The organism is Mesorhizobium sp. Mes31 (assembly GCF_024519675.1).
In the GTDB taxonomy this organism is placed as follows: domain Bacteria; phylum Pseudomonadota; class Alphaproteobacteria; order Rhizobiales; family Rhizobiaceae; genus Mesorhizobium.
Map to the genome: position 1 here is coordinate 1 of NZ_JALJRL010000022.1, position 57671 is coordinate 57671.

The following is a 57671-nucleotide window of genomic DNA, read 5'->3' on the forward strand; positions in this document are numbered from 1 at the left end:
CAGAAACTTCTTCAAGGCTGCCGGATATGAGGCCAATTAATCGCGACACGCTTTATCTCTCTATTTTGGACGCAATTCCGGACGGAAAAGCGTTTCGCACTTTTCCTGGAATTGCCCCGGCAAAAGAAAAGGCGCCCAAAGGACGCCTTAAGAGATGGGATTGCTGTCACAACGGGGGCTTGAGCGAATTCAGATCCTCCGGGGATGTGGAGGAACGGGATTTCTCCCTCAAGTTACATGCGACTATCGACGCCGGGCCTTAACAACTCCTTACCGGCGCGGCGGAAAGTTTACGAATGTGTACCACTCATGAAATCTAGGTAAATTCTACCGACAGATTTCGTTAACCATGACGAACCCCCAGTCACTCGGCCAGCTGCGGCAGGTTCTTGAACAGTTCCAGCGCTTCGGGGTTGGCCAGCGCCTCCTTGTTCTTGATGGCGCGGCCATGCACCACGTCGCGCACCGCCAGCTCGGTGATCTTGCCTGATTTGGTGCGCGGGATGTCGGTGACGGCGACGATCCTGGCCGGCACGTGGCGAGGGCTCGCCCCTGTTCGGATTTTCGCCCGTATGCTTTTTTCGAGATCCGCGTCCAGCCGCACGCCCGCGGCCAGCCGCACGAACAGCACGACGCGCACGTCATTGTCGAAATCCTGGCCGATGCACAGCGCCTCCAGAATCTCGGGCATCTGTTCGACCTGATTGTAAATCTCCGCCGTACCGATGCGCACGCCGCCCGGATTGAGCGTGGCATCGGAACGGCCGTGTATGATCAGGCCGCCATGGTCGGTCCATTCGGCGAAATCGCCGTGACACCAGACGTTGTCGAAGCGCTCGAAATAGGCCGCCTGGTACTTCTTGCCCTCGGGGTCGTTCCAGAAGCCGATCGGCATCGCCGGAAAGGCCTTGGTGCAGACCAGTTCGCCCTTCTGCTGTCTCACCGGCTTACCGTCGTCGTCCCAGACATCGACGGCGAGGCCGAGGCCAGGACCCTGGATCTCGCCGGTCCACACCGGTTGCGTCGGCACGCCGAGCACGAAGCAGGAGACGATGTCGGTGCCGCCGGAGACCGAGGCCAGGTGGACATCCTTCTTGATGCCTTCATAGACGAAGCGGAAACCCTCCGGCGACAGCGGCGAGCCGGTGGAGGAAATCGCCCGCACGGTCGACAGATCATGCGTGCGGATCGGCTCGAGACCGGCCTTGCGCACGGAATCGATGAATTTGGCCGAGGTGCCGAAAAAGGTCATCTTCTCGGCATCGGCGAAGTCGAACAGCACATTGCCGTCGGGATAGAAGGGCGAGCCATCGTAGAGCAGCAGCGTGGCGCCTGACGCGAGGCCCGACACCAGCCAGTTCCACATCATCCAGCCGCAAGTGGTGAAGTAGAAGAAGCGATCGCCCTCGATAAGGCCGGCATGCAGCCGGTGTTCCTTGACATGCTGGATCAGCGTTCCGCCGGCCGAATGGACGATGCATTTGGGAATGCCCGTCGTTCCAGAAGAAAACAGGATGTAGAGCGGGTGCGCAAACGGGAGCCGCTCGAAGCCGACGGGCTTGACGGCAAACGGCGACAGCGCCTCTTCCAGCGCCACCGCCTTGTCGATGGTTACAGCAACATCGGTCGAGGTGCCGAGATAGTCGACGACGAGAACCTTGCGGACCGTGCCAAGCTTGGCCGCAACCGCGGCGATCTTGTCGGCGACCTCGATCGCCTTGCCATTGTACCAGTAGCCGTCGGGCGCGATGAAGACGACAGGCTCGATCTGACCGAACCGGTCGAGCACGCCCTGCTCGCCGAAATCGGGAGAGCAGGACGACCAGACGGCGCCGATCGAGGCGGCGGCCAGCATGGCGGCAACCGTCTCCGGCATGTTGGGCATCATCGCCGCGATGCGATCACCCTTTTTCACTTTGAGCGACAGGAAAAGCTGTTGCAAACGCGAAGTCAGCGCATGCAACTCGTTCCAGGACAGCCGGCGTTCGACCTTGTCCTCGCCGCGAAATACGATTGCGTCACTGGGCCCGGTCTTCTTCAACAGGTTCTCGGCGAAGTTCATCGTTGCGTCAGGAAAGAAGGAGGCGCCCGGCATCTTGTCGCCGTTGACGAGCACGAGCTCGCCCTCGTCGCCGGCAATGCCGCAGAAATCCCACACCAGGCTCCAGAATGCCTCGCGATCGTCGACCGACCAGCGGTGCAGGTCGGCGTAGGAGGAGAAGGTACCGCCGGTTTTCGCGGCCGCGGCCTTCATGAAAGCGGTCAGCGGCGCGGCGTCAATCTGGTCTTGCGTCGGGGTCCAGAGTGGTGCGTCGCCAGGCATGATCTTTCCTCCTTAAAGCGTGTCGCGTCCGAGAGAATCCATGCGACGCGCTTTAAACTCTGCTTGATGCATGCCGCTGTCCCAAAACCGCCACGAACCCTCTCGGCGCAGGCTTTGGCAACATGCATCAGGCAGCATCGCTTATGCATATCGCAGCGCAGCAGAGCAAGATTTTGTTCGGCCGATACGGCCAGATGTGCGCAAATGCCATCGCCGGGCCATAAAGACTTGAAATGCGTCGGCCCTAAGTCGTAGTGACGACTGGGGTTACACCCGTCAGGCGATTTGTCGGAATGAAAGCATACGAGGCGAGATGCCATCCCCTTTGATCCGGCGCGGCGTATGGGCGATCGGCACCGCCGTGATCGTCATCGCGCTGATCGTTGCCGCCCTGCCGCTGATCGCTTCCACCCGTATCGTGCGCGACCGCATCGCATGGGAAATGAGTGCGTGGAGCGGCTTCCGGGTCGCTATCGAAGGCTCGCCGCGCATCGAGGTCTGGCCGAATTTCCGGGCGATCCTGACCGATGTGACGCTTTCGCAATGGACGGACACCGATGCACCGCCGGTCGTCGAGGCCGAGCGGGTCGAGGTCGATCTCTCCGCGATGGCGGCACTGCGCGGCGATGTGGTGTTTTCGACGGCGCGGCTGGTGCGGCCGACGATCCGGGTCCAGCGTATGGCGACCGGCCTCTTCCTGCCCGCCGTCCCGACCGGCGGACGCATTGCGCGTTCCATCGACACGGCGCGCGGCGTGGTCAATGCCGACCCCGCCAAGCCGGACCTCGACAAGCTGCCGGCCGACACTTTCGGCACCGTGGAGTTTCGTGACGGCCGCATGGTGGCTTCCGTCGGCGGCAAGGATGTCGAGGTCCTGAGCAGCCTGACCGGCCAGGCGACCTGGGCGGCGATGAACAGCAATGCGACGCTGTCGGCGACCGGAATCTGGCGCGGCGAAAGCGTCGCCCTGGATGTCGCATCGCCGAAACCTCTGGTGCTGTTTGCCGGCGGCACGGCGCCGCTCACGCTGTCCTTCAAGGCAGCGCCCGCCACCTTCTCTTTCGACGGCACCGCCAGCATGTCCGAAAACGCCTATTTCGATGGTCAGGCGAAATTCTCGGCGCCGTCGTTGCGGCGGGTTCTGGAATGGGCGCAGGCCGGCATCGCTCCCGGCGCCGCGATCGGCTCCGTCAGCATTTCTAGCAAGGTCACGGCGACGGCCGGGCGCGTCAAGTTCGACAACACCGCGATCTCCCTGGACAACAATCCGGGGATGGGGGCGCTGGACCTCTCGCTCGGCGAGGCACAACCGGTGATCTCCGGCACGCTCGCCTTCGATACGCTGGACCTCAGGTCGTTCCTGTCCGCCTTCACGCCGCTGGCGCCAGCCGCAGGAGGAGGACCAGCCGAAATCGACACGAGTTTCGCCGACCGGATCAACCTTGATCTCAGGCTGTCGGCGGCGCACGCCACGGCGGGCACCATTCAGCTCGCCGACGTCGCCGCCACCGCCCAGGTCAAGGATGGGCTTTCCGTCTTCGATATCTCCGATGCCTCGGCCTTCGGCGGCAACATCCAGAGCAGCCTTCGTTTCGACCGCAAACCGGAAGGCACGCAGGTCGAGATCCGGTTGCTGGCCTCCGACATCGACGGCGGTGCCTTCGCCACCGCGGCGGGGATGACGCGGCTGGTCCCGGTCGGCACGGGAACCGTCTCTGTCATCCTCAAGGGACCCGGCAGAACCTGGGACTCCATCTTCGACAATGCCGACGGCTCGGTCACGGCAACCTTCGGACCCGGTGCGTTGAGCAAGCTCAATCTGCCGGCCTTCCTCAAGCATACCGAACAAGGCGGCTTCTTCGCGCTCGACGACGTGTCCGACGGAACGCTGCCGATCGACGGCGCGGAGATCAAGGCCAGCATTTCGAAAGGGGTGGCGCGGATCGACAAGGCCGAAGCCAATTCGGCGAAGTACAAGATCTGGCTGTCCGGGATCGCGTCCTACGCGGGACGGGGGCTGGCCCTGTCCGGCGGCGTCATTCAGGCGGACCAGGCGGCAGCGCAGACCAATGGCCAGCAAGGCCCCAACCAGTCATCGTTCTTCGTCGGCGGGACGTGGAGCACGCCGTTCATTTCCCCGATCAGCCGCGGCGTTTCGGGGGAATAGACCGCATCACCCGCGTTGCGCGGCCTGTTCGTCGAGCTGACGCTGCACCTCGCGCCGCTTGTTGGCCACCGAAGCGATGATGACGCCGACCGCGACAACGGCGATCAGGATGGTGCAGGCGGCATTGATCTCCGGCGTCACGCCGAGGCGAACCTGGCTGTAGATCTTCATCGGCAGCGTGGTGGCGCCAGGCCCGGAGGTGAAGCTGGCGATGACCAGATCGTCGAGCGAAAGCGTAAAGGCCAGCATCCAGCCGGACACGATCGCCGGCATGATGACCGGCAGCGTGATCTGGAAAAAGGTCTTCACCGGCGTTGCGCCAAGATCCATCGCAGCCTCTTCCAGCGAGCGGTCGAAGCTGATCAGGCGCGACTGCACGACGACGGCGACGAAGCACATGGTCAAGGTGATGTGGGCGAGCGTGACGGTGAGGAAGCCGCGGTCGAGACCGACGGCCACGAAGAGCAGCAGCAGCGACAGGCCGGTGATGACTTCCGGCATGACCAGCGGCGCAAACACCATGCCGGAAAACAGCACCCTGCCCCTGAACCGCGTGTAGCGCGTCAAGGTCAGCGCCGCCAGCGTGCCGAGCACGGTCGCCACCGTGGCCGAAATGACGCCGACGCGTGCCGTGACCCAGGTCGCGTCCATCAGGCCCTGGTTGTGGAACAGCGAGACGTACCATTTGGTCGAGAAGCCGCCCCAGACGGTGACCAGTTTCGACTCGTTGAAGGAAAAGACAATAAGCAGGACGATCGGCAGGTACAGAAAGGCAAAGCCCAGCACGATCGAGGTGATGTTGAAGCGGCTCCAGGTGGCGTTCATTTGTCTTGCTCCTGGGCACGCGCCTGGGCCTGCTGGAAGAGCATGATCGGCACGGTCAGCAGCAGCAAAAGGATGACGGCAACGGCCGACGAGACCGGCCAGTCGCGATTGGCGAAGAATTCGTTCCACAGCGTCTTGCCGATCATCAGCGTCTGCGATCCACCAAGCAGGTCGGGAATGACGAACTCGCCGACGGCAGGGATGAACACCAGCAGACAGCCGGCGATGACGCCGGGCAGCGACAGCGGGAAGGTGATCTTCCAGAATGCGCTGGTCGGCGGACAGCCGAGATCCTTGGCCGCCTCGATCAGCGAATAATCCATCTTTTCGAGCGACGAATAGAGCGGCAGCACCATGAATGGCAGGTAGGAATAGACGATGCCGATGAAGATCGCCGTGTAGGTGTTGAGGATGATCAGCGGCTGACTGATGATGCCGGTTGCGAGCAGCAGCTGGTTGAGCAGGCCCTCGGGCTTGAGGATACCGATCCAGGCATAGACCCGGATCAGGAACGAGGTCCAGAACGGCAGGATCACCAGCATCAGCAATGTCGGGCGGATCGTTGCCGGCGCGCGCGCCATGCCATAGGCGATTGGGTAGCCGACGAGCAGCGTCAGGACCGTCGAGATTGCGGCAATGATAAGGCTTGTCACATAGGCATTGAAGTACAGCGCGTCCTGCGTCAGCCACGCGTAGTTATCGATGCTGAGCTGCTTCAGCTGGCCGAAAAAACCGGAAATGCCGCCACTGAAATCAAGCACGGGCGTATAGGGCGGCATGGCGATCGCCGTCTGCGACAGCGAAATCTTGAAGACGATGATGAAGGGGATGAGAAAGAAGAACAGCAGCCAGACATAGGGGATAATGATGACCAGACGGCTGACGAAGGCCGCCCCCAACCTGGCCGGAATGGATTTTCCGGCGCTGGTTGCCGGAGAGGCTGATGCGGCGGTGACGGCGGCGTTCGACATGATCGCCCCCTACCGCGTCAACACGACGCCGGCGTCGGGCCGGAAAGAAACCCAGGCCCGGTCGTTCCAGCTCAGCGGATCCTCGGTGATGCGTGCCGCGTTCATCGTGCTCGCCCGTACCATCTGCCCGTCGTCGAGCCTGACGTGGTAGACGGTCATGTCGCCGAGATAAGCGATGTCGTAGACTTCGCCCTCGAGCGCATTGACGGCATCGACCGGCTTCTTCGACGAAATCTTGATCTTCTCAGGCCGGATGGCGAAGACGATGTCGGCGCCCGCGGCGGTGTCGACGGCGTTGTCGACGACGATCTGGGCTCCGCTGGCACCGGCGATGCGTGTTGTCTTTGCCGTCCGCTCGGCAACCTTGCCCTCGAACATGTTCACGTTGCCGACGAAGTGGGCGACAAAGCGCGAGGTCGGGGCTTCGTAGACTTCGGCCGGCGTTGCCACCTGCATCACCTCGCCCTTGTCGATGATGGCAATGCGATCGGCCATGGTCATGGCTTCTTCCTGGTCGTGGGTGACGACGACGAAGGTCAGGCCGAGATTCTGCTGCAGGTCCATCAGTTCGAACTGAGTTTCCTCGCGCAGCTTCTTGTCCAGCGCGCCGAGCGGCTCATCGAGCAGCAGCACCTTCGGCCGCTTGGCGACCGAGCGGGCAAGCGCGACACGCTGGCGCTGTCCGCCGGACAGTTGATGCGGCTTGCGCTTGGCGAACTGTTCGAGCTTGACCAGCCTGAGCATTTCGGCGACGCGCTTTTCGATATCGGGCGCGGACATGCCTTCCTGCTTGAGGCCAAAGGCGATGTTCTTCTCGACCGTCATATGCGGAAACAGGGCATAGGACTGGAACATCATGTTGACCGGCCGCCGATAGGGCGGGATGCCGCGCAGATCCTGGCCATCGAGCAGGATGCGGCCGGAAGTCGGCTCCTCGAAGCCGGCGAGCATGCGCAGCAGCGTCGATTTTCCGCAACCGGAGGCACCGAGCAAAGCGAAGAACTCGCGCTCGAAGATGGTCAGCGACAGATTGTTGACGGCGGTGAAGTCCCCGAACTTCTTGGTGACGTTGTCGAACTGGATGTATGGCTTGGCGTTCGGATCATTCCATGGCGCGAAATCCCTGCGGATGCTGCCAAGCGATTTCATGTCCCACTCCGTCTTGGTTCTTGCTTCTTGCCCCAGATAAGAATTGGTCCCGGCAGATGACTGCCGGGACCGTGTCGGATGCTTATTGGCCGGTGACGATCTTGGTCCAGGTGCGTGTGATGACGCGCTGGGTCTTGGGGTCGTAGGGCGAGACCGTATAGAGCTTCTTGATCGTCTCGGCATCGGGATAAACCGAAGGATCATCCAACAGTGCCTTGTCGACGAATTGCTGCGAAGCCTTGTTGCCGTTTGCGTAGAGCACGTAGTTCGACGATTTGGCGATGACTTCCGGCTTCATCATGTAGTTGATGAACTCGAGCGCCTCGGCGACATGTGGCGCATCGGCAGGGATCGCCATCTGATCGAACCACATCTGCGCGCCTTCCTTCGGTACGGAATAGCCGATCTCGACACCCTGCTTGGCCTCGACCGCGCGGTTGCGGGCCTGGAAGACGTCACCCGACCAGCCGACCGCCAGGCAGATATCGCCGTTGGCGAGTGCGTTGATGTATTCGGAAGAATGGAACTTTCTGATGTAAGGCCGGACCTTGAGCAAGGCCTCCTCGGCCTTGGCGATATCGTCGGGCGAGGTGCTGTTCGGGTCGAGGCCGAGATATTTCAACGCCGCCGGAATGATATCGGCCGGCGAGTCGAGCACGTAGACGCCGCAGTCCTTCAACTTGGCCAGGCTGTCGGGATTGAAGAACACATCCCAGCTGTCAATCTTGTCGGTGCCGAGCGCGGCCTGCACCTTCTTGATGTTGTAGCCGAGACCAACCGTACCCCACATGTAGTTGACCGAGTATTCGTTGCCGGGGTCGTATTTGGCGGTTCGCTCCGAAACCGTGTCCCACATGTTGGAAATGTTCGGCAGCTTCGACTTGTCGAGCTTCTGGAACACGCCGGCCTGGATCTGGCGCGCGAGGAAGTTGCCGCTGGGCACGACGACGTCATAGCCGCTGCCGCCGGCAAGCAGCTTGGTTTCCAGAATTTCGTTGGAATCGAAGGTGTCGTAGACGACCTTGATGCCGGTTGCCTTGGTGAAATCGTCGATGATCGAACTGTCGATGTAATCCGACCAGTTGAAGACGTTGACGACACGGTCCTCCGCGTGCCCCCCGACAGTGAAAAGTGTCAGAAATGCCGAGGTTGCCGAAAGCCAGAGCGCTTTGCGGATCATGCTATTCTCCTTTGATGAGTGTTCCTTCGCCGGCTCGTCGCGGACCTCGCGCGACCGGGCTTTTGTTTCAGACTATTGGGCTTTCCAGGGAGCGACAAGCGCGAACTGCCGGCACCATGGGGGTGGTTCGATGCGCGGCAGGTGATGGCTCCGTGTCCCTGTCTCGGCCTGGGAGGCATGCCGATGCCGTCAGAGGCTTTCGCCGTGGCGTGGGCAGAGATACGACGATGTGGTCCGGTCTCGATCTGACCGGCTGAGAGACTTGGCAAGATACGCCTGTCTTGTTGTTGCCGTATTCGCAGCCTGCCCGGGCGGCAACGACGTTGTCAATGGCAAAGCTGCGGACCGCGTCAATTAGGCGACGGCACCCCGGTGACCCCCGCGCGTACGGGCCGTGTCTGGCGCTTGAATTCGAGCCCGATATGGACGAGCAGCGCCGTGACCACCACAGCGCCGCCAATGATGGTGCGCCCGGACGGCACCTCGGAATGAATGAGCCAGACCCATATCGGCCCGAGGATCGGCTCGAACGTGCCGAGCAGCGCCGCGATGGCCGCCGGGATCAGCCGTGCGCCGGTGGCGAAGAAGGCAAGGCCGAGGCCGAGATTGACCACGCCGAAGGCGAAGAGAAAGCCCATGTCGCCGGCCGACACAGTGAAGGTCGAAGCCTGCGAGGCGGCAAAGCCCGCCGCCAGGATCGTCCCGAGACAGGTCGCCGGCGTCATGCGCACGCTGGAAAACCGCCGGGTGATGACGGTGGCGATCGAGAACATGAACGCGATCAGCAGCGCCAGCCCGTCGCCGATCGGCGAGACGGCGCCGTCAAGGGATTCCGACACCATGATGGCGACGCCGGTGATGACGGCGGCGATCGCCAGCCAGGTCGAAACAGTCACCCTTTCGCGAAACAGAGCCCAGGCAAAGAGCGCCGCCAGAAGCGGCACGCCGGCCTGCATCAACAGGATGTTGGCGACGGTGGTGTAGGCAAGTGCCACTACGAACGCGGTCGATGCAGTGGCGAAGCAGAACCCCACGGCAAGGCCTGGAAGACCCATGTCGCGGAACAATTTCAGCGTGCCGCGCCAACCGTCGCGCCAGACCATGAAGCAGAGCAGGAAGGCCGCCGCCCAGACGGAGCGCCAGAACACCACGGTCCAGCTGTCGTCGACGCTGATGAAGCGGGCGATGGTGCCACCAAAACTCCACATCAGCGCCGACAGGAACACCAGCAGGAAGCCGATCCGCTCCTCCCGTTGCGGGGCGGGCGTTGAAACAAGGCTCGGCGATGATGCTGTGTCGGTCATGGGCGCGACTGTCGAGCTTTTGTGGACGGGACGATGCGCAAGGGACGACAGAAAAGTACCCTGTTCGCGTAACGCAAAGGCGAAGGCCAGGGGTGAGCCAGAGACCGGCGACAATTGTGGCACCTTGCCACGGCGTCACTGAAAATCGAAGGCACTCAAGCCCGTCACCATCTCGTCAAGGCCGAGTGGACGCGTCACCGGTGGTTCGGCGCGCGCCAGGCAGCCGACACGTTCGCAAAGCCGGCAGGCAGGTCCGACCGGCGTCGCCGCAACGTTGCCAGCCTTTGCGGCGGTTGCCGCGCCAGGAAGTGCCGCGCCATAGACGATGTCGTCACGAAAGCCGATGTCGCAACCGAGCAGCAGCGCCGTGCGGCGCGGGCGCTCGGAGAATGCGCCTTGCGGTCCCTCCAGCGTGCGGGCAATGCACAGGAACTCGGCGCCGTCGGGCATTTCCACCGCTTCGACGAAAATCTGGCCGGGCTGGGTGAAGGCGACATGCACGGGGAGCTTGGGACAGTTGCCGCCGAAGCGGCTTTGCGGAAAGCCCTGGCTACCGGCCTTGCGAAAGCGATTGCCGGCATTGTCGACCTCCAGCATGAAGAACGGCACGCCGAGCGCGCCTTGCCGCTGCAGCATGGTCAGCCGGTTCGCCGCCTGCTCGAAGGAGACGCCGAAGCGCGAACGCAGGACGTCGATGTCGTAGCGCGCGCGCACGGCAGCCGCATGAAAGGCCTGGTAGGGCATCATCAGCGCATGCGCCGCATAGCGGCCGAGTTCGAAGCGGGCGAGGCGGCGGGCCTCGTCGGTGCTCAACTTGAGTGCCTGGATCTCGCCGGCGACCGCAACCGTCATGCGGATCAGGCAGGCTTCCATCGCGACCTCGCGCAGCTGGTCGAACGGTGACAGGCGTTCGGACAGGAACAGGCGCTGCGAATGGCGATCATAGCGACGGCGCCAGTTCGGCATGGTGGCGACAGGCAGCACCTTGACCACGATGCCGTATTCGCGCTTCAGCCAGGCCTTCAACGCACCGAACAGGTCGTCGCCGGGATCGAGCACCGAGGTGAATACCGCGGCTTCCTCTTCAAGCGCCGCGAAATGGTTCGGCCGCCGCTCGAAGATCTCGTGCACCTCGTCGATCGGCAGGCGGGCACCGGAAAGTGCCGTCGCCCGCCCCTCGCGCGCCAGCAACTCGTTGAGGTCGGACAGGCGCTCGGCCTGCTCGCGATAGGCGCGGAACAGCTTTATCACCGCAGCCGAAGCATTGGGCGCCGCCTCGGCGAGCTCGATCAGCTCCTGATCGCCCGGCAATTCGCCAACCAAAAGGGGATCGGTGAACACTTCCTTCAGGGCAGCGACAGACCCCCTTGCCTCGCCCTGAAGTTCGTGCGGGTCGACCTTGTAGACGGACGCCAGCTTGAGGATCAGTTGCACCGTCAACGGCCGCTGGTTGCGCTCGATCAGGTTGAGATAGGACGGCGAGATGCCGAGGCCCTCGGCCATCGCCGTCTGGGTCAGGCCCTTGGCGTTGCGGATGCGGCGTATGCGCGGCCCGGCAAATATCTTCTGATCAGCCATCGACTGTCCTTGACAGTAATTTACACGACCGTCGCGGCAATTTCGCCTCCGCCGCCTTTTACAATCGTGACAGATTTACAGCAGGTCCCTGTCAAACACAACACAGGTTTTCTCTTATATTCCGCCATTTTCCTTGAATTCTCTGGCGTATTTTGCACCGCAATGTAAATTCAGTCACATTCCGAGGTCCAAATAACTGGCGCCCGGACACATCGCAGCAATCCTTCGGAGTGACCCATGACTGATTTTTACAACCTCGTCCCATCGGCACCAGAAGGTCGCTTCGACGGCATCGAACGCCCCTATTCGCCGGAGGATGTGAAGCGGCTGCGCGGTTCGGTGCAGATCCGCCAGAGCCTCGCCGAAATGGGCGCCAACCGGCTGTGGAAGCTCATCCACGAGGAGGACTTCGTCAACGCGCTCGGCGCCATGTCCGGCAACCAGGCGATGCAACAGGTCCGCGCCGGACTGAAGGCGATCTACCTGTCGGGCTGGCAGGTTGCGGCTGACGCCAACACCGCCTCGGCAATGTATCCGGACCAGTCGCTCTATCCGGCCAATGCGGCACCGGAACTGGTCAAGCGCATCAACCGCACGCTGCAGCGCGCCGACCAGATCGAGACCTCCGAAGGCAACGGGCTTTCGGTCGACACCTGGTTCGCGCCGATCGTCGCCGATGCGGAAGCCGGCTTCGGCGGGCCGCTCAATGCCTTCGAGATCATGAAGGCATTCATCGAGGCGGGCGCTGCGGGCGTTCACTACGAGGATCAGCTGGCATCGGAGAAAAAGTGCGGCCATCTCGGCGGCAAGGTGCTGATCCCGACGGCGGCGCATATCCGCAACCTCAACGCCGCGCGCCTGGCAGCGGACGTGATGGGCACGCCGACACTGGTCGTCGCGCGCACCGATGCGGAAGCCGCGAAGCTGCTGACCTCCGACATCGACGAACGCGACCAGCCTTTCGTCGACTACGGCGCCGGGCGCACCGTGGAAGGCTTCTATCATGTCAGGAACGGCATCGAGCCCTGCATCGCACGCGCCATCGCCTATGCGCCTCACGCGGACCTGATCTGGTGCGAGACCTCGAAGCCTGACCTGGCGCAGGCCAAGAAATTCGCCGAGGGCGTGCGCAAGCATCACCCGGACAAGCTGCTCGCCTACAATTGCTCGCCTTCGTTCAACTGGAAGAAGAATCTCGACGACGCGACGATCGCCAAGTTCCAGAAGGAGCTCGGCACCATGGGCTACAAGTTCCAGTTCATCACGCTCGCCGGTTTCCACCAGCTCAACTACGGCATGTTCGAACTCGCCCGTGGCTACAAGGCGCGACAGATGGCGGCCTATTCCGAGTTGCAGGAGGCGGAGTTCGCGGCGGAAGCCAACGGCTACACCGCGACCAAGCACCAGCGCGAGGTCGGCACCGGCTATTTCGACGCCGTCTCGATGGCGATCACCGGCGGCCAGTCGTCGACCACCGCCATGCATGAATCGACCGAGCACGCGCAATTCAAGCCGGCCGCCGAATAACCAAAGAGAACACCGAGGAAACGCCCAACAGGGCTGAGATACAGGAGAAGACCAATGGCATCGATAAGCCGCGTCAAGGAACGCGCCGAAGAGCAGTCCACCACGATGAGCGTCGACCAGCAGGCGACGATCCGCATGCTGGCCAACGATCTGCACCGCCTCAACCAGTCGGTGATGAAGGCGGTCGAGGCAGGCGTCTCGGTCGAGCTCGTGCGCTCGGCACGGCATCACGGCGGTGACGGCAACTGGGGTGATTTGCTGATCCCGGTGATCGTCACGCAGCAGAGCCACGGCTGATCGAAATCCGCTCGACCCGCCCTTCACCTGCGCAGTCTCTGCGCAGGTGAATTTTCTTTTTATGGAGCGCATCGTATGGACAGCTCAGTACAGTAGCGTTGCTTGAAATCACTGCCGTGGCAGACGTTTCCGAGCTGTTTTATTTCAACTTGACATGGGCCACGATCTCACGCCAATTGCGCTCCAGATTTCAACTCTGCATTGAAATGGGGGCGAGCTTCTTGGTTGACTTGGGTGCCCAGTGAATCGTGAGGATGAGACTCCAAAACGCCTGAATTTGGTGACCCGCGACCCGAGGACCGAGACGATCCGTGATCCGTCGCAGGTGCTTGTCGTCGGGAGATCGCCAATCAATCGGGTTGTGATTTCGAAGATCGTCGAACGATCCGGGCTCAAGCCAATCTCGGAATCTCCCGACACGGCTGCCAAGGTCTTGCGATCCCTCATTCCGGGCGCAGTTGTCCTTGATGGCGGCGCCGACAACAAGGACTGCGACAATCTGATGTCCGGCATCGATGCGTTGCGGCGGGCCTCGGGCAAATCGCTTCCACCGGTGATCCTGCTTTCAACCAAAAATGGCACGCCGGAGAGCCTGGGCCTGTCGAGCGTCATCGACGTGGTGGTCGCCAAGCCGATTACACCCGAACGGTTGCAGCCGGTGATCGATCGCCTGCTCAGCCGGTAAAGTAATTCCAGGAAGAGTGTGTAGCGGTTCTCCGTCCGCAATTGCGCAAAACAAATAGCCGTGGCCCACGATCAGCCTGGGTTCATGATGCTGTCGACCAGCCCGGGCAGTTGTCCGAGATCGGATATCAGGCGGAACCTCGGCTCGGCAACCGGAGCCTCGACATGCTCCAGCACCCAGGTCAGTTCATGTGGCACATGGACACCCCAACCGCCGGCCTCGATGGCCGGCACCACGTCCGACTTCAGTGAATTGCCGACCATCATGCTTCTTGCGGGACCATCGCCGTGACGGCTGAAGAGGCGGGCATAGGTGGCGGCATTCTTGTCACTGACGATCTCGACCGCGTCGAACAGATCTCCCAGCCCGGATTGCGCCAACTTGCGCTCCTGGTCGAAGAGGTCGCCCTTGGTGATCAGCACGAGGCGGAATGCGCCGGCAAGCTTCTCGACAGCCTCCCGCGCATGCGGCAAGGCCTCGATCGGATGGCTCAGCATCTCGCGACCGGCATCGAGAATTTCCGCTATGACCGAGCCCGGCACGCGGCCTTGCGTGACCTCGATCGCCGTCTCGATCATCGACAGCGTGAACCCCTTGATGCCGAAGCCATAGACGGCAAGGTTGCGCCTTTCGGCCTCAAGCAATCGTGCCGAGATATGTTCCGGCTCGCCATGGTCGGCAAGCATGGCGGCAAAGCGCTTCTCCGTCATGCGGAAGAACTGTTCGTTCTGCCAGAGCGTGTCGTCGGCATCAAAGCCTATGGTGGTCAGTTCGCTGTTGTTTCGCATCGATGCCTTCCGGGCTGGGAAGTGCCCAAACCTAAGCCGACCGCCGCGATTTTCAACCGGAACGAGGAATGCCGGTCATGGCTCCCCTTCCCTTCCACAGGGGGGCACGGCTATACTCCGAAATCCGCAACCCAATCTGGTGAATGATGCCGCCTGCAAAAAAGGAAGTCCGTCCGTCGAGCCGCGGAGGACGCGCCCGAACGCCTGCCTTCGTGAAAAACCACCGCGGCGTCAAGAACTGGAAGGAAGTCAGCGCCTGGCTGGAATGGCGCGGCATCGAGGATATCGAATGCATCACGCCTGATCAGGCCGGCGTCGCGCGCGGCAAGATGATGCCGTCGAAGAAATTCACCTCCAACACGTCGCTGGCATTGCCGTCGGCCGTGTTCATGACGACGATTTCCGGCGGCTATCCGGAGGATGGCAACGGCTTTCACTATCCCGAGGACGACGGCGATCTCAAGCTGATGCCCGATCTGTCGACGCTGACGGTTGTGCCTTGGGAAGAAGACCCGACGGCCGCGGTCATCTGCGACCTCGTCCACCAGGATGGCCGCTCGGTCGAGTTCACGCCACGCAACGTCTTGAAGCGCGTGGTTGCTGCGTACGACAAGCGCGGCCTGAAGCCGGTGGTGGCGCCCGAGATCGAATTCTACCTCGTGCGCAAGAATCCCGATCCGGACTATCCCCTGACCCCGCCTGTCGGCCGCTCGGGCCGCGCAATCGGCGGTGGTGCCGGCTATTCGATCGCCGGCGTCAACGAGTTCGATGAACTGATCGACGACATCTACCATTTCTCCGAAAGCCAGGGCCTGGAGATCGACACGCTGATCCATGAAGAGGGCGCCGGTCAGCTCGAGATCAATCTGCGCCACGGCGACCCGATCGAACTGGCCGACCAGGTTTTCATGTTCAAGCGCACCATTCGCGAGGCGGCGCTCAAGCACGAGATCTACGCCACCTTCATGGCCAAACCGATCCAGGGGCAGCCGGGCTCCGCCATGCATATCCATCAGTCGATCATCGACAAGAAGACCGGAAGGAACATCTTTTCGGCGGAGGACGGGTCGGAAACCGAAGACTTTTTCCATTTCATCGGTGGCATGCAGAAGCATGTGCCGAACGCGCTGGTGATGTTCGCGCCCTATGTCAATTCCTACCGCCGGCTGACGCAAGCAGCGTCGGCTCCGGTCAACAACAAATGGGGCTATGACAACCGCACCACGGCGTTCCGCGTGCCGCGTTCCGACCCGGCGGCACGGCGCGTCGAAAACCGCATTCCCTCCTCCGATGCCAATCCCTATCTGGCGCTGGCGGCATCGCTGGCCTGCGGGCTGATCGGCATCACCAACAAGATCAAGGCCGAGCCTCCCGTCCTGACCACAGCCAATGCCGACGAGATCGACCTGCCGCGCGGCCTGCTCGAAGCCGTCGACCTGTTCGAGGGCGATACGGAACTCTGCGCGCATCTGGGCAAGTCCTTCGCCGCGACCTATGCGGCGATCAAGCGGGCGGAATTCGAGACGTTCATGGAAGTGATCAGCCCGTGGGAGAGGGAATATCTGCTGCTGAATGTGTGACGCCAGGAGCGAATAGCGAATAGAAATGAGGCAGGTGACGGAGCCTGGATCAACACTCCACCCCTATATCTCTCCTTATTCCTTATTCCTTATTCCTTATTCCTTATTCCTTATTCCCTATTCCCTATTCCCTACTCACTACTCGCTATTTACCCCCTCCAAAAATCCCCGAGTCTTTGCCGATCATGCCCTACCAATCCCCCATCTCCCCCGGCCGTTCCTGGTACGAGGACACCGTCGGCCCACGGCCGGAATATCCGACGCTCGACGGCGACCTGACATGCGACGTCGTCATTATCGGCGGCGGCTTTACCGGCCTGTCGGCAGCCGCCCACCTTGCCAAGGCAGGCACCAATGCGGTGCTGATCGAGGCCCACCGCTTCGGTGATGGCGCATCGGGCCGCAATGGCGGCCAGCTCGGCACCGGCCAGCGTGCCTGGGCCGAAGAACTGGAAGCCGAGTACGGCTTCACCCGCGCCAAGGCGCTGTTCGATCTTGCCGAAGAGTCGAAGACGCATCTCATCGAATTCGCCGCCGCCAACCAGATCGATATCGACTATATGCCCGGCCAGATGTCCGTGGCGCACAAGCCGCGCTATGTCGATGACTACAAGGCGCATGCCGAGATCATGGCGAGCCGGTTTTCTTACCCACATATCTCGTTCATGGATGCGAAGGAGACGGCGGAGCGGCTGGGCTCGACGCATTATTTCGGCGGAACGCGCGACACTGGCACAGGCCACATCCACCCGATGAAGCTGGTGATCGGCACGGCGCGGGTGGCGGCGCAAGCCGGCGCGCAACTGTTCGAAGGCACGCCATCGACCGGTATTATTTCCAGCGGCGGCAAGGTGAAGGTTTCGACGCCGAGAGGCACGGTGTCGGCGCAGAAATGCCTGATCGCGGTCAACGCCCATGGCGGCGCGCTCGAGCCAGTGAGTGCCGCGCACATCATGCCGATCGGTTCGTTCATCGGTGCGACCGTGCCGCTGGGAGCGGATTCGAAAGTCCTGCCTGGCGGCGAGGCCGTCGATGATTCCCGCTTCGTCGTGCGCTATTTTCGCAGATCGAAGGACGGGCGGCTGCTGTTCGGCGGACGCGAGATTTATGGCGTCAACGATCCAAAGGATATCCACATCCACATCCGCCGTCAGATCACGGAACTCTACCCGGCACTCAGGGATGTCGAGATCACGCATGGCTGGGGCGGCTATGTCGGCATCACGGTGCCGAGAAAGCCGTTCGTGCGCGAAGTGATGCCCAATGTCATCTCGGCCGGCGGCTATTCCGGCCACGGTGTCATGCTGTCGAACTTTTTCGGCAAGCTGTATGCCGAAACCGTTGCCGGCAATCGCGACCGGCTAAAGCTGATCGAGGACCTGAAGATCCCGCCCTTCCCCGGCGGCCGTCGCTTCCGCGCGCCGCTGCTTTTCCTCGCTCTCAACTGGTTCGCGCTGCGGGATCGGATTTAGCCGCTCGGTCGTCCACTGTAATAATATTGTAACATTTGTTGCCCGGCCGACGCATTGCGCAATCCCCGGCAAAGGCGCAGAATCCTTGGTATTGGCGTACTGATGCCACAATCGCGGGCGAAAGATGCCGGTTCTGGGCGATTGTTCGGGGATTGCTGCGGGCCTGCCCGCGTTGATTTTGGGACCGATGCTGATCAGATGCCGGACTTCCGGCACCGATTGAAAGAACATCGGCCCGCTTATGGAGGTGGCAAGAGTGAGAGAGCCCTTCAGTTTCGGTACGCCGGAACGTCGGCGCTTTGCCATGCAGTTCGGATACGACATGCGGCCGTCCTTCTGGCAGGAAGTCCGTTCCAACTCGCACCTGGTGATCGCCGCGATCGGAACTGCCGCACTGCTTGGCGTTGCCGCGGTGGCGCTGTGGCTGGCATTGCCGGCCAGTGAGAGGCAAGCGGCGGCGAGCCCCGAGCAGACCATTCCGACCATTCCGGTGAAGACGACGAAAATCCCCCCTGTGGGAGCCACGGTGGCCACGGCAGCCGTTCCGCAGGCGGCACGCAAGTCCAATAAGGTTTCACCGACGGTGGCGAGAGCGGAAGCCACCATGCAAGCGCTCGCGGCCAATGATCCCCGCTGGACCAATTCGCAGTCGAAAGCCGCCCCCGCCCCCAGCCAGGAGGCGAACCAGGCTGAACAAGCCCCGGACAAACCGGCGGCAGCCTTCGCGCAGCCGGCAGCCGATACCGACGCCACCACCGAACTTGCCAAGGTTGCCGCCCCCACCAGCGCGGCGGACGGCGATCCCGATGGCGCGCAAACCGCCGCCATCCCGGCGGTGCAGCCGCAAGCGCCGGAACAGCAGCCCGAGGCAACCCAGAATGACAACAGCCAAGCCAAAGAGAAGCCACGGAAGGTGGTGGCCGCCGGAACCGGCCGCATCCTGAGGGCCGTGACCATGCGCAGCGGCCCGAAGAAGAACGCGGCCGCCATCAGCACGGTGCCCGCCAAAACCTCGGTGCAAGTGATGGGCTGCCAGAAATGGTGCCAGATCGTCTACAACGGAAAGACCGGCTGGATCTACAAGAGCTACATCAAGACCGGTGCCTGACGCGCCGGAGGTGCTGAGAAGCCCTACCGCGGCCCGCTGAACATGCGTCGCAAACGCCGCCACCTTCTGGCGCGCCTGCGTTGCCTGACATAATCGCGATGCAGCTCAAAAGGCACTTCATACAGGCCGCAGGTGCCGCAGCCCTCCCGCTTGCCGCAAACGGGAACCCAGCATTTGACATCGTGCGTCCAGGCAAGCGCCACTCTCTCAAGGTGCAGATTGGCAGAGCTCTTGAGCAGGATCAGTTCGCCGGCCACGGCGGTCCGCTTGATATGGTCGGAGACTTCCTGGGGGGTGCGCAACTCAACAAACCGGCCGCTGTCGCGATCAGCCTGACCGGCCCCCGAGCGATGCGCATTGTCGCCGGTATAGATGACCTGATCGGCGATCTCGCGCGCCGTCTTGTAGGCGTAGTGGTACTTCCTGGTTGAACCCGCATAGTCGGAAATCTGGCCGAGAACGATCCGCTTTCGCGCGGCGGTGGCCTTGGCCATCATGTCGAGAGCGAGATTGAGCGAATGCCAGGGCGCCTTGGCGGTGTCGACGAGGAACTGCGGACCACCGTCGATGACCAGCACCTCACAGCGATTGGCCAGCGGTTGGAACGTCGCCACCCTGGCCGCTATCGTCTCGGCCGGTACGCCAAGCTCGAGCGCGGTGGCCACGGCCGCAGCGGTCGGCAGCCAGAAATGTTCAGCCGGAAACGGCGTCGCGAGTTCAAGGACGCCGTCGCGCCAATGGATCGAAAGCCTCAACCTGTCCGGATAGGCGGCGCGGATATCGCTCGCACGATAGTCCGCCCGTTCCGACAGGCCGAAGGTGACGCTACGATGCCGAGTGCCGGCAGCCATGCCAAGCACGTGAGGGTCATCGGCGTTGAGGACAGCAAATCCGCCCGGCTGCAGCGCGTCGACCAAGGCGCGCTTTTCCCGGGCTACGTTTTCCAGCGTCTTGAAGGCACCAAAATGCTCGAGGCGAACCATGGTGACGACGGCCACATGCGGCAGCAGCAGTTCCGCCATCGGCTTGATCGAACCGACGCCAGACGCCCCAGCTTCGAAAATGACGTAGTCGACCTCACCATTTTTCTTCATGCGCTTGTACAGCGTGGCGGCCAGCGACTTGATGGTATTGGCGAGGAGTTGTGGGTAGACCGAGCCATGACCGGCCAGTATGTGGCCAAGCAATGCCGTCACCGTCGACTTGCCGGAACTTCCGGTGACGCCGATGAAGATCGCCTTGCTTTTGGATCGGGCGCGTCTTGCCTTGTAGCCCCTGACATACTGCCGCAGGCCTTCGTCAACTCTCCGCAGTCTGGCGTTCCTCACGGCACGGCCCCAAAGCCCGAAGAAGGCTTTATGCCGCCGGCCGATCGGCCAAGTCAAATCGACGCCGGATGGCAAGCGCTCTCAGATGCAGCGTCCGCCGTCGACCTCCAGCGCTACACCGGTGATGAAGGCGGCTTCGTCCGAAGCCAGCCAGAGTGCGGCGTTGGCGATATCGAGCGGCGTCGAAAGCCGGCCGAGAGGGATCGATGCGCGGAACTTTTCACGGATCTCCGGTGTGTCGGCGCCCATGAATTTTTCCAGCATGCCGGTCTCGCCGGCGACAGGACAGAGGCAGTTGACGCGGATGTTCTTCGGCGCCAGTTCCACAGCCATCGATTTGGTGGCGGTGATCGCCCAGCCCTTCGACGCATTGTACCAGGTGAGGCCGGGCCGGGGCCGGATGCCGGCGGTGGAAGCCGTGGTCAGGATAACGCCGCCGCCTTGCCGATCCATGATCGGCACCACGGCAAGTGCCGCGTGATAGATCGCCTTCATGTTGACGGCGGTGATCAGGTCGAAGGTCTCCTCATCGACCTTGAGCATGTCGCCATTGCGATGGGTAAATCCGGCATTGTTGACCATGATATCGATACGGCCAAAGGCGCTTTTGGCGGCATAGACCATCTCGTCGAACTCGGACCGCAGCGAAACATCCGTCTGGGTCCAGATCGCCGCTTCGCCGATCTCCTTGGCAACGCGTTCGGCGCCCTTGGCGTTCAAGTCGGCGACAACGACCCTGGCGCCCTCCCTGGCAAAGCACCTGGCGATGCCCTCACCGAAGCCCGACGCGGCACCGGTGACGATGGCAACCTTGTTTTGCAGACGCATGTTTTTCCCGCTCATGATTGGTGAGGATAGACCAGCGCAAAGCCACGGCTTGTGGCCAAGGTGGTCGAAAGATGTGCGGCCATCGTCGATTTCTCCTTTGGCTTTCGCCTCGATCCCGCTCTATGCTGCAGCTGCGAAGGCCTCCGAAGCCGCGCTGTCGACAAGCCTCCGAGGTCTCGGACTGTCAAGGGGCAGGTGCAAACACTCAGATGTGACACCATGGCACTGGAATATTTAAATCGATTAGATTATATCAGCCGCGTTCTTGCGACCGGCGTCAAAGCGGACAGACCATGACCAGCCAGATCATCCCCGTCGACCCGTTCGACTTCATCATTTTCGGCGGCACCGGCGATCTGTCGGAGCGCAAGCTTCTGCCGTCGCTCTACCATCGCCAGCGCGACCATCAATTCTCCGAACCGACGCGCATCATCGGCACGTCGCGCTCGAAAATGAGCGACGAGGAATTCCAGGCCTTCGCCAAACAGGCGATCTCCGAGCACGTCAAGGCGGCCGACATCGACGCCAAGGAGCTGAAGACTTTCCTGGCACGGCTTTCCTACGTCTCGGCCGATGCAACGAGCGGTGCCGGATTCGACAAACTCAAGAAAGCGATTGGCGACAGCGACCGCATCCGTGCCTTCTACCTGGCGGTGGCGCCGGCGCTGTTCGGCGACATTTCGCACAAGCTGAAAGAGCACAATCTGATCACGCCGAACTCGCGCATCGTGCTGGAGAAGCCGATCGGCCGTGACCTTGCCTCGGCGCGTACGCTCAACGATCTGGTCGGCGACGACTTCCACGAAAGCCAGATCTTCCGCATCGACCACTATCTCGGCAAGGAGACGGTGCAGAACCTGATGGCGCTGCGCTTTGCCAACGCGCTCTACGAGCCGCTTTGGAACTCCGCCCATATCGACCATGTGCAGATCACCGTGGCCGAGACCGTGGGGCTGGAAGACCGCGTCACCTATTACGACAAGGCCGGCGCGCTGCGCGACATGGTGCAGAACCACATGCTGCAGCTCTTGTGCCTCGTCGCCATGGAAGCGCCGTCGTCGATGGACGCCGACGCGGTGCGCGACGAGAAACTGAAGGTGCTGCGCGCGCTGAAGCGCATCAATGGCAACGAAGCGCCGAAGCAAACTGTGCGCGGACAATATCGCGCCGGAGCCTCGGCAGGTGGCCCGGTCAAGGGCTATGTCGAGGAGCTGGGCCACGACAGCAACACCGAGACCTTCGTCGCCATCAAGGCCGAGATCGGCAACTGGCGCTGGTCGGGCGTTCCGTTCTACCTCAGGACCGGCAAGCGGCTGGCGACCCGGGTTTCGGAAATAGCCATCGAGTTCAAGCCGATCCCGCATTCCATCTTCGGCGACAGCGCCGGACCGATCTTCGCCAACCAGCTGGTCATCCGGTTGCAGCCGGACGAGGGCGTCAAGCAGTTCATCATGATCAAGGACCCGGGTCCGGGCGGCATGCGGCTGCGCCAGATCCCGCTCGACATGAGTTTCGCGCAATCCTTCGACGGCCGCGCGCCGGATGCCTATGAGCGGCTGATCATGGATGTCATCCGCGGCAACCAGACCCTGTTCATGCGCCGCGACGAGGTCGAGGCGGCATGGAAGTGGATCGACCCCATCCAGCACGCCTGGGAAAGCGCCAGGCAAGAGGCGCAGGGCTATACGGCCGGCACCTGGGGGCCCTCGGCCTCCATTGCACTGATCGAACGTGACGGGCGGACATGGCACGAGAGCAACTGAACAGCGCCGCCTATAATTGGCATGCCTTTTCCGGCCGTCCGGAACTGGCCATCGCGCTCGCCGGCCGCGTTGCCGATCGCCTGAGCAAGGCGATTGCCGAGCGCGCCACGGCGCTGTTGGCGGTTTCCGGCGGCACGACGCCGGCAAAGTTCTTCGCAGCGCTTTCGGCCGTACCGATCGCTTGGGACAAGGTGATCGTGACGCTGGTCGACGAGCGTTTCGTGCCGGCATCCTCGCCGCGCTCCAACGCAGGCCTGGTGGCCGCCAATCTGTTACAGAACGCGGCCAAGGCGGCACGTTTCGTGCCGCTGTACCATGAGGCCGTCGGCATCGAGGATGCCGCCGCATCCGACGATGCGGCGCTCCGGTCGCTGCCCTGGCCGCTCGATGTCGTCGTGCTCGGCATGGGACCGGATGGCCACACCGCCTCGTTCTTTCCCGACGCCGACGATTTGCCAACGCTGCTCGATCCAGCCTCCGGCCGGATCGTGCTGCCGGTTCACGCGGCCAGCGCCGGCGAGCCGCGGCTGACCCTGTCGCTGGCGCGCATCGTCGATGCCGGCTTCATCGCACTTCACATAGAGGGCGAAGACAAGCGAACCGCCTTCGACGGCGCGGTTGCGCCCGGACCGCGAAAGCCAATTCGCGCCGTGCTCGATGCCGCACCGAAGCCCGTAGAGGTTTTCTGGGCCCCCTGACTTGAACTTGCTGTGGGTCCCGGCAGACAGCCGGATTGTGTTCCGGGACCTCGCCTGAAAGGACCGACACCATGACCGCCAGACGCGACATCGAAGCCATCACCGAGCGCATCCGCCAGCGCTCCAGACCGGGCCGCGAGCGCTATCTTAGCCGCATCGCCGAAGCGTCGAACCGCACCGCCAACCGGGCCGTGCTGTCCTGCGGGAACCTCGCCCATGGCTTTGCGGTCTGCAGTCCCTCGGAAAAGCTGGCGCTGGGCGCCGACAAGGTACCGAACCTTGGCATCATCACCTCCTACAACGACATGCTGTCGGCGCATCAGCCGTTCGAGACCTTTCCGGCGCTGATCAAGGACGCGGCGCGCGAGGCTGGCGGCATTGCCCAGGTGGCTGGCGGCGTGCCGGCAATGTGCGACGGCGTCACGCAAGGCCAGCCCGGCATGGAGCTGTCGCTGTTTTCGCGCGACGTGATCGCCATGGCCGCCGCGATCGGCCTTTCGCACAACATGTTCGACGCCGCCGTCTATCTCGGCGTCTGCGACAAGATCGTGCCGGGTCTGGTGATCGCGGCACTGACCTTCGGCCATTTGCCGGCGGTGTTCATTCCGGCCGGACCGATGACCACCGGCCTCCCCAACGACGAGAAGGCCAAGGTCCGCCAGCTCTATGCCGAAGGCAAGGCCGGGCGGGCCGAACTGCTCGAGGCCGAGTCGAAGTCCTACCATGGACCGGGGACCTGCACCTTCTACGGCACGGCGAACTCCAACCAGATGCTGATGGAGATCATGGGGCTGCACACGCCGGGCGCTTCCTTCGTCAATCCCGGCACGCCGCTGCGCGAAGCGTTGACGCGGGAAGCGACCAAGCGCGCGCTGGCGATCACCGCGCTCGGCAACGCCTATACGCCGGTCGGCCGGATGATCGACGAGCGTTCGATCGTCAATGGCGTCGTCGGCCTGCACGCAACCGGTGGCTCGACCAACCACACCATCCACCTGATCGCCATGGCGGCTGCCGCCGGCATCGCGATCACATGGCAGGACATTTCGGATCTCTCGGAAGCGGTGCCGCTGCTGGCCCGGGTCTACCCGAACGGTCTTGCCGACGTGAACCATTTCCACGCCGCCGGCGGGCTCGGATTCCTGATCCGCGAGCTGCTTGACGAAGGCATCCTGCATGAGGACGTGCAGACCGTGTGGGGTGAAGGATTGCGCCCCTATGCCGTCGAGGCAAAGCTCGGCGCCGATGGTGGTGTGGTGCGCGAGGCCTCGCCGCGGACAAGCGGCGACGAGAAGGTGCTGGCGCCGTTCAACAAGGCGTTCCAGGCAACCGGCGGCCTGAAAGTGCTGTCGGGCAATCTCGGCCACGCCGTGATCAAGACTTCGGCGGTGAAGCCGGAGCGGCGCATGATCGAGGCGCCGGCCAAGGTGTTCGACAGCCAGCAAGGGCTGAACGAGGCGTTCAAGGCAGGCACGCTGACAGGCGATTTCATCGCCGTCATCCGCTTCCAGGGTCCGAAAGCCAATGGCATGCCGGAGTTGCACAAGCTGACCACCGTGCTCGGCATCCTGCAGGATCGCGGCCAGCGCGTGGCGCTGGTCACCGACGGGCGCATGTCGGGTGCCTCAGGCAAGGTGCCGGCGGCGATCCATGTGACGCCGGAGGCGGTCGAGGACGGGCCGATCGCCAGGATCCATGACGGTGACATCATCCGGCTGGACGCCGATGCAGGCACGCTGGAAGTGTTTGTGCCGGCTCCGGAATTCGCGCTGCGCCGCACGGCGGAAGCCGATCTCATCGGCAATGAATTCGGTTTCGGCCGCGAACTGTTCGCCGGGTTCCGGCAGCTGGTCGGCCGTGCCGACCATGGCGCCAGCGCGTTCGGCACGGCGTGACGGCAGTTTTGCGCAATTCATGAAAAAGGGCGGCCATGGCCGCCCTTTTTTGAGGTCGTGCATACGATTCTATTGCACAGTCAGCTCGGCTCGCTCGCCGGCCTTGACCGTCACGGTGCCTTCCTTCGAGCTGTTGTCCGATTTCTCCGACACGACGGCGTAGTCGCCCGCCGGTATCGCCGCCTGATACTTCTGGTCGTATGCGTAGCCAAGCGACTTGCGGTTGCCGTTGATGTCCTTCTTGGCCTCGAAAATCTCGATCTTCGAGGCTCCGGGCGCGGTGATCGCCAGCACGCCGGCATTCATGGCGATCTTCACATCCTGAAATTCGCCGACCTTGACGGTGAACGGCTGCTCGACGACGGCGAGATCGACCGTCGCAATCAACACATAGTCGTCGGGCGGCAGATCGAACTTGCTGTCGGGCCCATAGGCATAGGTCACCTCGTCCCTGGTTCCGTCGATCTTCTTTTTCGCCTTCACGATCTTGAAGCCGATACCCGAACCGTCCGCCTTGTCGCCACCGGCGGTATAATAGGCATTGGCAACGACGTGGCCGACGCCGGCGATCATGTCCTTTTCCACGGTCTTGCCGGCAGCGAGCGGTATCGTCTCGGTGACCACGCCCTGCCCGATCGTGACAGTTACCTTCTCGTCGCCTGCCGGCAACACGGCTTTCGTGGTTCCATAGTAGGTCGCGGGCATGTCAGCGCCCGGATAGTCGATCACGACGGACGCGCCATCGACAACATCCGCTCCTTCGCTCGGTCGCGGATGGATGATCAGCGTGCCGGCGTTCAAGACGAAGAGCGGCTTGTAGACCTGGCCTGCCTCGATCTTGATCTTCTGCTCCACCTTGGCCTCGCCGTCGCGCGCGACGATGACGTAGTCGCCCGGTTCCAGATTGGCTTTGTAGGCTCCGTATTCGGTGGTGACGTTGTCGCCACGCGTACCGTCGGATTTCGCCTTGTAGACTTCCCAGGCATTGCCGTCGGTGACCGGATCACCACCCTCTGCCAGCACCACTGTCGGCAGAAAATTGAATTCCGGTTTTTCCGGTGCGGGCGCCGGGGCGGGAGCAGGCGCCGGTTCGGGTGCTGGCGCGGGAGCCGCCACTGTCTCGACAAGCGCGTCCTGCAGCGCTTTCTCGTCGGACGCCTGGATATATTTGCCGCCGGTGTTGTCAGCCAGGCAGGCGATCTGCTTGCCTTCGTCAGCGGTAAGGCCAAAACCGACGACGTCGGCAGTGAAATCGACGCCGGACGCTTCCAGTTCCTTGCCGAGCGCGCAAGGGTCGCCGCCGCATGTCTCCAGCCCGTCGGTGATGAGAACGACGGTGGCCTTGTCCTCGGTGTATTTCAACGCCTCGGCAGCCTGCTTGACGGCCGCCGTCAGCGGCGTCTTACCGAGGAACTTCAAACTGTCGGCGGCGGCCGAAATGGCGCTTGCCGAGCCTGCCTGCGGCGGCACGATCAGCTGGATGTCGTCGCAGCTGCCTTTTTCGCGATGGCCATAGGCCATGAAGCCGATTTCCTCATCGTCGGGGGTCGATTGAAGCACGGTTCTCAGCGACTCGCGGGCGATTTCGAGCTTGGGCTTGCCGTCGATCTGCGCCCACATCGAGCCGGAGGCATCGAGAATGATGATGACCTTGTTCGCGGCGAAGCCGAACGTCGTCATCCACAAAAGAAGGATCGCCGCAGCGACGCCCCGTGCTAGTCCCGCCATCGCAATCTCCTGAGTCCGCCCTTGGTTCAGCGAGGCAAGCTATTTGACGCTGCGTCAGGACACAAGCCGGGACACGGAGCATGGGGGCGGCGGGGGCGAAAACCCGCTCAGTATGTCGTGCGGCGCTCTTCCGAGGGCGGTCTGCCGAATTGCAGCCGGTAGCTCTGGGCAAAATAGGAATGCGAGGTGAAGCCCGTCGCGATCGCCACGTCGAGGATCGGCATGTTGGTCTGGCGCAGCAATTCGCGCGCCCGCTCCAGCCTCAGCCGCATGTAGTAGCGGCCGGGCGTGACGCTGAGATGGCGCAGGAACAGGCGCTCGACCTGGCGCACCGACAGGCCGGCGGATTTGGCGAGCTGCACCGCCGACAACGGCTCGTCGAGGTGGTCGGCCATCAGTTCGACGATGCGCCTGAGCTTCTCCGACTTGCCGGTCAGGTCGCGTTCCGGGCCGACGCGCTGGCGGTCGCCGGCCGAACGGATGCGTTCGTGCTGGAACTGGTTGGCGACGCCATTGGCGAGGTTGGAGCCGAAATCGCCGCGCACGATCTCCAGCATCAGGTCGATCGAGGTGGTGCCGCCGGCGCAGGTGTAACGCTTGCGGTCGATCTCGAAAACGTTGCCTGTGCAGTTGATGTCGGGAAAGCGCTCGACGAAGCCGGCGCGGTTCTCCCAATGGATGGTGCAGCGATAGCCTTCGAGCTGGCCGGCCTCGGCGAGCAGGTAGGATCCGACCGAAAGCGCACCCAGCGCATTGCCGCGCCGGCCCCAGCTGCGCAGCGCCGCCAGCACCTTGCTCTTGCCGGGAAATTCCGTCGTCAGGCCGACCGAAACGAAAAGGATGTCGACCGGCGGCAGGTCGGCGACAGCGTAGTCGATCTTGAGCGGCAGGCCGTTGGAGGCCATCACCGGATCGCCGTCGGCCGACACCGTGGTCCAGCCGTAGAAGTCGCGGCCGAGCAGCCGGTTTGCCGACCGGAATGTGTCGATCGCGGCGGCCAGCGAGAACATCGAGAACTTGTCGACCAGCAGGAAAGCGAACTGCCGGCCGCCTTGAACGGGATCATTCATGACCGGCCGTTCTACAGGAACAGGAGGGTTCGGCAAAGCTGGCGCTCTCAGAAGGAGGTCAGAAGGAGGGCCGTTTCAATCCGGCCGCAAGGTAGGCCGAGGCTAACGTATTGGCCATCAGCATGGCAATGGTCATCGGCCCGACGCCACCGGGCACGGGCGTGATGGCGCCGGCCGCCTTGGCCGCCTCTGCATAGGCGACATCGCCGACGAGGCGGGACTTGCCCTCGCCCTTCTCCGGTGCCGGAATGCGGTTGATGCCGACATCGATGACGGTGGCGCCTGGCTTGACCCAATCACCCCTGATCATCTCCGGCCGGCCGACGGCGGCGACAAGAATGTCGGCGGTGCGGGCAAGTGCCGGCAGATCCCTGGTGCGGCTGTGGGCGATGGTGACGGTGCAGTTGGCGGCGAGCAGAAGATTGGCCATCGGCTTGCCGACGATGTTGGAACGGCCGACGACGACCGCATTGAGGCCGGACAGGTCCTTGCCGCGCACGCGCTCGATCAAGAGCATCGAGCCGGCAGGCGTGCAGGGAACGAAGGCGGTGTCGAGTTCGCCGGTGCCGAGCTTGCCGACATTGATGAAGTGGAAGCCATCGACATCCTTCTCCGGCGCAATGGTCTGGATGATCTTACCGGCATCGATGTGGGCAGGCAGCGGAAGCTGCACGAGGATGCCGTTGATGGCCGGATCGGCGTTGAGTTCGCGTATGATCTTCAGCAACGCTTCCTGGGACGTTTCGGCCGGCAGCGTGTGCTGGACAGAGTGAAAGCCGCATTCCTTGGCGGTGCGCGACTTGGAAGCGACGTAGACCTGGCTCGCCGGATCCTCGCCGACGATGACCACGGCAAGACCGGGCTTGGCCTTGCCTTTGGCAACGAGTTCGGCCGTCAGGGTCTTGACCGTCCGCACCACGTCTTCGGCGACGCTTTTTCCGTCAATCACTTCAGCCATGAACCACCTTCAACACCATAATGCCCAAGCGCGTCGCTTCTGGAAGCGGCGCGCTCTGGATCTTTCCCAGCGCGGCATTTTCACGAAAATTCGGCCGGGCAATCTCGTCAAAGCGCCGTCCCATGCCGTTAACTCGAAACCGGCGACTTTTATTCGATGTTCAGAAATAGCGCCGCCGAGCACGGCTTTCAGTGAGTTCGCGGACCGCTTCGCGGAATTCGCGCAGGCTGGCGCGGATTTCCTCGATCGGAGCCTGCCGCTCGACGTCCTCCGGGGAGCGCGGTGCCTCCGCCGATGGCGCATGAGGCTGCGCGACCTGCTGCGGCGAGGCGGGCTGCTGGGGATAGGCCGCGGCAGCGGGCTGAGTTGGATAAGGCATCTGCCCGGCATAGGGCGCCATGGCCCGCGCATACGGGTAGCCAGCCGGCGGCTGCGGCTGCCAGGGCTGCGCCTGCGGGTAGCCCATCGGCTGCGCATAGGGATAGGGCTGCGTAGCCGAGTGCGGCCGCTGCTGCGGTACCATATGAGAAGGCAGTGGCGGCTGCACCTTCTGCTGCGGATAGGGGAGATGGGCGCCGTGCTGGAAAGGCGACGGCGGATGACCTGCCGAACCTGGCTGCCGAGGAGCAAAGGCTGACGCCGGCTCGGGATAGACGGGGTAGCGCGGATCTTGCGTGGGTTTGCCGTTTTCAGCGAGGGGCAAGACCCACTCGCCGGTATCGACAAGCTCCTCCGAGGACGGTTTGCGGGACAAGGCCTTGCGTATCTTCGACAGCAGCGTGCCAATCCGACCGGGACCTTCGGCCGGCGCGGTCTCAGCCTGATCAACAGGCGGCGGCGCCGCGGGCGGTGGTGGCGCAGGCGGCTGCGGTGCCGATGGTGGTGCTGGCGGCCGCGGCGCCGGCGCAGGTGCTGCCTGATACGCCTTGTCTTCGTAAGGTGTGCGGCGCTCGTCCATCCTGGGCGCGCGACGCGAACGCGACGTGGCGGTCTCGCGCAGGCTCTCATAGGCGCCGCGCATGGCGCCAAGGCCGACACCGGAGGCAAAGCCCAGCAGCAGGCCGGCCAGCGCGACCAAGGCTCGCGACGGCCCGTTTGGTTCGAGTGGGGGTTGGGCCGGGGAGATTACATTGATGTTGGCGGTGTTGATGTCCTTCTGTTCGCCAGTCTCCTTGGCGCGCAGAAGATACTGTTCGTAGACGGAACGCTTGGCGGTGGCATCGCGCTCCAGTTCGCGCAACGTGACCAGGTCGCTGTTGACGTCGCCGCTCTGGACCTTCGCCTGTGCCAGCCGAGAAGCGAGATCCTGTTCGAGCTGGACCGCGCGCTTCAGGTCGACCTGCAGCGAAGAGGCGATGCGGCGCAGTTCGGCGGCGATGCGCTCGCGCGCGCCGGCAAGCTGGGCGTCGAGAGCCTGGAGTTCGGGATGACGTGGCCCCAGCCGGATCGCGGCGCGGTCAGCCTCCTGCTTCAGTGCCGCATATTGCGAGCGCAGGTCGCTCATGGTGTTGGAGTTGATCTCTTCCGGCAAGGTGCCGGTGAGAACCGAATTGACGTCTATCGAACGTGCCGACGCTGCCCGGGCATTGAGTTCCAGCGTGCGGGCGCGAGCGACGGAAAGCTGTTCGCTGAGCTTCAGCATCTGGTCGTCACTGATCAAATGGCCTTGCGCATCGACAAGGTCATGCGTAGCCCTGAAATCCTCGACCTTGCGCTCTGCCGCTTCGACACCCTTGCGCAGTTCGTCGAGCTTGGACGTCAGTTCGCCCGTCGCGCGGCCGGCCATGTCGGACTGGTACTGACCCGTCTCCTGCTGGAAGACGGCGGTCGTCGTATTGGCGATGAGAGCGGACTTCTCGCCATTCTGGGTGGTGGCGCTGACCGAGATGACAAAGGTCTTGCCGGTGCGCTCGACCGACAGGCTCTCGGCCAGGTTGCCAACCGCCAGCGCCTTGCGGCGGACTTGATCGACGCCACCCGGCCCATCATGGCGCGACAGTATCGAGCGGATGAGTGACATGACGCCGAGGCCGCCGGAACCCTGGCCGTTGAACTCGGGATCGTTGACGAGATTGAGCTTGTCGACGACCTTGTTGAGAACATTGCCGGACGTAAGCATCTTGATCCGGGTTTCGACGACAGCCAACGCGGCATCGGGCTGACCCACCGATTGGGTGAGATCGCGATCGGAAAGCTTCAGGTCGCCCGGCTCGATGATCAGTTCGGTGGTGGCTTCGTATTTCTTTGGTGTCGACAGCGCGATGGCGACGCCGAGCCCGGCGCCCAATATCGTCGTCGTGATGATCAGCAGCTTCGACCTGGCAACGCCGCGAACCACCTGCATCGGATCGATCAGCGGCTTCCATTGCTGGCTGTCCGCGCCGGATGCATCCGCTTCGTCCGCATAGCGAGACCCGGGCGCGTCATCAGGGCGACCGCTGCCGGAGGGCTCTACTTGGGTCGTCCTTGCGCGCGACGCGGCTGCCGGCAAATCGCCAGTGTCGACTTCCTCCTGCGAGCGCCAGGCGTGAGCTTGTGCGGTCGCGGCCGGCTGCTCGCCAGGCTGGAACCGCTCTGCTCCCGCGGCAGCAGACGGTGTCGGGTTTGCATGCGCCTCGCGCCGTGAACGGGCAAGACGATGGCGCGTAGCGGCATCCTCGCGCCATGACGAGTTTGTCCGGTCCCCTATCGAGACCAGGGACGCCTCGGCATCATCCTCGCCGCGCACAGCCTGACCCAGTGCGAGCAGCGATCGCTCGCGCTTCCAGTCCTCGCGGTTTTCCCTGTCGACCATTGTCCTGGAGCTTACCCTTGGCGGCCTGCAAACGGCGGTTGGCCATTCGTTAAGCCACGCTAAACAGGCATGGAAAACAAAAGGTTAATTTTTCCCGGCCGAACATGCACTTTCCCTCTTCGGTTGCATGATTTTCTCAACACATCCAAAGGCTCCAAAACGGCACGTTAAGCTTTCCCGCCTATGCTTTTGCGCGACACATGACGCAGGCCAATGACATACCGCAAAGGCGGCCCCTCGCCCGGATCGGCAGCTTTTTGGCCGAACGACGGGGGCTGCTTCGCGACTATTTCTCGGCGATCAGCGGCGCCGGCGGGCGACTGGTTTTTTCACTCGCCTATTTCATCGCTCTCGCCAACACGCTGTCGATTTCCGAATTCGGCATGTTCGCCACCGCCTCGGCTGCCGGCGTCATGCTGTCGCGCATCCTCGCCTTCGGTTTCATCTCGGCGCTTTATCGCACCGCCACCATCCGCCCGAATCTGATCGGCACCTTCACCGCCGGTTTCCTGCTGCTCGGCGCACTGTCGCTGCCGCTGCTGGCCGCGGCCTCGTTCGGCGTCTATCTGATTTTCTTCGCCGACACCGTGCCGCTGTCGGTGTTTTCGACAATCGTCTTTGCCGAGGCGCTGTTGTGGCGACCGGTGGAGGTGGCGCTGATCGTCAACAACGGCCTCGGCAAGTTCGGCCGTGCCGCCCTGCTGGCGATCCTGGCGACGGCGTTGCGGGCGCTTGGCGCGGTGCTGTTCATGTTCTGGGCGCAACACAGCGTCTGGGTATGGTCGTGGTTCTACATCGGCGCCAATGCCGCCTCGCTGCTGATTGCTTTCGGTTTCTTCTATCCGCGCCAGCGGCTGCGGCTGCGCATCGAGCTCTATTTGCGGCGGCTGGCCGATTCGATCTACGTCGCCGGCGCCGAGGTGCTGTTCTACCTGCAGATGGAGTTCGACAAACTTCTGGTTCTGGCAATCGGTGGACCGCATCTGGCAGGCATCTACGCCATCATCATGCGGCTGGTCGACCTGACGGCGATTCCAATCCGCACCTTCTCCATGATGCTGGTGCAGCGGATGATGCGCGCGCCCGAACTGCTGTCACGGCTGGCGGTGAAGAGCGGCATCGAGGGCGGCGTGTTCGCGGTCTCGACACTGGCGCTGGCGACGCTTGGCATCGTGCTGCATTTCTTCCCCAATGCGCTCGGCAAGAATGTCGCCGAGGCCGCCCCGCTGGTGGCGCTGGCGATCTGCGTTCCGGGCTTGCGCAATCTGGTCGAATACCAGGCCGAGCTCCTGTTTGCGCGCGGCCAGACGCTGGTACGGGCGCTCAATCTCGGACTGCTGGCCGGGCTCAAGGCGGTGTTGCTGACCTATGTGCTGACGACCATCCTCGACACGCCGAACCTGGTACTGTCGCTCAACGTCGTCTTCCTGCTTTTGTATCTCGCCTCGACGCTGCTCACCTATTCGGCGATGCGCAAGCCGGCCAAACCGGTCTAGGACCGTTCATTCGAGCATGATTTTTTCCCGCTTTCGGGATCGCGCTTCAGTCGAGCCCGATCAGGCGGCGGATGCGACCGATATCGGTGCCGATGAAGGATTGCATGCCGATCGCCACCTGCTCCGGCGCCATGGCGGCAATGAAGCGGCGGAATTCGTCATCCGACAGCGCTTCGCCGGTCCAGTGGACGCGGCAGAACTCTTCCGAACCGTGGAAGTGTCCAGCCCCCGACAGCAAATCGTCGACGTAGCGGCCGTAGATCATGCATTCGGAGAATTTGCGCGCCGAACCGACGACCTCGACCCAGCCGCGCGCATGGACCTTCTCGATCTCGCCGCACATCGCTAGCACAGTGTCGCGCCGCCATGCGATCAGTGTCGAAATATAGTCGTGGGTCGATGTCCGCGACGGATCGATGCCGAGTGCCGCCCCCGCGTTGCGCGACCAGACGCGATGCTCCTCATGACCTTCGTCTGCCAGCACGCCGTCGCGGCGGAACAGTCGCACCTTGCCGTCGCGCCAGAAGGCGCCGCAATCGAAAGGCTTCAGGAAGGCGACGTCGGAATCGCAGAAGATCAGCACATCTTCCCTGGCGTGTGCGGCGATGGCGATGCGGCGCAGCTGCTGCACGTGCCAGCCGCGCAACGGCTGGGTCTTCAGGCTGAGCCAGATGCGCCGCCGGAACAGGCTGAGCGGATCGTCGAAGGCGCGCAGCCAGTGCGGCAGCAGTTCGCGCTCATCCACGACGGTGCGGCGGTTGGTCTTCAACTGACGGAAGAGCGCGACATCGCGATGTTCGACCAGGATATAATGGTGCGCAGCCCCTGAAACATGCCGGTCCACGGTTTCGCACAACAGGCGGCAACGCTCAAAATCCGGCGCATAGCTTGCCGTCACCACCGCCGCCGTCGGCGTCTCGCGAAGCGGGCTGGGGGCAATAGCGGCGCCTGGCACGAACCGGCTGTTCACTTGGCATCTCCGGCAGGTGCACGCGAGAGTTTCTGCCTGGCAACGCGCCACAGGAACAAGGGATTGCCGACCATGTAGCGGCGCCACAGGCGACCCGGTTCGACAGCCAACCGAAACAGCCATTCGAGACGCAGCCGGCGCATCCACAAGGGCGCCCGTGGCACGGCGCCGCTCAGGAAATCGAGCAATGCTCCGACCGCGATCGGCAGCGTGCAATGGCGTGCATCGATGTGGCGCGCGATCCACAATTCCTGGCGCGGTACTCCCATGGCGACGAGCAGCACATCCGGCCGCAATTCTTCGATCCGGTCGACTATTCCCGCCTCCTCAGCGGCCGAGAAATAGCCGTCATGGATGACCACGAAATTGTGCTGCACGGCAATCGCTGCCAGTTTCCTGGATGCCGCTTCGGCGTTGACGCGCGTCGCACCAAGCAGCCCGACGGTCAGCGGCTTTGTCGAGGCCTGCAGGAAGGCCGGCACGAAATCGGTGCCGTTGAGATTGTCCGGAAACGGTGCGCCATAGAGCAGCTTCGCGGCGAGATCGACGCCGATGCCATCCGGCAGGATAAGAAAATCGTCGAGCGCCTGGGCAAAGACCGGGTCGGTGTAGGCAAGGTTGGCGTTGTGGGCGTTGAGGAAACTGACCTTGGTGAAGCGCCGCTCGGCAATCAGGCGGTTCAGCAAGGCGATCGCATCGTCCCAACGAATGGCGAGCACCGGGATGCCGAGAATCGTCTTCAGCGTGTCGAGTCCGGACGCGGCGCGGGCGGCATGCATGTTCATGCAAACGCCTCCTGCCTGACAGGCACAAGCTTTTCGAGACCGAGCCGGATTGCGGCGTCGAGCGCCTTGACCTGCCGGCGGTGGAACGCGCTGCCGTCAACGTCGCGGATGTCGGCCGCCGCGGTCTCCAGCGCCTTGGCAAAGTCGACCGGATCGTCGGTGACGACGCAATTGGCCGGGCGGTGGTCGATGCCGCGCAGCGAGCGGCTGGTGGCGACGGAAGGCAGGCCGAGCTCGAAGGTCTCGATGGTCTTCAGCTGGACGCCGCTGCCGGCGGTGCTGATCAGCGGGATGACGGCGGCGCTGCGCACGAAGGCCTGCGCATCCGGCACGCGTCCGACAAATTCGACACCCGGATGCGTGGAGGTGACGCCCGACGGCATCCGGCCGGCGATGCGGATGCGGAAGCCGGGCCGCAGATGCGGCACCACCTTGCCCAGGAACCAGTCGAGGCCGATGCGGTTCGGCTGCCAGGTCCAGGTGCCGATCAGGGCCGCGTCGCAGTCGATATCGCGCACACCCTCGTGCGCCGGCGCTTTGGCGCCAGTTACCAATGGCAGCACCGCCGAACGGTCGTCAGAGGCGACACCGAGTGCAGCGCGGTCTTCCTCGGCCAGCGTGAAGACGAAGCGCGCGCGGCGGCAGAGCCGCTCTTCCATGGTCTCGAGCAATCTCGCCTCGCGGCGAAACAGCAGGCGCTGGAAGATACTGCCCGCGGCAGCTGCGTTCTCCCGCGCCGAAAGATGCTCGACATTGTGGGCGACGAAGATCGAAGGCCGGTCGCCGAACAGCGTTTCGAAGGCACCGGCGAACTGCACGGAATTCAGCACGTAGCCGTCGAAGGGACCGGCGCGTTCGACAGCCGCGAGCACATCGCTGTCGGACACCGCGCGCAATTTGACCGACGCGAAAGTGAGGCCCGAAAGCACCGCCTTGCCGACCCAGGCGAGCTTTTGCCATGCAGAGGCATTCTCCGTGCGCACGTCGATGGCACCCAGAACCACGGTGTTGTCGGGATCGGCCGCAGCTTTCCCCGGCCAGGTGAAGCCGATGACGGTGACGCGCGCGCCGGCACGCCGCAAGGCGGCTATGATCGCGGCATTGGCGATCTCGTAGCCCGAGGCGAGAGCGCCGTCGGGCACGATCGATGTGGCGAACAGCAGATGCATCTCACCTATCCTGTGGTGTAGCCGGTAGCAAAGCGCGGTGAACCCTTGATTAAGCGAGCACAATCAACGGCCGAAAGCCTCTGTCTGGCGGGCTTCTCCGTGCAAGGTGATTAACGAAACGTTATCACCGGTGGTGCTACCAGAACCCAACTCACCATGTGGCTGGACACGGATGATCCCTTTGCCATCGGACGGTTCGGTATCGATCGCGGGACGGTCTCCCCGGCTTGACGTGGAGGCCGTCGAGGCGGTCGTCACCTTGCCGACCTTCAAGCGCCCCGAGCAGCTCCTGGAAACGCTGGCGTCACTGCGAGCACAGCAAACCACCAGGCGCTTTGCCGTCATCGTCATGGAAAACGAGGCCGAGGCGCGCTCGGGCGCCGAGGCGGCGCTGCCGCTGTTCGAGCGCGGCGAGATGTCAGGTCTGGTGATCATCGCGCATGAGCGCGGCAATTGCAGCGCCTACAATGCCGGCTGGCAGACGGCGATCCTGCAATTCCCCAACTTCAGGCATTTGCTGGTCATCGACGATGACGAGATCGCCGATCCGCAATGGCTGGAACGGATGTGCGGGGCAGCGGAGGCGCTCAGCGCCGATATCGTCGGCGGGCCGCAGGTGCCTGTGTTCGCCGATCCCGCCCATGCGAGATGGGCCGAGCATCCCGTGTTCGCGCCGCCCTACTTGGAGACCGGGCGGGTGCCGGCGCTCTATTCGTCAGGCAATCTTCTGGTCGGCCGCAACGTGCTCACCGCCATGGGTCCGCCTTTTCTCGACCTGAAATTCAACTTCATGGGTGGCGGCGATTCCGACTTTCTCAGCCGGTCGGCGCAGAAGGGCTTTGTGCTCGGCTGGTGCGCCGAAGCGAAGGTGCAGGAGACCGTTCCAGCCCGGCGTGTCGAAGCCGACTGGATCCGTGCCCGCAGCCTGCGCAACGGTGTGATCTCGACGCTGGTCGAAAAGAAGAAGCGCGCCGGCACGCCGCTGGCCAGCGCCAAGGTGTTGCTGAAGAGCCTGGCGTTGCTTGCCGCCTCGCCGTTTCGCGGCATGGCCCGGCTGGCGCGAACGGGATCGCCGGCCATCGCCATCTACCCCGTCCATGTGGCGCTGGGCCGCGTGATGGCCGAATTCGGATATGCCAATGAGCAGTACCGCCAGCCTGAGAAAAACTGAGCGCGCACCGCTCAGCGCCGCGTTCACGCGCGAAGGCGTGGCGACCGCGATCGCGGCGCTTCTGTTCACCGTCATCATGGTGTCCTTCCGCCCGTTCCAGCCGGCCGGCGCCGAACTGACCGGTCAAGGCGGCGACATCGTCAATCAGCTCGGTTTCAGCTCACTCGGTGCTGTTTCGATCTTCTCGCTGATGGCTTTCGCCGATCCGCGTATCGTGTGCTCGCTGCTCAGCCCGTCCTGGATGCTGATGCTGGGCTTTTTCTTCCTGTCGGTGGTGATGGCGACCGATCCGCCGTCGGCCATGCGCGCCGCCTCGTTCACACTGATCGGCATTTTGACGATGGCGACGATCCTGGTGTTGCCGCGCGACGCCGAGTCCTTCTCAAAAGTCATTATCTTCACTGCCGTCGTGGTCATGGGACTGTCCTATCTCGGCCTCATCGTCTTTCCGCACGAGGCGATGCATACGGCCGACTCACAGGAACCCGAACATGCGGGCCTGTGGCGCGGCGTGTTCACCCACAAGAACATCGCCGGGCCGATCATGGCCTGCTTCAGCTTCGCCGGGCTCTATCTTTACCGGCGCGGGCAACGGTTCTGGGGCGCGGGAATCTTCTGCGCGGCGATGATCTTCATGCTGCACACCGGCTCCAAGACGACGGCCGGCCTGGTGCCGTTCTCGATCCTGATCGTCATGTTTCCAAGCCTGGTGGGCATGCGGCTCGGCACGCCGATCCTGTTCGCGCTGGCAATCATGGCCACGGCGGTCGGCACGCTGGGGATCGTCTTCCTCCCGCCGGTGAAACAGCTGGCGGCGATCTATTTCCCCGACCTCACCTATACCGGCCGCACGACGCTGTGGGAGTTCGCCGGCTCCATGCTGGCGAAGAAGCCATGGACCGGTTACGGCTATGAAAGCTTCTGGGGCACGCCGCTGCTGCTCAGCCAGGACCAGCCCTTCGACCGGCCCTGGGACATCCGAACCATCGTGCACGGCCATGACGGCTATCTCGACATCGCCGTGCTGATGGGCATTCCGGCACTTTGCGTCGCGGTGTATACCTTCCTCATCGCGCCGCTGCGCGACTACATGCGCATTCCGTTGCGCAAGGAAAACATCTATCTCGGCGACTTCTTCATGATGGTGGTGCTGTTCACGGCGCTCAACGCTTTCCTCGAAAGCTTCTTCTTCCATCGCGGCGACCCGGTCTGGCTGTTCTTCGTGCTCGGCGTGCTTGGCCTCAGGCAAGTCTCGCTGCGGCCGATCGCGGTGCGCAACCCCGATCGCGGGGAGCGACTTTCTCCGTCCTGACGGGGCTTCCCCACGGATGCGCGAGCGTCTATGTGAAGGCCTTCCTTCGGAGGGGTTTCCATGACGATCAGGCTTGTTCTCGCCGGCTGCGGCAATATGGGTTACGCCATGCTTGCCGGCTGGCTGAAATCCGGCAAGCTTCATCCATCGGCGGCTTTCGTGGTCGAACCCAATGCAGACCTGCGCAACCGCGCGGCAGCGCTCGGCTGCGGCGCGGCAGCGGATGCCAGCGATATCCCGGCCGATGCCGTGCCTGATCTCGTCGTCATCGCGGTGAAGCCGCAGGTGATCCGCGACGTTACCGCCGGCTACAAGCGCTTCGGCGACGGCCGCACCACCTTTGTCAGCATCGCCGCCGGCACGCCGGCCGCCACCTTCGAGGAAATTTTGGGCAACCGCGCACCGGTCGTGCGCTGCATGCCCAACACGCCTGCCGCGATCGGCAAGGGCATGATGGTGGTGTTTTCCAACAGCCTGGTCTCAGATGAGACCAAGCGCTTCGTCGCCGATCTGCTTTCGGCGAGCGGACAAGTGGCCACCATCGCAGACGAGGGCCTGATGGATGCGGTCACCGCCGTGTCGGGATCGGGGCCAGCCTATATCTTCCATTTCATCGAAGCGCTTACCATTGCTGCCGAGAAGGCCGGGCTGCCGACGGCGACCGCCAAGCTGCTCGCCATGCAGACCGTCTACGGCGCGGCCTCGCTCGCCGCCGAAAGTGGTGAGGAACCAGGTGTCCTGCGCCAGCAGGTGACCAGCCCCAACGGGACGACGGCAGCGGCCCTTGGCGTGCTGATGGGCGAGGACCGGCTGACAAATCTGCTGACCGAAGCGGTCGAAGCGGCGCGGCTGCGGTCGATCGAATTGGGGAAATAAAGCCCTCAGTTCGCTCCGTACAGCATCGCGTCCTGCAGCCGGCGCAGAGCGAACAGTCGCGTCGTCTGGTCGGGTGCGGCATTGTCGGCGGTCAGCAATTCGCCTTTCATGACCGGTTTCAGCACCGTGCCGCCCTCGAGTAGGCCGACCGGCACGGCGCGCTGGGCGCGGGCTTCGCCGACGGTCATCGTCCAGGAGCGGTAGCAGGTTTCGCCGATCGCATCGAAGGTCTCGCCGGCGGCGAGATCGCGCTTGGCGACCGCGCACACTTCAGCCACCGGCCTCGGCAGCGGCACCATGTCGGGCTTGCCGAAAAGCACGACGCGGGCGGCGGTCAGCGGCACCTCCAGCGAGGTCAAATGATAGGGCCTGAAGAGGCTGTAGTAGGGTCCGTGGCCGATATGCAGATCGTCCATGCGCTCGATGATGCGCGGATGCGTCGCCTCGACGATGACGAAGACACCGGGCGCGACGCCCCTGCCGACCGTGTAGTCGACGACGCCCTTCTTCGTGAGCAGACCGCCATCCTCGCGCGGGATCAGCACCTTGGCGAGGTCGTCGCGGTCGGCCTTCGGCCCGTGCATGCCGGGCACATCAGGCACCAGCCCGGTGGCATTGGCGATGGCGCACATCTCGACCATGGTCTTGGAGCCGTCGACGAATTCGACCAGCATGCGCGGGTTCATGTTGCGGCGCAGCGCTTCCTCGCGATAGTCGTCCGGTACGGCATCGTGGTTGAGGGGGTTGTTCTTGCCCTTGCCGGCCGAGACGATGGTCAGCCCAAGCGCGGAGGCGAACTCGATCAGTTCCATGCAGCTTGACGGTTCGTCGCCGGCGCCGACCGAATAGACCACGCCAAGCCGGTCGGCCTGCTGCTTGAGATAGCAGCCGATGGTGACGTCGGCCTCGACATTCATCATCACCAGGTGCTTGCCGTGCTCCATCGCCATCAGGTCGAAATCGGCGGCGACGCCCGGCTTGCCGGTGGCGTCGATGACGACGTCGATCATCGGATTGGTCACCAGCAGCTCGTTGGAGGTGATGGCGATCTTGCCGCTCTCGATGGCGCCGGTGACTTTCGAGGCGGTGTCGGCTTCGACCGCCATGGCTTCATCACCATAGGCAATGCGGATGGCCGCGCGCGCGGTGTGCGGGCGCCGTGTCGAGACCGCGCAAACCGAAATGCCAGGCATCAGCATGCCTTGCGTGACCAGGTCGGTGCCCATCTCGCCTGAACCGATGACGCCAATGCGCACGGGACGGCCCTCGGCGGCACGCCTGGCGAGATCGCGGGCAAGCCCGGTCAGGGCGACATTGGTCATGCGGGAGCGTCCATGGTTCTTGATTTGGAGGCGGCAATAGCAGGGAATCGCCTCCTTTTGCCAACGAAACCGGCAGTCGGTGGCAATTTCTCGCCCGTCAAAGCAGGCGCAAACGCCCATGACTATGGCGGGCACACGAACCCATGCCAATCGTACGATCGGTCGAGCAAGGCGTTACACCACTCTGAAGTAGCTCGTCATTCCCGATTTCTGGTGCTCGATGATGTGGCAGTGCAGCAGCCAGTCGCCAGGACTGTCGGCGACGAAGCCCAGGCTCACCTTCTCGTTGGGCTGGATGAGATAGGTATCGGAAATCAGTGGCTGAACCGGGCGCGTCGAGGACGACAGCACCTTGAAGCTCATGCCGTGCAGATGCATCGGATGAGATTGCGGCGTCAGGTTCTCCATGTCGATGACATAGCTGCCTCCAAGCTTCAACTCGGCCAGGGGCGCGGTCGGATCCGATGTATCGCCTGACCATGGCACCTTGTTGATTGCCCAGAAGCTGTAGCCAAGTGAACCACAAATGCCGTCGCTCGGGATGTTTTCCGCCGTGGCGCTGAGCGCCAGGGGAATATGCTCGGCAGCGGTGAGATCCACTTCCTTCACCGGATTGACTTCCAGGGGCGCAACATCGCGAATGTCCCGCTTGAGCGAGCTTCCAGTTGCGCGCAGGGTCGCAAGCACCTTGGGCTTGGTGCCCCTGACGTCTCGCAGGCTCACGATAGCCCCCTCGTCGTCGGGCATGCGGATGGCGAGTTCCATGCGCTGACCGGGTCCAAGCAGCAAGGCATCGGGTGAAAAACGCTGCGGCACCGGATTGCCGTCCAGCGCCATGACTGTCGCCTCAGCGCCGTCGACGCGAAAGGCATAGATCCGCGTGACGTCGGTGATGGCGATCCGCAGCCGCACCAGGCCGCCAGCCGGCGCGTCATATTGCGGCTGATCGAGCCAGTTGGCCGTGCGCACCGTGCCGTATGTGCCGGTTCTGGCGGCATCGCGCGGCCGGAACTGCTCGATGAACTGGCCGTCGTCGCCGAGGCGCCAGTCGCGCAGATTGAGGACCACCTCGGAATCGAATTTCGGATCGCCCGGATTCTCGACCACGATCACGCCTGCCAGGCCATGACCTATCTGGGTCAGCGTGTTGCAATGCGGATGGTACCAGAAGGTGCCAGCGTCGGGCGGCGTGAACGCATAGTCGAAATGATCGCCGGTGTAGACGTAAGGCTGGACCAAGAACGGAACGCCGTCCATCTTGTTTGGAACGCGAATGCCGTGCCAGTGGATCGTCGTCGGATCGTCGATCGCGTTGACAAGGCGCGCGGCGAAGGGTTCGCCTTTTCTCATCCTGAGCACAGGAGGCATTCCGGCGTCGCCATAAGTCAGCACGTCCCTGGTCTGGCCGACATCCATCAGCTTCGCCTGGATCTTCCCTGTCCGCAGCACCACCGGCTCAGGGCCGGCGGCGGCCCAGCCGCCAAACTTCATGGCCGAGAGCCCGATCCCACTCGCTCCGGCGACCGCGGCAGTTTTCAAAAGTCCGCGGCGTGTGAGTACGGTCATTTAGCGCTCCAACTGCAAATACGGCTGCCCGGGGATTTATCGCCTTGGATCACGGGCAGGCAGCCAGCGCAGATGCGGATATTGGCACATCGTATCTTGATGATGCCATGCGACCCGATGACATTTGCTTGTGGCAGGGCGTGAGCCGCGATCGGGCCTGGTCGGAACCAGGCGCATATCAACCGGACGTGCGGCGCTTGGCGTCAGTGCAGTTTGGCCAGCAAGACTTGCAGGCTTTCCGACGATCCTACGCCCTGTCCACGCTCGCCAAGAAGCGGTCGAAGATCGGATCGAAGCGATCCGGCGAATCCCAGAACGGCGCATGGCCCGACTTGTCGAGTAGGTGGGTCCTGCCTTCCCACAGGTTGGAGAATTTCACCGCCGCGACGAAATCCGTGTTGACGAAAGGCTCGTCGATGCCGTTCAGCACGGCGATCGGCGGCGTCCTGGCGGCAACGATCTCGCGCTGGTTCCGGCCGCTGCCGGCCGCGAACTTCTCGAACATCAGGCGCCGTGCCCGCCCGTCGGTACGCGCGACCGTGTCGAGCAGAAACGACTCGAACGGCTCGCCGCAGGTGCTGCGCGCATAGGCCTCGACATCGGCGGCACTGAAGGTTTCCTGCCCGGCGAGGTGCATATGCGGGCTCGGCTTGAAGCCGTTGCCGACCTCCTCGGGCGCTACCGGCGGTGTGCCGGTGATCATCAGGCCGAGCAGGCCGGGAAAGCGGTCGATCATCTCAAGCCCGATATGGCCGCCGAGCGACCAGCCGAAGACGATGGCCTTGCCGACGCCGAGCAGCCCGAGCACTTCGGTCATGGCATCGGCATAACCTTCCATGCTGTAGGACCGCTCCGGATCGATCGCATCGCCGGATGCCCCGTGGCCCGGCAGATCAGGAGCGATCATGTGGTAGCGCCCGCCCAACGGGCTCTCGAACTGGTTGCGGAAAACGGCACCGGAAGACGAATTGCCGTGGATCAGCAGGACCGTGGTTCCTTTGCCGCCGGTCTCGCGAACGGCGATCCTGCCGTGGCTGGTTTCAAGGGTCTTCTGCGAGATCGTCATTGTCCGCTCCATCTGGAATTGCCTTGTTTTAAAGCAGTTGCGCAGCAAAGCGCCACTGCCTCCCGGTCCATCCAGGAACATTTTCCTGTCTGGCGGTCACTGAAAAATCCTTTTCAAATAAGAACATTTGTGCGTAGATTGTCAATTATCCAACTCCCGATGAACGGGAGGAAAACAGGGAACAGCATGATGAGACCGAAATCCGCAGGGAACAGAATCCGCCATATCCTGATGAGCACGACGCTGATCGGCGCGTTTGCCGTATCAGGCGCCCCCGCCTTCGCCGACGTCGTCAAGATCGGCTTGCTCGCACCGCTCACCGGCCCCGCCGCGGCGGACGGCCAGGAATTCCAGCGCGGCGTGCAGATGGCCATCGACGAAGCGAACGCGGCCGGCGGCGTTGCCGGCGACACGTTCGAACTGGTGGTCGGCGACGTCAAGGATCAATCCTCCGGCAATGTCACCAGCGCGGTCGAGCGGCTGCTTGGCGATCCGGGCGTGCACTTCATGCTGACCGGCTACGCCAGCCTGACGAATTTCGAGATCGACAACATGGCCGAAGCGGACATGCCCTATATGCTGGCGGCCACCTCCCAGCAGACCAGGGACATCATCGCGCCGAGCCCCGACAAATACATGTGCTGCTGGTCGCTGACGCCTTCCTTCGACGCCTACAACACCGACGTCACCCTGTTCGTCGAAAAGCTCGCGGCCGACGGCAAGATCACCTTGCCGACCAAGAAGGTCGCCATCATCTCGTCCGACAATGCATATTCGAAGACCATCTCCGAAGGCATGAAGAAGACCTTCAAGGAAAAGGGCTGGACCATCACCGTCGACGAAATCGTTCCCTTCGGCGAAGTGACCGACTGGCGTCCGATCCTTGCCAAGGTGCGCGAGAATGTTCCTGATGTCGTCATCAACACCGACTATCTGCCGGGCAATTCGGCATCCTTCCTGAACCAGTTCCTCGAGCAGCCGACCAAGAGCCTCGTCTTCCTGCAGTATGCGCCAAGCGTTCCGGAATTCGTCGAACTGACCGGCAAGAAATCGAACGGCGTCATCTACAATCTCCTGGGCGGAGCACTTACCACGCCGAAAAATCCGCGCGCGGACGAGGTGGCGGCCAAGTTCAAGGCAAAATACGGAGTCGAGAGCGGCACTTATGGCGTCGGCCTCTACGAAATGACCAATGTCTATTTCGATGCGGTCAAGAAAGCCGGCGGCGCATCCGACCATGCGGCGATCATGAAAGCGCTGTCGGAGACCGACAAGCAGGTCGCCGAGGGGCGGCTGAAATTCGATCCCGCCACCCACCTTGCGACGCAGGGTGACGACTATATCCCGATCACCTTCTTCCAGATCTGGGATGGCCAGCGCACGCTGATCTCTCCGGAGAAATACGCGACCGGCGCCTTCAAGCCCCAGCCCTGGATGCAATAGGGAATGGCACTGCTTGAACTGGACGACGTGTCGAAGGCCTTCGGCTCGCTGAAGGCCGTCGACGGCGTGTCGTTCAAGGTCGAGGCTGGCGAGATTTTCGGCATCGCCGGCCCGAACGGCAGCGGCAAGAGCACGCTGTTCAACATCATCACCGGCATCCCGTTCGGGCCCGACCGGGGCCGTATCCGCTTTGACGGAAGTGCGTTCAACGGCAGACCGGGGCACGTCATCGCGCGCCTCGGCCTTGCCCGCACGTTTCAGCGCGAGACCAGTTTCGACGGACTGACCGTGTTCGAGAACGCGCTGATCGGCGCCAGCTACGGCAAGCAGGAAAAGGCTGCGGCCGCCCGCAATGCCGCCGCCGAGGCGCTGGAGTTCGTCGGATTGGGGGCCGCGTCCTTCGGGCGGCTTGCCGGCGAGCTTTCCGTCTTCGAGCGCAAGTGCCTGATGCTTGCCACCGCGATCGCCATGCAGCCGCGCATGCTGCTGCTTGACGAACCGGCGTCGAGCCTGACCAAACCCGAGATCGAGACGTCGATCGGCCTGATCCGCCGCACCGCCGAACGCGGCATCACCATCCTTTTGATCGAACACGTGCTGACCTTCCTGATGAGCCTTTCGAAGCACCTGCTGGTGCTCAACAATGGCCGCGTCCTGGCTGCCGGCGAACCCGCCAGCGTGATCGCCGACCAGCGCGTCATCGAAGCCTATCTGGGAACAAGGAGGGCGGTGGCGTGAACCCCATCCTCACCGTCGAAGGCGTCACCGCCGGCTATGGCCGCGTCACCGTGCTGCACGATATTTCGCTGGAGGCCGGCCGGTTCGGCAATGTCGGCCTGTTCGGGCCCAACGGCCACGGCAAGACGACGTTGCTGCGCGCCATCTCCGGATTGCTGCAACCCCAAAGCGGCCGCATCCTGTTCGACGGACAGGATATTGTGGGCCACAGCGCACGCGCCATCGTTGGCGCCGGCCTGATCCATGTGCCGCAAGGCAACCGCCTGTTTCCCGACCTCACCATCGCCGACTGCATGGCGCTCGGTGCCTATTCGCCGCGTGCCCGCCCGCATGAGGCGGAGAATCGCGAGAAGGTGATCAAGCTGTTCCCGAAACTGGCGGAGCGCTGGCGCCAGCGGGTGCGCACGCTGTCGGGCGGCGAGCGCCAGATGGTGTCGATCGGCACGGCGCTGATGAGCCATCCGCGCCTGCTGATCCTCGACGAGCCCACGCTTGGTCTGGCGCCCAAGATCAAGGACGAACTCTGCGCCTCCGTGATGGACATTTCGCGCGGCGGCGTGCCGCTCATCGTCGTCGAGCAGGACATCGAGTTCCTGCTGGAGCTGACGCAGCAACTCTACCTCGTCAATCATGGCGCGGTGGCGACCGAGATCAAGCCGGGCGAAAGCCTCGACCACGGCGAGATCATGTCGATGTATTTTGGCCATTAGAGCAGGATGCATTCGAATTGAACCTGGCATCCCGCCCTGTTTGTTTTAGCCGCATTTCTGCGACGCCAGGCGATTCCGCCTGGCTGGAAAATGCTCAAGGAATCCGAACATGAGCGCATTGGCGGAAATCCTGTTCGGTGGCCTGTTCCAGGGCTCGCTCTACGCCATGATGGCGGTCGGGCTCGCCTTGGTCTGGACGACGATCGGCGTGTTCAATTTCAGCCATGGCGTGTTCATGATGCTGGGCGCCTACATCGCCTGGCAACTGGTCGAATTCGGCCTGCCGGCGGCCGTCGCTTTTCCTGTCGCCGTCGTCGTCATGGCCGGCGTCGGCTGGATCCTGCAGGCGAGCGTCGTGCGGCCGCTGATCGGCCGGCCCAACATCGTGCTGGTCGTCGTCATCACCACGCTGGCGGCCGGGTCGCTGATCGAGAATGGCGCCTTGACCATCTGGGGCCCGCGCTCGAAGCAGATCCCCGCCCTGATCGCCGGCAACGCCACCATCGGCGGTGTCGGCGTCTCCCTGCACCAGATCGCCATCATCGTCATCACGCCGCTGATCCTGGCGGCGCTGTGGATGTTCCTCAACCGCACGCGGCTCGGACTGGCGCTGCGCGCCGTGGCGCAGAACGAGGACGCCAGCCACCTGGTCGGCCTCAATGTCACCGCGCTCTATGGACTGGCCTTCGCCATCGCCGCTTCGCTCGCGGGGCTGGCCGGCATCTTCATGGGCGGCTATCGCTTCATGTCGCCGGTGATGGGCAGCGACCCACTGCTCAAGGCGCTGATCGTCGTCGTTTTCGGCGGCATATCGAGCATATCGGGACCGATCTTCGCCGCCTATCTGATCGGCTTCTTCGAGGCCGCCTGCAGCTACTATTTCGGCCTCTACTGGACGCCGGCACTGCTGTTCGGCGTGCTCATCCTGACCCTGATGGTGCGCCCCGAGGGGATTTTCGCCAGCCGTTCCCGAGGACTCGCATGACCGACACGACATCGCCGATCACGGCCAGCCACGCAGAGGCGGCAATCCCGATCGCTCCCGGCCGCACGCCGTGGAAACACGAAGCGGTGGGCTTCGTACTCGGCTTCGTGCTGCTGGCGCTGCTGCCGCTGATCTTTGGCGACACCTATCCCCGCCACATCCTGATCATGGCTTTCATCTATGCGATCGTCGCGTCGAACTGGGACCTGAGCCTCGGCTATGGCGGCGTCTTCAATTTCGGCCATCTGGCGCTGTTCGGCATCGGGGTCTATGCCTACAGCCTGCTGACCAAGCTGGCCGAATTCGACCCGTGGATCGCGCTATTTGCCAGCGGTGTCATCGCCACGCTGGCGGCGATCCTGGTGACCATTCCGATCCTGCGGCTGAAAGGTATCTACATCATCCTGGTCACCTTCGGCTTCGCGCAACTGGTCATGCAGGTGATCATCAGCCAGTCCGACATCACCGGTGGCACGCAGGGCCTGGTCCGTATTCCTGGACTCTATGTGTTCGACCACAACATGGTCCGCGACGGCAAGTTCGCCTATTTCTATATCGCGTTGGCCCTGTTGGTGGCGAGTACGCTGTTCCTGCGCGTGTTCGTGCGCTCGCGCGCCGGCGCCAGCATCGTCGCATTGCGCGACAACGAGGAATACGCCATCAGCCGCGGTGTATCGATCGTGCGCCAGCGCATGCTGACGCTTGCCGCGAGCGCCTTCTTCACCGGCATCGCCGGCGCTTTCTATGCCGCCTACCAGCGCAATGCATCGATCGACGTGTTCGGCATGAGCCTGGCGACCATCATCCTGTCGATGGTGCTGCTTGGCGGCACCAGCACCATATACGGCGCCATCATCGCCTCTTTCGTGCTGACGATCTTCGCCGAGTGGATGGCCGATTTCGGGGCGTGGCGCCCGATGATCACCGCGGTGCTGATCATCGGTGTGATGCTGGCCTATCCGAGCGGGCTGGCCGGGATGATCAAGTCCGCCTGGAACGGGACCGCCGGGCGCCTTGGGCGCACGGCCTGATCGTTTCGAAACGGCGGCTCCGCTTCAGCGGACGCCGCACCAGTCGATGACCGACGCCGCGATCACCTTCGCGGTCTCGACGACCGAATCGACCTCGACATATTCGTCGGATCCGTGGAAGCCGTCGCCCGACGGGCCGAAGATGACGCCGTCGACCCCAGCGCCCGCATAGTGCGCGGCATCGCACACGGCGACAAAGCCGCGTGCCTGCGGCGCCTTGCCGACCATGGCCTTGCGCTTCATAAGCGACGTCACCAACGGGTGGTCCACGGGCGTGTTCATCGGTGGGAAATACAGGCCGCCGAGCTCCCACTGGATGGTCGGCGGGTTGTCGCGCAGCCAGGCATCGGTCTGCGCGAAATGATGGACGAAGGTCTCGAAGTCGCGGCGATAGTCGGCCGAATTCTCGTCCGGCAGGAATTTCATGTCGAGGTCGAGCACCGCGACATCGGGGATGATGGCCGGGTTGGTCATCACGGTCGGCAGGCCGTGCTCGCCAAGGCCGGTGCCGCCATGCATGACGCCGATGTTGATGGTGTTCATACCGAGCGGCAAGAGCGGGTGGGATTTCGCGCGCGTCCGGTCCAGCTCATACTGGCGGACAGCGGCAATGAAGCGGGCGGCGATCTCGATCGCGTTGACGCCAGGCTCCAGGCGGTCCTTGTCGTGGCGCTGCGGGTAGATTTCGTTGTAGCGCAGCGCCGAATGGGCGTTGCGGCCACGGATCGTCACCCGCGCCCATTCCAGCCCGCCCTCAACCGGCAGGACATCACCCCAGGTCGGTTCGGCGACGAGCACCGCCTTGGCGAGCTTGCCCTTCTTCACCGCCTCCATGGCGCCGAAGCCACCGGCCTCCTCGTCGACGACGGAATGGATTGCCAACCGGCCGCGGAGCGTGATGCCCGCCTTGCGGATCGCGTGCGCGGCGGCGATACAAGCGGCGACACCGCCCTTCATGTCGACGGCACCGCGGCCATAGAGGCGTCCATTCGTGATCTCGCCGCCGAACGGATCGACAGACCAGTCCTTCATCGCGCCGACCGGGACGACATCGATATGCCCGCACAGGATCAGGCTGCGATCCTCATCGCCCGCCCATTCGCCGACCAGGTTGGGCCGGCCGGGCAAGGCATCCCATTGTTCGGTGCGGAAGCCATCCTGCTTGAGGATCGGTTCGAGCAATGCCTGGACATCGGCCTCGCGGTTGATCGCCGGATTGGGCTCGAACTTGGGATTGACCGACGGGATGCGGACCATGTCGCGGGTCAGCCCGACCAGCCAGTCGCGATCAGTCTCGATCTGTGCCTGCACGGCGGCGATGATGGTTTGGTTGTCAGGCATTGCCGGTTCCCTTGTTGCATCGCGACGGCGCCAGGCCGCATCGACGCTATCTCCTTGTAGTTTTTGGTTTGGCGGCGTCATCCGCCAGTGGCGACTCCGCGGCATCGAGCGTGACCGCATTGGCGCTGCGGATCTTCTCGATATCCTCGATGCGCTTGCGGACCCCGGCGCCATGGCCTTCCAGCGCATGGGCAAAGACGGTTTCCATCTGGGCGACCGCGGTTGCCAGCGTGTCGAACGGCGAGTTGGCGTCAATCGCCGCGACCATGGTCAGGTCGGCGATCTCTGCTATCGGCGACAGCCACACATCCGTGAACAGCAAAATGGAGACACCACGTTCGTGTGCCTGCTGGGCAAAGCGCACCACATCCGACTGGTAGCGCCGGTAATCGAACACGACGAGAAGATCGCGTTTGCCAAGGTCGATCAACAGGTCGAAATCGGCGGGGCTCAACGAACCGATGTCGCGCACACCGGAACGGAATTGCAGGAGGTAGCCCGCAAGCATGGACGCGATATGCCGGCTGAAGCGGCCACCGAGCAGCACGACCTGACCCCTGGTCTCAAGCAGCATATTGACGGCGCGGGTGTAAGCCTGCAACGGCACCGCGGTGCGCGTGCGCTCCAGACTGTCGGAAACCGAATGGAAATAGGCGAGCGCCGTGCCTTCGCTGGAGCCGCCCGGGCGCTTGGCTTCCATCATCAAAAGCGGCGAATGCAGCCTCGATTCGACTTCGGTGAGCAAACGCGCCTGGAAGTCGGCAAACCCGACATAGCCAAGCTTGGTCATCAGGCGCGTCACGCTGGGGTCGCTGACGCCGGCGCGTCGTGCCAGCCTGGTCGCCGTGCCAAGTCCCGACATGGGATAGTCGGCAAGGAGAACCTGAACAATCTTCGCTTCCGCCGAGGTGAACGCCAAGGTCGTATTGGCCAGTTCTTCGCGGATCGACATGGTCCTCGCCTATCGCTGACGGAAAGGCAATTACATTACAATTTCATGGAAGATTGTCAAATTTGGAAAATATCTTACAGGGAGGCGTATCCTGCGGCAAACATTCCCTGGATCGATTGCCATGCGTAGGGCCGCTCCGGGCAAAACGCATTCGCGTGCCGGACCGAACGGATGTGTTCGATGGTTTGTGGACGAGTTTGGCGAGGCGCCCGGGAAGCGGAAGGCGAAGACCCAGCTGCGCCATCGCATCATTTCTTATTATTTTAGAATCAGCTAACTTTATGCAGCGGCGGGACCCCAACCCCGCCGGGGCCGGCGCTCGATGGAGTACCCAAATCCCGAGGGCGTCGGCCGCATCTGGCCGCGCGGCTATATCCCCGAACCTCGGTATTGTACGGCTTCCTTCCACAATGTCAGGGCCGTTGTTGGCGAGCGGCCCTTCACTTGAATATCTCGACCTCTGTACTTTCCGGCAGCAATCCACACTGTCTTCGAGCGCTGGTATATGGTGACGCCTCGTGCAGTCGCGCGAGCGCACAGCTCTGGATCATTTCGATACATTAATGCCACCCCCCGGTTGCCCGATCAAACGTAACACGAAAGCGAGAGAACGCCAGCAATGAATGAGCTATGATTTGGAATCGCAGCCCCTTTACTTCAAAGTCTAGAGCGAACTCGCCGGGGGGTTGACCCCAACCCCAACTGTCCCCCGGCGAGCCGAACCTGATTTGTGTCCCAAATCAGGACCGGGATTAGCCGGCACAGGGGCAGTCGCAAAACGAGTGCCAGTCCTGTTTTCGAAAATGACCATCGACCGCAGTGACCGCTGGCCAGCTTTTTTCGGCCTCACCTTGGCGCTCGACCCTAACCTTGTCGCCGGTCCGCCGAACAACAGTGTCCGACATCCAGGATGGAGCCGGGCGTGGAACTGACGCATCTCCACAGCTGACAACCGCCGGGGGCGCCAACGCGGCCAATTCACGGAACCAGGGAGACTTGTGCTGCGAGAGGGGATTTGAAAGCCATCGCTTTAAGGCCTGCAGCGAAACCGGCAAACGACACGCAACCCAGCTATCCGCCTCTCTTATTCGGTGCCGGCGAGCCACCGCACCATGTTCGCGATCAGCTTGCCGTAGAGCGGCCATTGGAGAAAATCCTGCGAGAGCCAATGCGGACCGATGTCGGTCGCCCAAGCGACCGTGCGGCCGCGGCCATGGCTGCGAACGGCAAGGAGCGGCCAGTCGGTGCCGCGATGGTGGCAGGTCGCCAGCAGCCGTGACGAGCCGTCGCGCCTGAAATCCAGCTTGTTCATGCCGAGGATCGGCGGCAAAGGCCCCTCCACCCCGGTAAAGATCGGGTGGGAAGACTGCAGGATGGACGCCTGCAGGCCCTGGGGCACTTCCATGCCGTCGCAAAACGGCAAACAGCGCACGGGCAGCACGTCTTCGACCGGGGTGTCGTGGAACCGCGCCGTCCCGAACATGCCCTGAAAGCCCATATAGCCGCCGGCCAGCATCAGCCCGCCGCCGTTTTCGACATAGGCTTTCAGCACTTCGAGGCGGTTGACGCCGACACGCCCGGCGCGGGCATCAGGCGTGACCAGCAATGTCAGAGCGCCCACATCGGAGATCACCACCGCCTGATATTGCGCGAGCGCATCGAGGTCGAAGGGAAACTCCGCCGCGCAGCGCTCGCCACCGATCTGCGTGACAGCAATGTCCTCCATGGCGAGTGCGGCGTTGAACGCCGTCGCGCCATTTGTCGAGGTCGCACTTGTCAACACATCGCCGCCTACGGCGACCGAGGTCGTAGCCGCGAAGGTTTCACCTGCAAGCAACACGTTCATCGTCGCACCTGCGCCAATCGGTCGATCAAAGAGACGCAGGGACGCCAATCAGGTCGGCGCCCCCACTGCGGATTCAGTCGGCAGGATCAGAACTTGAACTCGGCCAGATTTTCGGGGGTCACGATTTTCGCCGGTCCAAGGATCAATTCGCCGCTGGCGCCAATCGTGTATTCGCCGAGCCTGCCTGCCTTGAACTTCTCACCTTCCTTGCCGGTGATCTTGCATTGCGCAAGCGCCTGGGCAGTCTGATAGGTCAGATAGCCAAGATCGGTGACATTCCACCAGATATCCTGTGCGGCGCCGTCCTTGATGTATTTCGAGATCAGGGTGGCCGGTGCCAGGCCGGTAAGCTTGACCTTGCCGATCATGCCCGCCTCCTCGAGAGCACGCGCGGCCGCCGGAAGGCCTATGCCTGCTGGAACGATGATCACCTTGAGATCCGGAAACGCCTGCACCAGCGCCAGCGCTTGCTGCTGGTTGATCTGCTCGCTTTCTTCGCCATAGGCGACTTGCACCAGCTTCATCTTGGAGAACTTCGGCTCGGCCGCCATCTTCGCCTTCATGAAGTCGATCCAGGCGTTCTGGTTGGTCGCCGTGGGCGTCGACGACAGGATCGCGAACTCGCCTTCACCGCCGCTGAGATTGAATGCACTTTCCAGCATCATTTCGGCGAGACTGTCGCCCTTCACTTGATTCACGAATACCGCGCGGGCGTCGGCCGCCACATCGGAGTCATACGAAATCACCCGCACGCCCTGCTGGACGGCGCGCTTCAGCGCAGGCGCAACCGCATTGGCGTCGTTGCCGGCAATTGCGATGACCCCGACCTTCTGCGACACGAGGCTGTTGATGAATTCGATCTGCGCCTCAGCCGTCGCCTGCGATGGAGCGACCTGGGTCGCAGTGCCGCCAATTTCCTTCGCCGCCTCTTCGGCGCCTCCAAAAGCCACCTTGAAGTAGGGATCGGTGTCGAGCTTGGGCAGGAAACCAACCGTTACAGGTTCCTTGGCGCACTCCTGGCTGAGGGCCAGCGAGGTCGGCGCGAGCAGAACCGCGGATGCGAGCAGGGCTAATCTAAACGCTTTCATTGTAACTCCTCCGTCAAAAAATTCGGGCTTGAAGGAAGGGGCCCGAGATCACCCCTTGGTCTCGCGCATGGCGCGCGATCTGCTGAGCATCTCCTGTGTGGAGCGCCAGTAATTGCCGACCAGCAGCGAGCCGATCAGAAGCAGGCCGATGATCATGCCCTGCGCGTCGCCGCCGATCTGGTTGAGCGCCAGCACGTTGCGGATGATGGCGATCAGGACCAGCGCCAGCATGACGCCGGTCAGGCGGCCCTTGCCGCCAAAGACGCTGACGCCGCCGAGCAGCACGATGGTGATGACGTCGAGTTCCATGCCGAGCGCATTGTTGGCGCGGGCATTGGAGAGGCGCGCCGTATAGACGATGCCGGCAATGGCGGCGATGGCGCCTGAAACCACGAACAGGTTCAGGACCATCCGGCGCGTGTTGATGCCGGAATAGCGCGCCACTTCCGGGCTGCCGCCAAGCGCGTAGATGCGCTTGCCGGTCGGCGTCTTCTGCAGGATGACGGCAAACACCGGCGCCAGCACCAGAAATGGCACGATGGTCCACGGTATCTCGGTGCCGGGCAGGTTGTTGATGCCGAAATCGACGACCGCAGGCGGCAGGATGTTGACCGAACCGGTGCCGAGCAGGATGTAGCCAATCCCTCGATAGAGCGCCATGGTGCCGAGCGTCACCACCAGCGACTGCAGTCCCAAGCCCGAGACCAGATAGCCGTTGAAGGCGCCGAGCAGGCCGCCGGCGACGAGCGTCAGCGGGATTGCCGCCAGCGTCGGCACCCCGGCCTGGACGAGCAGGCCAAAGACCACGGATGTCAGCGCCAGCACCGAGGCGATCGACAGGTCGATTTCGCGGGTGATGATGAGCAGCGTCATCGGCAGGATCAGCAGCGCCTTTTCCGAGGCGCTCGCGGCCAGTTGCGAGAGATTGAAGCCGGAAACGAAGTTCGGCACGAACATCGCCGCGTAGAGGAATATGGCCAGGCAGGAGATCGCCAGCAGCAGATCCCAGAAGTCGATCGAACGGAGGAACTTTCTCATCTCGCCCTCACCTGTCTGGCCTGCTCCGCGCGCCGCACGATGAAGGTGTCGATGCCGATGGCGACCAGGATCACCAGGCCGTAGACGCCCTGCAGCCACAGCGGGTCGACGCGCACCAGCGTCAGCCCGTTCTTGATGACCAGCAGGGTGAGCGCGCCAAGGATGATGCCGAGCAGCGTGCCCGAACCGCCGCGGATGGCGACGCCGCCGACCACCGCCGAAGCGATCACGGTGAGTTCGAAGCCGAGCGCGACACGCGCATCGATTGTGGCGTAGCGGGATGCCCAGAGCGCCCCGCACAGGCCGCCGAGCAGGCCGGCCATGCCGAAGGCCAGAAGGATGCGGCGGTCGACGGGGATGCCGATGAGACGCGCCCCGTCCGGGTTGGAGCCGGTGGCGAACAGCTCGCGCCCAATGGCCGTGCGATAGAGCAGCACGTAGCCGGCGCACAGGATGACAATGGCGATGACGACGATCAGCGGCACGCCGGCGATCTTCAGGCCGGTCATGTCGAGCCAAGCCTGCGTGACCTCGTCGGCGCTGATCTGGTCGCCCGCAGCCCAGATCGAGTTGAAGCCGCGAAAGATCGACATTGAGGCCAGGGTGACGACGATGGCCGGGATCTTTCCCCTGGTGACGACAAGGCCGTTGATCAGGCCAGCGACACCCCCGACCGCGCATGCGGTCGCCAGGCCGATACCGATGTCGAGTCCCGGATAGGCCTGAACCATGCTGGCCGCCATATAGGCTGAAAGACCGATCACCGCGGCGATCGAAAGGTCGATGTTGCGGGTGATCAGCACCAGCATCTGTGCGAGGGCCGCAACAACCAGCAAGGCAGCGTCCATCGACACGGCGGTCAGGTTTGCCGCGCTCACCATGCGCGGGTTGATAATGGTGACCGGAATGGCGACCGCCAGTATTGCGGCGAGCAGTCCGAACTCTCGCCGCTTCAGGAAATCGAGCGGTCCTTTTTTCTTCTCGTCGAAGGCGGCACGCTCCGCCTGCGCCGTCGGATCGACGCGCTCGTCGGTCTTGGTCGCCGCTTCCAGCACCTTTTCCTGGCTGGCTTCGCCCCTGGCGAATTCGGCCATCCGATGACCTTCGCGCAGAACGACGATGCGATCGCACATGCCGATGAGTTCGGGCATCTCGGAAGAGATCAGGATGATCGCCATGCCCTGCGCCGCAAGATTGGCGATCATCGCGTGCACTTCCGCCTTGGTGCCGACATCGATGCCTTGCGTCGGCTCGTCGAGGATGAGGACGCGCGGTTCGGTGCGCAGCCATTTGGCCAGCACCACCTTCTGCTGATTGCCGCCGGACAGTTCCTTGACCGGCTGTCCGTAGCCGGAAAAGCGCAGCTTCATGCGCTTCAGCCAGTCCGCAACCAGATCGATCGCGCGATCCGTGCCGTAGAGGCCTGCCGGGGCGGCCTTGTCGAGTATTGGCAGCACGGCATTGTCGAGGATGGAGAAATCCATCACCAGGCTCTGGCCCATGCGGTCTTCCGAGACATAGGCGATGCGCGCATCCATGGCGTCGCGCGCCGTTGCGAAGCGCACAGCTTCGCCGTCGATCAGGATTTCGCCGGCGTCCGGCTGGTCGATGCCGAACAGCACGCGCGCGATCTCGGTCCGCCCACTGCCGACCAGACCGCCAAGCCCGAGCACCTCTCCAGCGTGGAGCTTGAGGTCAATGCCGGAAAAGCCGCCGGCGCGCGACAGCCCCCTCGCCTCCAGTACAAGCGCGCCAGTGGCGTGGCGCCGTTCGGGATAGAGGTCGGTCAGTTCGCGGCCGACCATCATGCCGATGGCGGCGGCACGGCCAAGCTCTGCCCTCGGCTTGACGCCGACAAGGCGTCCGTCGCGCAGCACGGCGATACGGTCGGCGATGCGGAAGATCTCGTCCATGCGGTGGCCGACGAACATCATCGCCACGCCATGCAGCCGGAGATCGGCAACGACGGTAAACAGCCGCTCGACCTCGCGCTGCGACAGGGCCGCCGTGGGCTCGTCCATGATCAGCACACGCGCGTCGAGCGAGAGCGCGCGGGCGATCTCGACCAATTGCTGTTCGGAGGTGCGCAACGTTCCCAGCCGCGTTTCGGCCGGCACATCGAGGCCGACCGTCGCCAGAACCTTGCGCGCGCCAGCCAGGATGGCTGCGTTGTCGATGCCGCCGAAGCGGTCGCGCGGCATGTGACCGAGATAGATGTTTTCCGCAACCGAAAGGTCCGGGAACAGGCCGGGATGCTGGTGCATGACCGCAATGCCGGCAGCCTGAGCGTCGTGCGGCGAATGGAAGACCACATGCTTGCCGTCGACTTCGACATGGCCGCTGGTGGGAGAATACACCCCGGCCAGCAGCTTCACGCACGTGCTCTTGCCGGCGCCGTTTTCGCCAAGCAGTGCCAGCACCTCTCCGGAGCGCAATTCGAAGGACGCGTCCTTAAGGGCGATCGTGCCCCCGAAGGCCTTTGTCGCCTGAACCAGGGCTACGGGGACAGCCACCTTCCTCGTCACCGCGGCATCGGCTTCGCCATGTGCGCCTGAATGCAGCACCTCTCCTCCCAGTCATTGTCCAGTCGTTGTTATTTTTTCAATTTGCTATATTAAATAGGCCGAGGCCGCAACTGGAAAATTGACTTCCGTTGCCCCGGCGGGCACTGTCGTGTCGCGCACAGGCGCGGTCGGAATGCCTCGACCGCAGCAGCTTCACAGCTGCAGGCGGCCAGGCTGGCTCGATGA

Annotated in this window: 47 protein-coding genes; 20 read left to right on the plus strand and 27 right to left on the minus strand. The window is 63.2% G+C overall.

Annotated features, from left to right (window positions below):
- On the plus strand, window positions 1-263 hold a 263-nt coding region (locus NR193_RS27685), incomplete at its 5' end, for a hypothetical protein (protein WP_256753890.1).
- Between the two features lie 101 nt (window positions 264-364).
- On the opposite strand, the gene NR193_RS27690 is transcribed toward NR193_RS27685, so the two are convergent.
- Window positions 365-2323 carry an acetoacetate--CoA ligase gene (locus tag NR193_RS27690; protein ID WP_256753891.1) on the minus strand — a complete coding sequence of 653 codons (1959 nt, stop codon included), beginning with the start codon at window positions 2321-2323 and terminating at the stop codon, window positions 365-367.
- A 313-nt stretch (window positions 2324-2636) separates the two neighbouring features.
- Between NR193_RS27690 and NR193_RS27695 the strand changes: the two genes are divergently transcribed.
- The gene (locus NR193_RS27695) at window positions 2637-4490 is read left to right on the plus strand and encodes an AsmA family protein (protein WP_256753892.1); all 1854 of its coding nucleotides are present in this window, start codon (window positions 2637-2639) and stop codon (window positions 4488-4490) included.
- A gap of 6 nt (window positions 4491-4496) precedes the next feature.
- Here the strand turns inward: NR193_RS27695 and NR193_RS27700 are convergent, their stop codons facing one another.
- The 6 genes from NR193_RS27700 to NR193_RS27725 form a co-directional block, all read right to left on the minus strand.
- The gene (locus NR193_RS27700) at window positions 4497-5315 is read right to left on the minus strand and encodes an ABC transporter permease (RefSeq protein ID WP_091582769.1); all 819 of its coding nucleotides are present in this window, start codon (window positions 5313-5315) and stop codon (window positions 4497-4499) included.
- Window positions 5312-6286, minus strand: a complete 975-nt coding sequence (locus NR193_RS27705) for an ABC transporter permease subunit (RefSeq protein WP_256753894.1) — start codon at window positions 6284-6286, stop codon at window positions 5312-5314. Before NR193_RS27705 ends, NR193_RS27700 begins: the two co-directional genes overlap by 4 nt.
- A gap of 9 nt (window positions 6287-6295) precedes the next feature.
- Complete coding sequence (locus NR193_RS27710; RefSeq protein ID WP_091582774.1) at window positions 6296-7435, minus strand: ABC transporter ATP-binding protein; 1140 nt, start codon at window positions 7433-7435, stop codon at window positions 6296-6298.
- Between the two features lie 82 nt (window positions 7436-7517).
- Window positions 7518-8615: a polyamine ABC transporter substrate-binding protein gene (locus NR193_RS27715; RefSeq protein ID WP_091582777.1), complete on the minus strand. Its 1098-nt coding sequence runs from the start codon at window positions 8613-8615 to the stop codon at window positions 7518-7520.
- Between the two features lie 350 nt (window positions 8616-8965).
- Window positions 8966-9919 (minus strand): DMT family transporter, encoded by a 954-nt coding sequence (locus tag NR193_RS27720; protein WP_256753895.1) that lies wholly within the window; start codon window positions 9917-9919, stop codon window positions 8966-8968.
- Between the two features lie 135 nt (window positions 9920-10054).
- On the minus strand, window positions 10055-11497 hold the full coding sequence (locus tag NR193_RS27725) for a short-chain fatty acyl-CoA regulator family protein (RefSeq protein WP_256753896.1): 1443 nt from the start codon (window positions 11495-11497) through the stop codon (window positions 10055-10057).
- A gap of 237 nt (window positions 11498-11734) precedes the next feature.
- Here NR193_RS27725 and aceA point away from each other — a divergent pair, with 237 nt between their 5' ends.
- The 3 genes from aceA to NR193_RS27740 all read left to right on the plus strand — a co-directional run bounded on the left by aceA (window position 11735) and on the right by NR193_RS27740 (window position 14006).
- The gene (aceA, locus tag NR193_RS27730; RefSeq protein WP_256753897.1) at window positions 11735-13024 is read left to right on the plus strand and encodes an isocitrate lyase; all 1290 of its coding nucleotides are present in this window, start codon (window positions 11735-11737) and stop codon (window positions 13022-13024) included.
- Between the two features lie 54 nt (window positions 13025-13078).
- Window positions 13079-13321: a hypothetical protein gene (locus tag NR193_RS27735; RefSeq protein WP_006202762.1), complete on the plus strand. Its 243-nt coding sequence runs from the start codon at window positions 13079-13081 to the stop codon at window positions 13319-13321.
- A gap of 271 nt (window positions 13322-13592) precedes the next feature.
- Entirely contained in the window at window positions 13593-14006 is a 414-nt protein-coding gene (locus NR193_RS27740; protein ID WP_256753965.1) for a response regulator, read from the plus strand.
- A gap of 71 nt (window positions 14007-14077) precedes the next feature.
- Here NR193_RS27740 and NR193_RS27745 read toward each other — a convergent pair whose 3' ends face one another.
- The gene (locus tag NR193_RS27745; RefSeq protein WP_256753898.1) at window positions 14078-14794 is read right to left on the minus strand and encodes an HAD family hydrolase; all 717 of its coding nucleotides are present in this window, start codon (window positions 14792-14794) and stop codon (window positions 14078-14080) included.
- Between the two features lie 143 nt (window positions 14795-14937).
- Here NR193_RS27745 and NR193_RS27750 point away from each other — a divergent pair, with 143 nt between their 5' ends.
- The 3 genes from NR193_RS27750 to NR193_RS27760 all read left to right on the plus strand — a co-directional run bounded on the left by NR193_RS27750 (window position 14938) and on the right by NR193_RS27760 (window position 18954).
- The gene (locus tag NR193_RS27750; RefSeq protein WP_256753899.1) at window positions 14938-16374 is read left to right on the plus strand and encodes a glutamine synthetase family protein; all 1437 of its coding nucleotides are present in this window, start codon (window positions 14938-14940) and stop codon (window positions 16372-16374) included.
- Between the two features lie 185 nt (window positions 16375-16559).
- Window positions 16560-17846, plus strand: coding sequence for an FAD-binding oxidoreductase (locus NR193_RS27755; protein WP_256753900.1), 1287 nt, complete (start codon window positions 16560-16562; stop codon window positions 17844-17846).
- 322 nt (window positions 17847-18168) lie between these two features.
- On the plus strand, window positions 18169-18954 hold the full coding sequence (locus NR193_RS27760) for an SH3 domain-containing protein (protein WP_256753901.1): 786 nt from the start codon (window positions 18169-18171) through the stop codon (window positions 18952-18954).
- A gap of 23 nt (window positions 18955-18977) precedes the next feature.
- Here the strand turns inward: NR193_RS27760 and NR193_RS27765 are convergent, their stop codons facing one another.
- Window positions 18978-20282, minus strand: coding sequence for a Mur ligase family protein (locus NR193_RS27765; protein WP_256753902.1), 1305 nt, complete (start codon window positions 20280-20282; stop codon window positions 18978-18980).
- An 81-nt stretch (window positions 20283-20363) separates the two neighbouring features.
- Window positions 20364-21110 (minus strand): SDR family oxidoreductase, encoded by a 747-nt coding sequence (locus tag NR193_RS27770; RefSeq protein WP_256753903.1) that lies wholly within the window; start codon window positions 21108-21110, stop codon window positions 20364-20366.
- A 293-nt stretch (window positions 21111-21403) separates the two neighbouring features.
- Between NR193_RS27770 and zwf the strand changes: the two genes are divergently transcribed.
- The 3 genes from zwf (at window position 21404) to edd (ending at window position 25466) form a co-directional block, all read left to right on the plus strand.
- Window positions 21404-22873 (plus strand): glucose-6-phosphate dehydrogenase, encoded by a 1470-nt coding sequence (gene zwf / locus NR193_RS27775; RefSeq protein WP_256753904.1) that lies wholly within the window; start codon window positions 21404-21406, stop codon window positions 22871-22873.
- The gene (gene pgl / locus NR193_RS27780) at window positions 22855-23571 is read left to right on the plus strand and encodes a 6-phosphogluconolactonase (protein WP_256753905.1); all 717 of its coding nucleotides are present in this window, start codon (window positions 22855-22857) and stop codon (window positions 23569-23571) included. Before zwf ends, pgl begins: the two co-directional genes overlap by 19 nt.
- A gap of 71 nt (window positions 23572-23642) precedes the next feature.
- Window positions 23643-25466 (plus strand): phosphogluconate dehydratase, encoded by a 1824-nt coding sequence (edd, locus tag NR193_RS27785; protein ID WP_256753906.1) that lies wholly within the window; start codon window positions 23643-23645, stop codon window positions 25464-25466.
- A 69-nt stretch (window positions 25467-25535) separates the two neighbouring features.
- On the opposite strand, the gene NR193_RS27790 is transcribed toward edd, so the two are convergent.
- The 5 genes from NR193_RS27790 to NR193_RS27810 form a co-directional block, all read right to left on the minus strand.
- On the minus strand, window positions 25536-27194 hold the full coding sequence (locus NR193_RS27790; RefSeq protein WP_256753907.1) for a VWA domain-containing protein: 1659 nt from the start codon (window positions 27192-27194) through the stop codon (window positions 25536-25538).
- A 107-nt stretch (window positions 27195-27301) separates the two neighbouring features.
- Window positions 27302-28264, minus strand: coding sequence for a GlxA family transcriptional regulator (locus NR193_RS27795; RefSeq protein ID WP_091582818.1), 963 nt, complete (start codon window positions 28262-28264; stop codon window positions 27302-27304).
- A 58-nt stretch (window positions 28265-28322) separates the two neighbouring features.
- The gene (gene folD / locus NR193_RS27800) at window positions 28323-29222 is read right to left on the minus strand and encodes a bifunctional methylenetetrahydrofolate dehydrogenase/methenyltetrahydrofolate cyclohydrolase FolD (protein ID WP_256753908.1); all 900 of its coding nucleotides are present in this window, start codon (window positions 29220-29222) and stop codon (window positions 28323-28325) included.
- The gene (locus NR193_RS27805; RefSeq protein ID WP_256753909.1) at window positions 29215-29346 is read right to left on the minus strand and encodes a hypothetical protein; all 132 of its coding nucleotides are present in this window, start codon (window positions 29344-29346) and stop codon (window positions 29215-29217) included. The genes folD and NR193_RS27805 overlap by 8 nt, the downstream gene beginning before the upstream one ends.
- A 36-nt stretch (window positions 29347-29382) precedes the next feature.
- Window positions 29383-32016 carry a GumC family protein gene (locus NR193_RS27810; RefSeq protein ID WP_256753910.1) on the minus strand — a complete coding sequence of 878 codons (2634 nt, stop codon included), beginning with the start codon at window positions 32014-32016 and terminating at the stop codon, window positions 29383-29385.
- A gap of 200 nt (window positions 32017-32216) precedes the next feature.
- Between NR193_RS27810 and NR193_RS27815 the strand changes: the two genes are divergently transcribed.
- Window positions 32217-33512 carry a lipopolysaccharide biosynthesis protein gene (locus NR193_RS27815; protein ID WP_256753911.1) on the plus strand — a complete coding sequence of 432 codons (1296 nt, stop codon included), beginning with the start codon at window positions 32217-32219 and terminating at the stop codon, window positions 33510-33512.
- Window positions 33513-33558: 46 nt separating this feature from the next.
- Here NR193_RS27815 and NR193_RS27820 read toward each other — a convergent pair whose 3' ends face one another.
- From NR193_RS27820 to NR193_RS27830, 3 genes are read right to left on the minus strand one after another with little or no spacing between them, the layout of a single operon-like run.
- Window positions 33559-34482 (minus strand): DUF6492 family protein, encoded by a 924-nt coding sequence (locus NR193_RS27820; protein ID WP_256753912.1) that lies wholly within the window; start codon window positions 34480-34482, stop codon window positions 33559-33561.
- Window positions 34479-35267: a WecB/TagA/CpsF family glycosyltransferase gene (locus tag NR193_RS27825; RefSeq protein ID WP_256753913.1), complete on the minus strand. Its 789-nt coding sequence runs from the start codon at window positions 35265-35267 to the stop codon at window positions 34479-34481. The genes NR193_RS27820 and NR193_RS27825 overlap by 4 nt, the downstream gene beginning before the upstream one ends.
- Window positions 35264-36436 carry a glycosyltransferase family 4 protein gene (locus NR193_RS27830; protein WP_256753914.1) on the minus strand — a complete coding sequence of 391 codons (1173 nt, stop codon included), beginning with the start codon at window positions 36434-36436 and terminating at the stop codon, window positions 35264-35266. Before NR193_RS27830 ends, NR193_RS27825 begins: the two co-directional genes overlap by 4 nt.
- Before the next feature lie 172 nt (window positions 36437-36608).
- Between NR193_RS27830 and NR193_RS27835 the strand changes: the two genes are divergently transcribed.
- The 3 genes from NR193_RS27835 to proC are packed head-to-tail and all read left to right on the plus strand — an operon-like array spanning window position 36609 to window position 39795.
- Window positions 36609-37607 carry a glycosyltransferase family 2 protein gene (locus NR193_RS27835; protein WP_256753915.1) on the plus strand — a complete coding sequence of 333 codons (999 nt, stop codon included), beginning with the start codon at window positions 36609-36611 and terminating at the stop codon, window positions 37605-37607.
- Complete coding sequence (locus NR193_RS27840; protein WP_256753916.1) at window positions 37576-38919, plus strand: O-antigen ligase; 1344 nt, start codon at window positions 37576-37578, stop codon at window positions 38917-38919. Before NR193_RS27835 ends, NR193_RS27840 begins: the two co-directional genes overlap by 32 nt.
- Before the next feature lie 60 nt (window positions 38920-38979).
- Window positions 38980-39795, plus strand: a complete 816-nt coding sequence (gene proC, locus NR193_RS27845) for a pyrroline-5-carboxylate reductase (RefSeq protein ID WP_256753917.1) — start codon at window positions 38980-38982, stop codon at window positions 39793-39795.
- Window positions 39796-39800: 5 nt separating this feature from the next.
- Here proC and NR193_RS27850 read toward each other — a convergent pair whose 3' ends face one another.
- From NR193_RS27850 to NR193_RS27860, 3 genes are all read right to left on the minus strand, one after another.
- Window positions 39801-41117, minus strand: a complete 1317-nt coding sequence (locus tag NR193_RS27850; protein WP_256753918.1) for an NAD(P)H-dependent oxidoreductase — start codon at window positions 41115-41117, stop codon at window positions 39801-39803.
- A 174-nt stretch (window positions 41118-41291) separates the two neighbouring features.
- On the minus strand, window positions 41292-42683 hold the full coding sequence (locus NR193_RS27855; RefSeq protein WP_256753919.1) for a multicopper oxidase family protein: 1392 nt from the start codon (window positions 42681-42683) through the stop codon (window positions 41292-41294).
- 247 nt (window positions 42684-42930) lie between these two features.
- Complete coding sequence (locus NR193_RS27860; protein WP_256753920.1) at window positions 42931-43749, minus strand: alpha/beta fold hydrolase; 819 nt, start codon at window positions 43747-43749, stop codon at window positions 42931-42933.
- A gap of 189 nt (window positions 43750-43938) precedes the next feature.
- Here NR193_RS27860 and NR193_RS27865 point away from each other — a divergent pair, with 189 nt between their 5' ends.
- The 5 genes from NR193_RS27865 (at window position 43939) to NR193_RS27885 (ending at window position 48656) form a co-directional block, all read left to right on the plus strand.
- Window positions 43939-45192: an ABC transporter substrate-binding protein gene (locus tag NR193_RS27865; protein WP_256753921.1), complete on the plus strand. Its 1254-nt coding sequence runs from the start codon at window positions 43939-43941 to the stop codon at window positions 45190-45192.
- 3 nt (window positions 45193-45195) lie between these two features.
- Entirely contained in the window at window positions 45196-45930 is a 735-nt protein-coding gene (locus tag NR193_RS27870) for an ABC transporter ATP-binding protein (protein WP_256753922.1), read from the plus strand.
- The gene (locus tag NR193_RS27875; protein ID WP_256753923.1) at window positions 45927-46640 is read left to right on the plus strand and encodes an ABC transporter ATP-binding protein; all 714 of its coding nucleotides are present in this window, start codon (window positions 45927-45929) and stop codon (window positions 46638-46640) included. Before NR193_RS27870 ends, NR193_RS27875 begins: the two co-directional genes overlap by 4 nt.
- A 109-nt stretch (window positions 46641-46749) precedes the next feature.
- Window positions 46750-47625 (plus strand): branched-chain amino acid ABC transporter permease, encoded by an 876-nt coding sequence (locus NR193_RS27880; protein ID WP_256753924.1) that lies wholly within the window; start codon window positions 46750-46752, stop codon window positions 47623-47625.
- The gene (locus tag NR193_RS27885; protein WP_256753925.1) at window positions 47622-48656 is read left to right on the plus strand and encodes a branched-chain amino acid ABC transporter permease; all 1035 of its coding nucleotides are present in this window, start codon (window positions 47622-47624) and stop codon (window positions 48654-48656) included. Before NR193_RS27880 ends, NR193_RS27885 begins: the two co-directional genes overlap by 4 nt.
- Window positions 48657-48680: 24 nt before the next feature.
- Here NR193_RS27885 and NR193_RS27890 read toward each other — a convergent pair whose 3' ends face one another.
- The 6 genes from NR193_RS27890 to NR193_RS27915 form a co-directional block, all read right to left on the minus strand.
- Window positions 48681-49997 carry a M20 family metallopeptidase gene (locus NR193_RS27890; RefSeq protein ID WP_256753926.1) on the minus strand — a complete coding sequence of 439 codons (1317 nt, stop codon included), beginning with the start codon at window positions 49995-49997 and terminating at the stop codon, window positions 48681-48683.
- 46 nt (window positions 49998-50043) lie between these two features.
- Complete coding sequence (locus NR193_RS27895; RefSeq protein WP_256753927.1) at window positions 50044-50949, minus strand: MurR/RpiR family transcriptional regulator; 906 nt, start codon at window positions 50947-50949, stop codon at window positions 50044-50046.
- A 1084-nt stretch (window positions 50950-52033) separates the two neighbouring features.
- Window positions 52034-52795: a glutamine amidotransferase gene (locus NR193_RS27900; protein WP_256753928.1), complete on the minus strand. Its 762-nt coding sequence runs from the start codon at window positions 52793-52795 to the stop codon at window positions 52034-52036.
- A gap of 86 nt (window positions 52796-52881) precedes the next feature.
- The gene (locus NR193_RS27905; RefSeq protein ID WP_256753929.1) at window positions 52882-53883 is read right to left on the minus strand and encodes a rhamnose ABC transporter substrate-binding protein; all 1002 of its coding nucleotides are present in this window, start codon (window positions 53881-53883) and stop codon (window positions 52882-52884) included.
- 48 nt (window positions 53884-53931) lie between these two features.
- Window positions 53932-54921: an ABC transporter permease gene (locus NR193_RS27910; RefSeq protein WP_256753930.1), complete on the minus strand. Its 990-nt coding sequence runs from the start codon at window positions 54919-54921 to the stop codon at window positions 53932-53934.
- Window positions 54918-57485, minus strand: coding sequence for an ATP-binding cassette domain-containing protein (locus NR193_RS27915; protein ID WP_256753931.1), 2568 nt, complete (start codon window positions 57483-57485; stop codon window positions 54918-54920). The genes NR193_RS27910 and NR193_RS27915 overlap by 4 nt, the downstream gene beginning before the upstream one ends.
- Window positions 57486-57671: the final 186 nt, after the last annotated feature.

What these genes read in the sequence shown, in the direction of transcription:
- NR193_RS27890 (WP_256753926.1), bottom strand. Translation starts at nt 49,997, where the DNA reads ATGCCTGACAACCAAACCATCATCGCCGCCGTGCAGGCACAGATCGAG.
- NR193_RS27695 (WP_256753892.1), top strand. Translation starts at nt 2,637, where the DNA reads ATGCCATCCCCTTTGATCCGGCGCGGCGTATGGGCGATCGGCACCGCC.
- NR193_RS27885 (WP_256753925.1), top strand. Translation starts at nt 47,622, where the DNA reads ATGACCGACACGACATCGCCGATCACGGCCAGCCACGCAGAGGCGGCA.
- NR193_RS27825 (WP_256753913.1), bottom strand. Translation starts at nt 35,267, where the DNA reads ATGAACATGCATGCCGCCCGCGCCGCGTCCGGACTCGACACGCTGAAG.
- NR193_RS27860 (WP_256753920.1), bottom strand. Translation starts at nt 43,749, where the DNA reads ATGACGATCTCGCAGAAGACCCTTGAAACCAGCCACGGCAGGATCGCC.
- edd (WP_256753906.1), top strand. Translation starts at nt 23,643, where the DNA reads ATGACCGCCAGACGCGACATCGAAGCCATCACCGAGCGCATCCGCCAG.
- zwf (WP_256753904.1), top strand. Translation starts at nt 21,404, where the DNA reads ATGACCAGCCAGATCATCCCCGTCGACCCGTTCGACTTCATCATTTTC.
- NR193_RS27725 (WP_256753896.1), bottom strand. Translation starts at nt 11,497, where the DNA reads ATGGCTGATCAGAAGATATTTGCCGGGCCGCGCATACGCCGCATCCGC.
- NR193_RS27910 (WP_256753930.1), bottom strand. Translation starts at nt 54,921, where the DNA reads ATGAGAAAGTTCCTCCGTTCGATCGACTTCTGGGATCTGCTGCTGGCG.
- NR193_RS27815 (WP_256753911.1), top strand. Translation starts at nt 32,217, where the DNA reads ATGACGCAGGCCAATGACATACCGCAAAGGCGGCCCCTCGCCCGGATC.
- NR193_RS27770 (WP_256753903.1), bottom strand. Translation starts at nt 21,110, where the DNA reads ATGCGTCTGCAAAACAAGGTTGCCATCGTCACCGGTGCCGCGTCGGGC.
- NR193_RS27865 (WP_256753921.1), top strand. Translation starts at nt 43,939, where the DNA reads ATGAGACCGAAATCCGCAGGGAACAGAATCCGCCATATCCTGATGAGC.
- NR193_RS27705 (WP_256753894.1), bottom strand. Translation starts at nt 6,286, where the DNA reads ATGTCGAACGCCGCCGTCACCGCCGCATCAGCCTCTCCGGCAACCAGC.
- NR193_RS27710 (WP_091582774.1), bottom strand. Translation starts at nt 7,435, where the DNA reads ATGAAATCGCTTGGCAGCATCCGCAGGGATTTCGCGCCATGGAATGAT.
- aceA (WP_256753897.1), top strand. Translation starts at nt 11,735, where the DNA reads ATGACTGATTTTTACAACCTCGTCCCATCGGCACCAGAAGGTCGCTTC.
- NR193_RS27755 (WP_256753900.1), top strand. Translation starts at nt 16,560, where the DNA reads ATGCCCTACCAATCCCCCATCTCCCCCGGCCGTTCCTGGTACGAGGAC.
- NR193_RS27850 (WP_256753918.1), bottom strand. Translation starts at nt 41,117, where the DNA reads ATGACCAATGTCGCCCTGACCGGGCTTGCCCGCGATCTCGCCAGGCGT.
- NR193_RS27835 (WP_256753915.1), top strand. Translation starts at nt 36,609, where the DNA reads ATGATCCCTTTGCCATCGGACGGTTCGGTATCGATCGCGGGACGGTCT.
- NR193_RS27895 (WP_256753927.1), bottom strand. Translation starts at nt 50,949, where the DNA reads ATGTCGATCCGCGAAGAACTGGCCAATACGACCTTGGCGTTCACCTCG.
- proC (WP_256753917.1), top strand. Translation starts at nt 38,980, where the DNA reads ATGACGATCAGGCTTGTTCTCGCCGGCTGCGGCAATATGGGTTACGCC.
- NR193_RS27870 (WP_256753922.1), top strand. Translation starts at nt 45,196, where the DNA reads ATGGCACTGCTTGAACTGGACGACGTGTCGAAGGCCTTCGGCTCGCTG.
- NR193_RS27735 (WP_006202762.1), top strand. Translation starts at nt 13,079, where the DNA reads ATGGCATCGATAAGCCGCGTCAAGGAACGCGCCGAAGAGCAGTCCACC.
- NR193_RS27795 (WP_091582818.1), bottom strand. Translation starts at nt 28,264, where the DNA reads ATGAATGATCCCGTTCAAGGCGGCCGGCAGTTCGCTTTCCTGCTGGTC.
- NR193_RS27855 (WP_256753919.1), bottom strand. Translation starts at nt 42,683, where the DNA reads ATGACCGTACTCACACGCCGCGGACTTTTGAAAACTGCCGCGGTCGCC.
- NR193_RS27900 (WP_256753928.1), bottom strand. Translation starts at nt 52,795, where the DNA reads ATGAACGTGTTGCTTGCAGGTGAAACCTTCGCGGCTACGACCTCGGTC.
- NR193_RS27750 (WP_256753899.1), top strand. Translation starts at nt 14,938, where the DNA reads ATGATGCCGCCTGCAAAAAAGGAAGTCCGTCCGTCGAGCCGCGGAGGA.
- NR193_RS27715 (WP_091582777.1), bottom strand. Translation starts at nt 8,615, where the DNA reads ATGATCCGCAAAGCGCTCTGGCTTTCGGCAACCTCGGCATTTCTGACA.
- folD (WP_256753908.1), bottom strand. Translation starts at nt 29,222, where the DNA reads ATGGCTGAAGTGATTGACGGAAAAAGCGTCGCCGAAGACGTGGTGCGG.
- NR193_RS27830 (WP_256753914.1), bottom strand. Translation starts at nt 36,436, where the DNA reads ATGCATCTGCTGTTCGCCACATCGATCGTGCCCGACGGCGCTCTCGCC.
- pgl (WP_256753905.1), top strand. Translation starts at nt 22,855, where the DNA reads ATGGCACGAGAGCAACTGAACAGCGCCGCCTATAATTGGCATGCCTTT.
- NR193_RS27760 (WP_256753901.1), top strand. Translation starts at nt 18,169, where the DNA reads ATGCGGCCGTCCTTCTGGCAGGAAGTCCGTTCCAACTCGCACCTGGTG.
- NR193_RS27790 (WP_256753907.1), bottom strand. Translation starts at nt 27,194, where the DNA reads ATGGCGGGACTAGCACGGGGCGTCGCTGCGGCGATCCTTCTTTTGTGG.
- NR193_RS27810 (WP_256753910.1), bottom strand. Translation starts at nt 32,016, where the DNA reads ATGGTCGACAGGGAAAACCGCGAGGACTGGAAGCGCGAGCGATCGCTG.
- NR193_RS27905 (WP_256753929.1), bottom strand. Translation starts at nt 53,883, where the DNA reads ATGAAAGCGTTTAGATTAGCCCTGCTCGCATCCGCGGTTCTGCTCGCG.
- NR193_RS27805 (WP_256753909.1), bottom strand. Translation starts at nt 29,346, where the DNA reads ATGGGACGGCGCTTTGACGAGATTGCCCGGCCGAATTTTCGTGAAAAT.
- NR193_RS27720 (WP_256753895.1), bottom strand. Translation starts at nt 9,919, where the DNA reads ATGACCGACACAGCATCATCGCCGAGCCTTGTTTCAACGCCCGCCCCG.
- NR193_RS27700 (WP_091582769.1), bottom strand. Translation starts at nt 5,315, where the DNA reads ATGAACGCCACCTGGAGCCGCTTCAACATCACCTCGATCGTGCTGGGC.
- NR193_RS27880 (WP_256753924.1), top strand. Translation starts at nt 46,750, where the DNA reads ATGAGCGCATTGGCGGAAATCCTGTTCGGTGGCCTGTTCCAGGGCTCG.
- NR193_RS27840 (WP_256753916.1), top strand. Translation starts at nt 37,576, where the DNA reads ATGAGCAGTACCGCCAGCCTGAGAAAAACTGAGCGCGCACCGCTCAGC.
- NR193_RS27745 (WP_256753898.1), bottom strand. Translation starts at nt 14,794, where the DNA reads ATGCGAAACAACAGCGAACTGACCACCATAGGCTTTGATGCCGACGAC.
- NR193_RS27690 (WP_256753891.1), bottom strand. Translation starts at nt 2,323, where the DNA reads ATGCCTGGCGACGCACCACTCTGGACCCCGACGCAAGACCAGATTGAC.